Origin of the sequence: Labrenzia sp. R5_0 (assembly GCF_017743835.1) — a bacterium.
GTDB classification, from domain to species: domain Bacteria; phylum Pseudomonadota; class Alphaproteobacteria; order Rhizobiales; family Stappiaceae; genus Roseibium; species Roseibium algicola.
Genome location: NZ_JAGHRK010000004.1, coordinates 344508 through 402061, shown reverse-complemented (window position 1 = coordinate 402061; position 57554 = coordinate 344508). Strand labels below are relative to the sequence as shown.

At 59.4% G+C, this 57554-nt stretch carries 52 protein-coding genes and 1 tRNA gene (2 of these 53 cut by a window edge); 35 read left to right on the top strand and 18 right to left on the bottom strand.

Annotation, left to right across the window (positions count from 1 at the left end):
* The 7 genes from J7447_RS21780 to J7447_RS21750 form a co-directional block, all read left to right on the top strand.
* Positions 1 to 1731 carry the 3' portion of a S41 family peptidase gene (locus J7447_RS21780; protein WP_209170940.1) on the top strand. The gene continues 1494 nt to the left of window position 1, outside the view, so only the last 1731 of its 3225 coding nucleotides appear in the window; its start codon lies off the left edge, out of view; its stop codon occupies positions 1729 to 1731.
* Positions 1732 to 1896: 165 nt separating this feature from the next.
* On the top strand, positions 1897 to 2544 hold the full coding sequence (locus tag J7447_RS21775) for a CPBP family intramembrane glutamic endopeptidase (protein ID WP_209170939.1): 648 nt from the start codon (positions 1897 to 1899) through the stop codon (positions 2542 to 2544).
* Between the two features lie 31 nt (positions 2545 to 2575).
* The gene (locus tag J7447_RS21770; RefSeq protein ID WP_031270092.1) at positions 2576 to 3565 is read left to right on the top strand and encodes a L,D-transpeptidase; all 990 of its coding nucleotides are present in this window, start codon (positions 2576 to 2578) and stop codon (positions 3563 to 3565) included.
* 505 nt (positions 3566 to 4070) lie between these two features.
* The gene (locus J7447_RS21765) at positions 4071 to 4919 is read left to right on the top strand and encodes a hypothetical protein (protein ID WP_139314088.1); all 849 of its coding nucleotides are present in this window, start codon (positions 4071 to 4073) and stop codon (positions 4917 to 4919) included.
* Positions 4920 to 4990: 71 nt separating this feature from the next.
* On the top strand, positions 4991 to 5818 hold the full coding sequence (locus J7447_RS21760; RefSeq protein ID WP_152533283.1) for a hypothetical protein: 828 nt from the start codon (positions 4991 to 4993) through the stop codon (positions 5816 to 5818).
* 125 nt (positions 5819 to 5943) lie between these two features.
* Positions 5944 to 6735, top strand: coding sequence for an ABC transporter ATP-binding protein (locus J7447_RS21755; protein ID WP_023002660.1), 792 nt, complete (start codon positions 5944 to 5946; stop codon positions 6733 to 6735).
* Positions 6732 to 8279, top strand: coding sequence for a permease (locus tag J7447_RS21750; protein ID WP_209170936.1), 1548 nt, complete (start codon positions 6732 to 6734; stop codon positions 8277 to 8279). The genes J7447_RS21755 and J7447_RS21750 overlap by 4 nt, the downstream gene beginning before the upstream one ends.
* 114 nt (positions 8280 to 8393) lie before the next feature.
* Here J7447_RS21750 and J7447_RS21745 read toward each other — a convergent pair whose 3' ends face one another.
* Complete coding sequence (locus J7447_RS21745; RefSeq protein WP_209170934.1) at positions 8394 to 9194, bottom strand: Stf0 family sulfotransferase; 801 nt, start codon at positions 9192 to 9194, stop codon at positions 8394 to 8396.
* Between the two features lie 277 nt (positions 9195 to 9471).
* Between J7447_RS21745 and J7447_RS21740 the strand changes: the two genes are divergently transcribed.
* A complete protein-coding gene (locus J7447_RS21740; protein ID WP_209170930.1) occupies positions 9472 to 10005 on the top strand; it encodes a hypothetical protein in 534 nt (177 codons plus the stop codon).
* 40 nt (positions 10006 to 10045) lie between these two features.
* Here J7447_RS21740 and J7447_RS21735 read toward each other — a convergent pair whose 3' ends face one another.
* Complete coding sequence (locus J7447_RS21735; RefSeq protein ID WP_055660030.1) at positions 10046 to 10354, bottom strand: DUF1330 domain-containing protein; 309 nt, start codon at positions 10352 to 10354, stop codon at positions 10046 to 10048.
* Positions 10355 to 10410: 56 nt separating this feature from the next.
* On the opposite strand from J7447_RS21735, the gene J7447_RS21730 reads away from it, so the two are divergent.
* Positions 10411 to 11466, top strand: a complete 1056-nt coding sequence (locus J7447_RS21730) for an AraC family transcriptional regulator (RefSeq protein ID WP_209170929.1) — start codon at positions 10411 to 10413, stop codon at positions 11464 to 11466.
* Between the two features lie 60 nt (positions 11467 to 11526).
* Here the strand turns inward: J7447_RS21730 and phnF are convergent, their stop codons facing one another.
* Complete coding sequence (gene phnF, locus J7447_RS21725; RefSeq protein WP_023002654.1) at positions 11527 to 12267, bottom strand: phosphonate metabolism transcriptional regulator PhnF; 741 nt, start codon at positions 12265 to 12267, stop codon at positions 11527 to 11529.
* A 132-nt stretch (positions 12268 to 12399) separates the two neighbouring features.
* Here phnF and phnG point away from each other — a divergent pair, with 132 nt between their 5' ends.
* The 11 genes from phnG (at position 12400) to J7447_RS21670 (ending at position 20457) form a co-directional block, all read left to right on the top strand.
* The gene (gene phnG, locus J7447_RS21720) at positions 12400 to 12885 is read left to right on the top strand and encodes a phosphonate C-P lyase system protein PhnG (protein ID WP_023002653.1); all 486 of its coding nucleotides are present in this window, start codon (positions 12400 to 12402) and stop codon (positions 12883 to 12885) included.
* Positions 12885 to 13511, top strand: coding sequence for a phosphonate C-P lyase system protein PhnH (gene phnH, locus J7447_RS21715; RefSeq protein WP_209170928.1), 627 nt, complete (start codon positions 12885 to 12887; stop codon positions 13509 to 13511). Before phnG ends, phnH begins: the two co-directional genes overlap by 1 nt.
* A gap of 3 nt (positions 13512 to 13514) precedes the next feature.
* Entirely contained in the window at positions 13515 to 14639 is a 1125-nt protein-coding gene (locus J7447_RS21710; protein WP_209170927.1) for a carbon-phosphorus lyase complex subunit PhnI, read from the top strand.
* Positions 14636 to 15064 carry a FosX/FosE/FosI family fosfomycin resistance hydrolase gene (fosX, locus tag J7447_RS21705; RefSeq protein WP_209170926.1) on the top strand — a complete coding sequence of 143 codons (429 nt, stop codon included), beginning with the start codon at positions 14636 to 14638 and terminating at the stop codon, positions 15062 to 15064. The genes J7447_RS21710 and fosX overlap by 4 nt, the downstream gene beginning before the upstream one ends.
* Positions 15061 to 15990, top strand: coding sequence for an alpha-D-ribose 1-methylphosphonate 5-phosphate C-P-lyase PhnJ (locus J7447_RS21700; RefSeq protein ID WP_209170924.1), 930 nt, complete (start codon positions 15061 to 15063; stop codon positions 15988 to 15990). Before fosX ends, J7447_RS21700 begins: the two co-directional genes overlap by 4 nt.
* On the top strand, positions 15987 to 16775 hold the full coding sequence (gene phnK / locus J7447_RS21695) for a phosphonate C-P lyase system protein PhnK (RefSeq protein WP_023002648.1): 789 nt from the start codon (positions 15987 to 15989) through the stop codon (positions 16773 to 16775). Before J7447_RS21700 ends, phnK begins: the two co-directional genes overlap by 4 nt.
* Positions 16776 to 16783: 8 nt before the next feature.
* On the top strand, positions 16784 to 17488 hold the full coding sequence (phnL, locus tag J7447_RS21690; protein WP_209170922.1) for a phosphonate C-P lyase system protein PhnL: 705 nt from the start codon (positions 16784 to 16786) through the stop codon (positions 17486 to 17488).
* A gap of 146 nt (positions 17489 to 17634) precedes the next feature.
* Positions 17635 to 18384, top strand: coding sequence for a DUF1045 domain-containing protein (locus J7447_RS21685; RefSeq protein WP_209170914.1), 750 nt, complete (start codon positions 17635 to 17637; stop codon positions 18382 to 18384).
* Positions 18381 to 19526 carry an alpha-D-ribose 1-methylphosphonate 5-triphosphate diphosphatase gene (locus tag J7447_RS21680; RefSeq protein ID WP_209170912.1) on the top strand — a complete coding sequence of 382 codons (1146 nt, stop codon included), beginning with the start codon at positions 18381 to 18383 and terminating at the stop codon, positions 19524 to 19526. The genes J7447_RS21685 and J7447_RS21680 overlap by 4 nt, the downstream gene beginning before the upstream one ends.
* Positions 19527 to 19539: 13 nt before the next feature.
* Positions 19540 to 20097 (top strand): phosphonate metabolism protein/1,5-bisphosphokinase (PRPP-forming) PhnN, encoded by a 558-nt coding sequence (gene phnN, locus J7447_RS21675; protein WP_209170910.1) that lies wholly within the window; start codon positions 19540 to 19542, stop codon positions 20095 to 20097.
* Positions 20098 to 20181: 84 nt separating this feature from the next.
* The gene (locus J7447_RS21670) at positions 20182 to 20457 is read left to right on the top strand and encodes a hypothetical protein (RefSeq protein ID WP_209170908.1); all 276 of its coding nucleotides are present in this window, start codon (positions 20182 to 20184) and stop codon (positions 20455 to 20457) included.
* A 229-nt stretch (positions 20458 to 20686) separates the two neighbouring features.
* On the opposite strand, the gene J7447_RS21665 is transcribed toward J7447_RS21670, so the two are convergent.
* The gene (locus J7447_RS21665; protein ID WP_209170906.1) at positions 20687 to 21220 is read right to left on the bottom strand and encodes a winged helix-turn-helix transcriptional regulator; all 534 of its coding nucleotides are present in this window, start codon (positions 21218 to 21220) and stop codon (positions 20687 to 20689) included.
* A gap of 46 nt (positions 21221 to 21266) precedes the next feature.
* Here J7447_RS21665 and J7447_RS21660 point away from each other — a divergent pair, with 46 nt between their 5' ends.
* The 3 genes from J7447_RS21660 to J7447_RS21650 all read left to right on the top strand — a co-directional run bounded on the left by J7447_RS21660 (position 21267) and on the right by J7447_RS21650 (position 23322).
* Complete coding sequence (locus J7447_RS21660; protein WP_077291442.1) at positions 21267 to 21638, top strand: VOC family protein; 372 nt, start codon at positions 21267 to 21269, stop codon at positions 21636 to 21638.
* A 266-nt stretch (positions 21639 to 21904) separates the two neighbouring features.
* Positions 21905 to 22273, top strand: coding sequence for a group 1 truncated hemoglobin (locus J7447_RS21655; RefSeq protein ID WP_055660052.1), 369 nt, complete (start codon positions 21905 to 21907; stop codon positions 22271 to 22273).
* On the top strand, positions 22270 to 23322 hold the full coding sequence (locus J7447_RS21650; RefSeq protein ID WP_075282205.1) for an adenylate/guanylate cyclase domain-containing protein: 1053 nt from the start codon (positions 22270 to 22272) through the stop codon (positions 23320 to 23322). The genes J7447_RS21655 and J7447_RS21650 overlap by 4 nt, the downstream gene beginning before the upstream one ends.
* 114 nt (positions 23323 to 23436) lie before the next feature.
* Here J7447_RS21650 and J7447_RS21645 read toward each other — a convergent pair whose 3' ends face one another.
* From J7447_RS21645 to J7447_RS21625, 5 genes are all read right to left on the bottom strand, one after another.
* The gene (locus J7447_RS21645; RefSeq protein WP_209170904.1) at positions 23437 to 26358 is read right to left on the bottom strand and encodes an AsmA family protein; all 2922 of its coding nucleotides are present in this window, start codon (positions 26356 to 26358) and stop codon (positions 23437 to 23439) included.
* A 283-nt stretch (positions 26359 to 26641) separates the two neighbouring features.
* Positions 26642 to 27793, bottom strand: a complete 1152-nt coding sequence (locus J7447_RS21640) for a DUF1513 domain-containing protein (protein ID WP_209170901.1) — start codon at positions 27791 to 27793, stop codon at positions 26642 to 26644.
* A complete protein-coding gene (locus tag J7447_RS21635; RefSeq protein WP_209170899.1) occupies positions 27774 to 28853 on the bottom strand; it encodes an imelysin family protein in 1080 nt (359 codons plus the stop codon). Before J7447_RS21635 ends, J7447_RS21640 begins: the two co-directional genes overlap by 20 nt.
* Positions 28853 to 30382 carry a di-heme oxidoredictase family protein gene (locus tag J7447_RS21630; protein WP_209170896.1) on the bottom strand — a complete coding sequence of 510 codons (1530 nt, stop codon included), beginning with the start codon at positions 30380 to 30382 and terminating at the stop codon, positions 28853 to 28855. The genes J7447_RS21635 and J7447_RS21630 overlap by 1 nt, the downstream gene beginning before the upstream one ends.
* 82 nt (positions 30383 to 30464) lie before the next feature.
* Positions 30465 to 31727 (bottom strand): imelysin family protein, encoded by a 1263-nt coding sequence (locus J7447_RS21625; protein WP_075282209.1) that lies wholly within the window; start codon positions 31725 to 31727, stop codon positions 30465 to 30467.
* Positions 31728 to 32035: 308 nt separating this feature from the next.
* Between J7447_RS21625 and J7447_RS21620 the strand changes: the two genes are divergently transcribed.
* The 3 genes from J7447_RS21620 (at position 32036) to J7447_RS21610 (ending at position 34210) form a co-directional block, all read left to right on the top strand.
* A complete protein-coding gene (locus tag J7447_RS21620; RefSeq protein ID WP_023002633.1) occupies positions 32036 to 32512 on the top strand; it encodes a TerB family tellurite resistance protein in 477 nt (158 codons plus the stop codon).
* A 94-nt stretch (positions 32513 to 32606) separates the two neighbouring features.
* Positions 32607 to 33362, top strand: a complete 756-nt coding sequence (locus tag J7447_RS21615; RefSeq protein ID WP_055660066.1) for a glutamine amidotransferase — start codon at positions 32607 to 32609, stop codon at positions 33360 to 33362.
* Positions 33363 to 33709: 347 nt separating this feature from the next.
* Positions 33710 to 34210 carry a GNAT family N-acetyltransferase gene (locus J7447_RS21610; protein WP_228870746.1) on the top strand — a complete coding sequence of 167 codons (501 nt, stop codon included), beginning with the start codon at positions 33710 to 33712 and terminating at the stop codon, positions 34208 to 34210.
* Between the two features lie 447 nt (positions 34211 to 34657).
* On the opposite strand, the gene pyc is transcribed toward J7447_RS21610, so the two are convergent.
* Positions 34658 to 38098 (bottom strand): pyruvate carboxylase, encoded by a 3441-nt coding sequence (gene pyc, locus J7447_RS21605; protein WP_031270079.1) that lies wholly within the window; start codon positions 38096 to 38098, stop codon positions 34658 to 34660.
* 799 nt (positions 38099 to 38897) lie between these two features.
* Here pyc and J7447_RS21600 point away from each other — a divergent pair.
* The 5 genes from J7447_RS21600 (at position 38898) to J7447_RS21580 (ending at position 45085) form a co-directional block, all read left to right on the top strand.
* Positions 38898 to 42041: a DEAD/DEAH box helicase gene (locus tag J7447_RS21600; RefSeq protein WP_209170894.1), complete on the top strand. Its 3144-nt coding sequence runs from the start codon at positions 38898 to 38900 to the stop codon at positions 42039 to 42041.
* Positions 42042 to 42076: 35 nt separating this feature from the next.
* Positions 42077 to 42442: an RNA-binding S4 domain-containing protein gene (locus J7447_RS21595; protein WP_088665223.1), complete on the top strand. Its 366-nt coding sequence runs from the start codon at positions 42077 to 42079 to the stop codon at positions 42440 to 42442.
* Between the two features lie 215 nt (positions 42443 to 42657).
* A complete protein-coding gene (gene fdxA / locus J7447_RS21590; RefSeq protein ID WP_031270075.1) occupies positions 42658 to 42990 on the top strand; it encodes a ferredoxin FdxA in 333 nt (110 codons plus the stop codon).
* Between the two features lie 456 nt (positions 42991 to 43446).
* A complete protein-coding gene (locus J7447_RS21585) occupies positions 43447 to 44031 on the top strand; it encodes a CarD family transcriptional regulator (RefSeq protein WP_023002626.1) in 585 nt (194 codons plus the stop codon).
* 190 nt (positions 44032 to 44221) lie between these two features.
* Positions 44222 to 45085 (top strand): RNA polymerase factor sigma-32, encoded by an 864-nt coding sequence (locus J7447_RS21580; protein ID WP_055660074.1) that lies wholly within the window; start codon positions 44222 to 44224, stop codon positions 45083 to 45085.
* 111 nt (positions 45086 to 45196) lie between these two features.
* Here J7447_RS21580 and J7447_RS21575 read toward each other — a convergent pair whose 3' ends face one another.
* Positions 45197 to 46723 (bottom strand): M48 family metalloprotease, encoded by a 1527-nt coding sequence (locus tag J7447_RS21575; protein WP_208992226.1) that lies wholly within the window; start codon positions 46721 to 46723, stop codon positions 45197 to 45199.
* On the bottom strand, positions 46683 to 47582 hold the full coding sequence (locus tag J7447_RS21570; RefSeq protein ID WP_209170891.1) for a hypothetical protein: 900 nt from the start codon (positions 47580 to 47582) through the stop codon (positions 46683 to 46685). Before J7447_RS21570 ends, J7447_RS21575 begins: the two co-directional genes overlap by 41 nt.
* Before the next feature lie 381 nt (positions 47583 to 47963).
* Between J7447_RS21570 and J7447_RS21565 the strand changes: the two genes are divergently transcribed.
* The 3 genes from J7447_RS21565 (at position 47964) to J7447_RS21555 (ending at position 48825) form a co-directional block, all read left to right on the top strand.
* Positions 47964 to 48040: transfer RNA gene (locus J7447_RS21565), tRNA-Arg, on the top strand.
* A gap of 300 nt (positions 48041 to 48340) precedes the next feature.
* Positions 48341 to 48535: a hypothetical protein gene (locus J7447_RS21560; protein ID WP_209170889.1), complete on the top strand. Its 195-nt coding sequence runs from the start codon at positions 48341 to 48343 to the stop codon at positions 48533 to 48535.
* 65 nt (positions 48536 to 48600) lie between these two features.
* Positions 48601 to 48825, top strand: coding sequence for a hypothetical protein (locus tag J7447_RS21555; protein ID WP_209170887.1), 225 nt, complete (start codon positions 48601 to 48603; stop codon positions 48823 to 48825).
* Here J7447_RS21555 and J7447_RS21550 read toward each other — a convergent pair whose 3' ends face one another.
* From J7447_RS21550 to J7447_RS21530, 6 genes are all read right to left on the bottom strand, one after another.
* Complete coding sequence (locus tag J7447_RS21550) at positions 48826 to 49407, bottom strand: recombinase family protein (protein ID WP_286189420.1); 582 nt, start codon at positions 49405 to 49407, stop codon at positions 48826 to 48828.
* Between the two features lie 392 nt (positions 49408 to 49799).
* Positions 49800 to 50318, bottom strand: coding sequence for a hypothetical protein (locus J7447_RS31370; protein WP_286189419.1), 519 nt, complete (start codon positions 50316 to 50318; stop codon positions 49800 to 49802).
* A gap of 6 nt (positions 50319 to 50324) precedes the next feature.
* Entirely contained in the window at positions 50325 to 50720 is a 396-nt protein-coding gene (locus tag J7447_RS31365) for a hypothetical protein (RefSeq protein ID WP_286189418.1), read from the bottom strand.
* 118 nt (positions 50721 to 50838) lie between these two features.
* A complete protein-coding gene (locus J7447_RS21540; RefSeq protein ID WP_209170882.1) occupies positions 50839 to 51582 on the bottom strand; it encodes a hypothetical protein in 744 nt (247 codons plus the stop codon).
* Positions 51582 to 54179 (bottom strand): N-6 DNA methylase, encoded by a 2598-nt coding sequence (locus J7447_RS21535; protein ID WP_209170881.1) that lies wholly within the window; start codon positions 54177 to 54179, stop codon positions 51582 to 51584. Before J7447_RS21535 ends, J7447_RS21540 begins: the two co-directional genes overlap by 1 nt.
* 10 nt (positions 54180 to 54189) lie before the next feature.
* Positions 54190 to 56718 carry a DEAD/DEAH box helicase family protein gene (locus J7447_RS21530; RefSeq protein WP_209170873.1) on the bottom strand — a complete coding sequence of 843 codons (2529 nt, stop codon included), beginning with the start codon at positions 56716 to 56718 and terminating at the stop codon, positions 54190 to 54192.
* Between the two features lie 231 nt (positions 56719 to 56949).
* On the opposite strand from J7447_RS21530, the gene J7447_RS21525 reads away from it, so the two are divergent.
* On the top strand, positions 56950 to 57554 hold the start of the coding sequence (locus J7447_RS21525; protein ID WP_209170871.1) for a DUF262 domain-containing protein. The gene runs 1192 nt beyond the window's last position; only the first 605 of its 1797 coding nucleotides appear in the window; its start codon is at positions 56950 to 56952; the stop codon falls past the right edge of the window.

Sequence of the window (57554 nt, the reverse complement as noted above, 5' to 3'; positions counted from 1 at the left end):
GTCTCGACTGATGGTTCTGTTCGCCACAATGTCAGCCGGAATGGCTTCGTCGACCTAAAACCAACTTTCAGTCAGGACGGCACGGCAGTTCTCTGGCAATCTGACCGCTATGGCCTTCGCTCGACTGAAGGCAAGCCCGAGCAAGTAGACGTTATCGCGGCGTATCTGAACCGCGATGCCTGGGAAAAGGCACAGACGACCGCTGCCGAGCGGGCGCGAGCATTGACCCAAGAAACCGCAGAGCAAACAGAAGCGGAAAACGCCGAGCTCGTCGTTGAACCAGAGGGTTTCCGCAGGCGGGTCACCCGCCTGACACCGCGCTCCGGAAGTTATATCCTGTATCGGCTTCTCGCCGGGAACACGTCCTTCCTCTCTGTGTCGGTCACAAACACCGGCATGGTTCAAGCCAGCGCTATAGACCTGACAAGCGGAGCGGAGCGACAAATCTTTAATCTTCCCGGAGCCTCGTTGCTGGGCGCCGAGAGTGATCCGGAGGGCAAGGCACTCTTTGTCCTCTCGCCCGGAAAAATCACACGCTATGAAGTTGCCACGGGTCAGGCACAGGCCATCGCCTATCAGGCCGAGATCAATCGCAGCGTTCGTGACGAGGTCGATTACATTATCCGATCCAACTGGCGTGCAACGGCCGAAACCTTCTATCGCGAAGACATGCAAGGGGTCGATTGGGCCGGCGTTCGCGATCATTACCTGCGCTTCGCGCCTCACATCTTCTACTGGGAAGATTTGGCAGAGCTCCTCGGAGAGATGGACGGAGAGCTGAATGCGTCTCACCAGAACCCGAGCTACCATGAAGCGGATCCTCTCGCCGATGCCACAGGCGTTCTTGGCCTCTATTACGACCCAGATCACACGGGTAAGGGGATGAAGATCACGGACGTCATTGCCGGCGGTCCCGCGGACCGCAAGGATAGCCCCTTGCTGCCCGGTGCGGTCATCCTTGCCGTCAACGACACACAGATCGGGCCGGATATCGGGATTGACCGACTGCTCAACCGCATGGCGGGACAGGAAGTTCGCCTGAGCGTCATTCCTTCCGGCGGTGGCGATCCGGTTGACACAATCATTACGCCTATCAGCACCGCGCAGGAAATCACTCTCGCCTACCAACGGTGGGTGGAAAAGCGCAGGGCCATCGTCACAGAGCTCTCCGAGGGACGCCTGGGTTATATTCACCTTTCGGCGATGAAGACCGATCCATACCGTACCGCCTACGGAGACCTGTTTGGCCTGCATCAAGATGCAGAGGCCGTGGTCGTGGATATCCGCAACAATGGCGGCGGCAACCTGCATGATGAGCTGGTCATCATGCTTACGGGCTCCACAGATGCCTTTAATCGCGCCCGGGACGGCCACATCGTGACGCGTCTGCCAGTGGGCCGCTGGACCAAGCCAAGCATTCTTCTACAAAATGCAGGAAGCTATTCCGATGCCTCCGTCTTCCCCAAGCTCTACCAGAAGAAGAGTATCGGCCGGATTGTCGGCGACCGCACACCGGGAACCGGAACCGCGGTGAGCGATGTACCCCAACTGCAAACCGGCATGCGCTACAGGGTTCCCGAAATGGGGTTCCAGTTGCTTGACGGCACATGGTTCGAAAACACGGAGATCGTTCCCGACGTTCTCGTTCACAACGATCCGAACCTGATCGCAAAGGGACGAGACCCTCAGCTGGAAGCCTCGGTCAAAACCTTGCTTAAGCAATTGGACTAGCACATGGCCGGGTCAAGCAGCCGCTTAGCAGTCTCTTTGGCGACACTGGTTGCCTGGACGATCATAAACGTTTTCGGCACGAAGGTGTTCTATCCGCCTGAAACCGCTCTCGACGACCTCGTGACGACCGGTATCAGCTGGCCGATCCTGTTCGCCTGTCTCTTGTTGGTCGCCGTTGTTCTTTGGCAACACTGGACAGATCTCCGCTTCCGTGCGCCGGATCCAGGCACCCTTAAACTGCTTTTGTTTCCCGGTTTCCTGCTTCTGTTGCTTTTGGCCTTGGCCGTATTGTCAGGATTGCCATCCTCGAGCGTCATGGTCCTTCTTGGCATCAACACGCTTCTGGTCGGCTTTTCAGAAGAAACGATGTTTCGCGGCATCTTGTTCCGGGCCCTGCGCGGCCGTCTTGGCATCTGGTCGGCGATCCTTGTGACCACTGTCGCTTTCGGCTCCGTCCACATCCTCAACGGATTTGGTACTGGTGATTTTGGTGCGGCGTTTCTCCAGGCCATCACCGCCGGCGCTTCCGGGCTGCTGCTGATCGCGATCCTGCTGCGGACCGGTTCGCTCTGGGCCGCCATCATCTTCCACGCATTATGGGACTGGGCGACGTTCTTGGTTGTTGTTGGAGCGAAAGTCCATCCGTCTCCCGACTTTGCCGAAGCAGCTGTCGCAACACCTCCGGGCATGCTTGCCCAAGTGCTGCTCCCCTTGGGTATGGTCCTGCCGGGTTTCTTCTACGGTCTCTGGCTGTTGCGGAATATTCATAAGGAAACAGCCCCGGGAGACCGGAAGCCTGATATCAATAAGTGACGCGGGGCGGCGTGAAGTACGGGAGGGACGCATGAAGATTTCGAGACGTACACTGTTGCTGTGCGGCACAGGTGTGGGGCTTGCAGCGTTTTCGTTCTCAAGCAACGCTCAGCTGGTTTACAAGGAGGTTTCCGAACTCCTCCCGGGACAATTCACCTGGACACCGGAGCGCGAGCCGGAAGGCCCTGTTGCCATTGTGGTGTCCTTGCCCCAGCAACTCGTACATGTCTATCGGAACGGGATCAGGATAGCAGTATCGACTTGCTCGACCGGAAAGCCCGGCCACGGCACACCGACCGGTGTGTTCAGCATTCTTCAGAAGGACGCGGATCACAGGTCCTCGACCTACAACAATGCTCCCATGCCGAACATGAACCGGCTGACCTGGAGCGGTATTGCTCTTCACGCCGGAAACTTGCCCGGCTATCCGGCATCGCATGGCTGTGTACGGTTACCCTTGGAGTTTTCACGCCGGCTTTTTGGGATCACGCACATCGGTACCCCGGTGATTATTGCTGGTTCTCATTCCGATCCCTGGGAGCTGACACATCCCGGCATGGTCTTGAGCGGGTATGCTGAAAACGAATTTGAAGAAGTCGTGGCGAGCCTAAATGGAAAATCTCACCCCTCTGATTGGCCGGACGCAGGAGGGCAGCCGATCACTACGTTAATTGCCTCTTCCCAAGACCGTCAGATCCTGCTGCTTGAAAACGGCGACGAACTCGCGAAAGGGCAACTGATCATCGATGGCCCAGAAACCCTGGGTGAGCATGTGCTTGTGCTAAACCAGGCCCACGAAGGGACACGTGGCATGATGTGGCAAGGCGTCAGCCATCACGAGGATCCAGCCTATCCGCACAACAAGGAAGAGAACATTATTAACCGCGTCAGTGCCGACGACGCCTTCCTGCTCGAGATGAAGAAACGTCTTCATCCGGGAATGGTTCTGATCATCACAGACGTGTCTTTGCATCCTGATCGTCGGTCCGGCACGGACTTTGTCATCATGGACACTGTTTGAAACTAAACCGTGTTTCGCATCCCAGCGCTGCATAAAACTGAAATAGCAGCACGCGACTATTTTCACTTCACGACGCCATGAACGAGTGTCGGCTTTCGGGAGCCGAGTTCAAACTGCTGAACGACCGAAATGGGGACGCATAGCGACCATTGGCTGGCGGGCACGTGAATGACCGCTTTGGGCCGATAGCTACCGCAGAAATTGACCTAACGGATGTCGGCTTAGGTAATCGATTTTCCAAGAGCCGACCGTCCGCTCCCTCCCCCAAAATCTGCCAGTCGGCAAAGGCCCCTCGGCTTACCGTTTCACTGGAACCAAACAATAAAATTTCCTCATCTTCCCTTACGTTAATTCTTGCATTACCACACACATCGGCTCACTATCCAGAGCAGTTACTTGTCATACAAAGCCCTGTGACGCGCCATTTCTTGTGCGTTTCAAAGCAAAAGAAAGATGTGCCTGCGGAAGGCATTCATGGCGCGACAGTCGATCTGGAACCTGACGTATGCCAATTACCTTCGCACCTCGTATCGCCATGTTCGGCTTTGACGCCACGGCCTCGCCCAAGTGGCAAATGGTACCGAGGGGGTGGGAGCGCACGATTGTGGTGCGGGGGGCAGGTGCCCTTATTCCCGAACTGACCCCCAACGACATTGCCAGGGTCACCTATCGCCGTGTCGGCGCCGAACATCATCTGACGCTCAAGGGCCTCAAGGCCGGCAAGGGGTTTGTCCGCTTTGTGCCGAACGCCGGGTTTGCGGGGCCTGTTCCCAACAGCGACATTCTGGAAATCTCGGTCAAGACCGAGGTCAAGATCAACACGGCGTTTCACTATGTGAAGGACAACGCCGGCCACAAGACCAACCGCAACATGGGCGACCTCAACGCCCTGATACGGGGCGTCAACCGGCTGCTGGACACCCAGGCCAACGTGCGGATGTACAGAAAGAGCGCACGCACGATAACGGTTCCACAGAACCTGGGCGCCACGGTACGGTTTTCCAGCCACCTGGCGGGCGTTGCGGCCGCCGAACATGAATGGGACGATGTCACGGCCTTTGCCGATGCTGCCGCGGATTTCAATGTCTTCTTCGTGTGGCAGTATGAGCAGGATGCGACGCCTGCGGTCAACAACACCCGGGCCGGAACTCTGGCCGCCGAGAAGAACTGCCTGATGCAAGATACGATCACCGGCTCGACCCATGCCGAAACCCTGGCACACGAGACCATTCACCTGCGCGGCATCGGCCCGCACAGCGGAACCGCAACACACCTGATCGCCAGTGGCGCGGTGCGGACGGGGCAGCTGATTTCGCGCGCCCAGGCCAACATCATCAATCCGTCGGGCACATGATGGTTCGACACCGCAACCTGGCCGGATGCATCGCAGGGGCGTTTCTGTTCACCTGGCTTGCAGGAAGCACTATGGCAGACGACATGAACCTTGAGGCAGAGATCGACACCGCGCTGGCCGGAGGCTCGCCGGAGGCTGTGGTGGAGGCAGGCCCGGCTGCCGTCGCTCCCCTGGCCGCGCGCCTGGCCGCGGCGAAGACCACCGGTGAAAAATCGGCCCTGGTGGATCTGCTGTCAGCAGTTGGTGGTGCCGACGCCCTGGCGCCCGTCTTGCCCTACATCGGTGATGCCGACCCGGACCTGCGCGCGCGCGCCAGCGCCGCAGCGCTGAAAGTCGTGCTGGCCAATGGCCCACCGTCAGGCCCCGTCGCCGAGCAGCTTCAGACCGAAGTAACAGCCGCGCTGGAAGCGCCGGACGCGGAAGGCGGCGTGTTGCTGCTGGGGGCACTGGCACCCGGAGCGGAAGACGCGCTTGAAGCTCACCTTTCCGGCACGCGGCTGGTCAAGGCACAACCACAGGAGCCCACGGTCTCCGCAGCCCTGGCAGCCCGGCTGGCGCTTTCGGCCTTGGGGGACGATGAAGCGCGAACCAGCCTCCTGAGGCAAATCCCCGAGGCCGAGCCGGACAGTCTCGTCTTCATGCTGAAAGCCTTGCCCCTGATTGATGCGCCCGAGGTTCTGCATGCCCTGGCCGCAACCACCCTTTCCTCCAAAGCCCCCGTCGCGGACGGTCTGCCAAGCGGAGCGGAACCCGCCCGGGAGGTGGCCGACGTCGCGGTCGAGTCGTTTGTCACGCGCCTGAGCCTCAGCCCCGGCTTCAAGATGACGCCGGGCGCTATTTACACGGCAGACCAACGGGCCGAAGTTGAAAGGCTCATCACGGGCTCCATCCCGAACTAGGCGAACCCGTCTTCCAACTCTCTTTTTCGCCCCTGATACTTCAGCCCAGGACAATTGGCCGGATTTTACATTAACGAAAGGTCCCATCGGTAAACTGGAGAAAACCTTCCAGAGACGAGAAAGTGATGCCGTCTTCCAGTAACGCCGCTCTCGAAATTCTCAATCTTCACAAGCGTTTCAGCGAACCCGCGGTCAACGATCTCTCGTTGAAGGTGCGGGAAGGCGAATTCTACGCCTTGCTGGGCCCCAACGGTGCGGGCAAAACCACCACGCTGCGCATGGTCGCCGGCCTGCTTCAGGCCGATGCGGGGGCGGTCAGGGTCTGCGGCATCGATGCGTTTGCGGATCCGATTGCCGCCAAGCAGGTTCTGGCCTGGGTTCCGGACGAACCCATGGTCTACGACAAGCTGACGCCGCTTGAATATCTCGAGTTCGTGGCAGGCCTCTGGAGCATGCAGCCGGACCTTGCAAGGTTCAAGGCCGACAGCCTTCTGGACGCCTTCGGGCTTGCCCCCCATGCCAATGAGCGCTGCGGCGGGTTCTCGAAAGGCATGCGCCAGAAGGTGGCGCTTGCCGGTGCCCTGATCCACGAACCGCGCCTGATCATCCTCGACGAACCGCTCACCGGCCTTGATGCAGGCTCTGCCCGCCAGGTGAAGAAGGTGCTGACCGGGCTTGTCGCGCAGGGCGTGTCGATCATCATGACGACCCATATCCTGGAGGTGGCGGAGCGCATGGCCGACCGGATCGGCATTATCGCCCGCGGACAGCTTGTTGCCGAAGGAACTCTGGAAGAGCTGCGCCAACGGGCAAGCGCCGGCGGCCATTCCCTGGAGGACATTTTCCTGGAAATCGTGGGCGGCGATGCCGGCGCACATGCGAACACGGCCGAACTCCTTGATGAGAAGGTGGCATGAGAGCGTTGGCGGCCCCTTCCGCCCTGTTGCGCTTCTCCCGCCATGAATTGCGGCTGGCATGGCGCGACTGGGCCTGGATGTTTTCAGGCTGGCGCAGCACGAGCCTGCGGCGCGCCCTGATCGGCATGAGCATCTTCTACGCGGTCATGCACCTGATTGCCTACGCGGTGCTTTCCCCCCGCTTTGCCACCGGGTTTGTTCTTGACCAGACAGCACAGGCAGCGCTTTCGGTCACGGTGCTGCTCAGCTTCACCATGATGCTGTCACAGGCGATGGAGTCGGTAACCCGTGCGTTCTACGCAAGGGATGACCTGGACCTGATCCTGTCTTCCCCTGCCCCCTCACGTGACCTGTTTCTCGTGCGCATCGTCATGATGGCCTTGACGAGCTGGGCCATGTCGGCGCTGGTCATCTCACCGTTTCTCAACGTTGCGGTGGTGCTTGGCGGGGAGCACTGGCTGGCGGGATATGTGGTTCTTCTGGCGGTATCGCTGAACGCGACCGGGGCAGGCGTTTTGATCACACTCGCGCTGTTCCGAACGGTTGGCGCGCAGCGCACGCGGTTTTACGCACAAATTCTGGCAGCGGTCGTTGGCGCGGCCTTCCTCATCGGGATGCAGGTGGTGGCGATCCTGTCCTTCGGCTCGATGTCGCGGTTCACGCTGTTCGATCCTGCCTTTCTGGCAAGCCATGCGCCGGGTGAGGGCTCGCCGTGGTGGTTCCTCGCCCACACGGTGGCCGGACAGACCAATGCCGTGTTCCTGTTCCTGGCGGTTTCCGTCGCGTTTTTTGCGGTCGGGGCCTGGCGCGGCGCGGTCCAGTTCCGCAGCATTGTCGTGCTCGCACTTGGCGTTACGGAAAAGACCCCGCGCGGCCGCGTTTCCGAGCGGACCTTTCGCAGTTATTCGCCGCTCGGCGCGCTCGTCCTGAAGGAACTCAAGCTCATCGCACGCGATCCCTGGCTGATTTCCCAGACGCTGATGCAGGTTCTCTATCTCATCCCGCCGGCGGTCATGCTCTGGGTCAGCTTTGGCGAGAAAACCGAGATTTCCGTGATCGTCGCGCCGGTTGTCGTCATGGCAGTTGGGCAGCTTGCCGGCGGCCTCGCCTGGCTGACCATCTCCGGTGAGGACGCACCCGACCTGATTGCGACAGCCCCCATCTCTGCGTTCACACGCCTGTGGGCGAAAGTGCTGTCGGTGCTGACGATTATCGCAGCAATCGTGCTGCCGATCTCCTTGGGTCTGGCGCTCATATCGCTCTGGGGCGCTGTCATCACCGCCGCCGGCGCCATGACCGCGGCAGCAAGCGCAGTGCTTGTTCAACTCTGGTTCCGGGCGCAGGCCAAGCGCACAACCTTCCGGCGCCGTCAGGTCGCTTCCAAGGCCTCCACGCTTGCGGAGGCCGCCGCATCCATTGCCTGCGCGGCCGGCACGGCCCTCGTCGCGGCGGCAAGCCCGCTGGCGATCCTCCCGGTCTTCCTGCTCCTGAGTGTGCTTGGGATCTCCTGGAGCATCCGCCCGAAACGCAGCGCAAGCGCCTGAGGGGGCATCACACTTCAAGCAAGTGGCTGTTGACTGAAGCATTGCCAGCCAACCCGCCTATGGGGTGGTGCGAGGGGCAAATCGACCGCCGGAACAACGCCCACGTAATTTCGCTCAAGGTTTCCGCGAAGCTCTGCGGGTGCCGCATTCGGCAAGATATAGATGATAGAAATCCGTGTTCAGGCCGCTCGCCTGGCGTTGCAGTGAAGTCGTTTCAATAGCGTGGCCGGGCATGCCCAGCCAGTCCAGCAGGAGCTGTGTTGCCGCATGGGGATCCTGGGCGAAGCGCTCATAGGCGGCATGGAACGGCACGATGCCGTTCTGTCTGAAATAGGCCAGCCAGCTTTCGCAGTCCTGCGAAATCCAGTTCACAAGCCTGTCGATGCTTTCAAAATCGTAGCTGGGCTCGGCGATGCGCTCCTGCGCGGAAACCCATTGCTGGGTCTGGATGGCAACGTGAAGCGATACGGCCTGATAATAGATGTCGCCCCGGTGATTGTAGACGTAGAGGCAGTCGCCGAAGAGCTCCTCCAGCCTCCTCACGCCGAGTTCCCGCAGCAGGTCGAACTGATAATTGTGCAGCATCAGCGAGACCGGCAGACCCGAACCGGCGTCAAAATGCCGGATCGCCCGCACATAGCGCTTCAGCTCTTCTGCCGTTGCGGGCAGATCGTGAAACTCCGGCAGGAAGTGGCGGATCTTCTTGTCGAAATGCCCCTGCCCGAACCACTCGTAGCTTTGCCGGGTCACCTTCGACGCACTCAGCGTCGTTGCCAGCGCCGTGCTGCCCGTTCTCTGGGTGGACGCAAATACGATCGTGTCGCACGCAAGGCGGTGTGGGGCTGTCACAAAGATACCTCGGCCGGGAGAAATGTCGGCAACCGCAAGCTTGGGCCGCCTGGATTTGCGGGTCAACAGGCGTTCCGACACATCGCCTTGAAACGGCAGGCAGGCAAAACCGGAGGAGCCTTTTCCTCCTGCCTGCAAGAGACAGCGAGCCGATCACTGCCTCCCGCATGCTCAGAAGCCGGACATGCAGTTTACTGAACTTGTCCTTAAGCAAATTCGCGTCTAGTCGGCAATGCGCATGCGCCGCGTTGCCGGAAACGGCAAAGGTCCGAGCGTGCACAGAGCTTACCGCCGCGCGAGGGGCCGGTGTCCGCATATCAATATGCATTCGAGGTATTTTGGAATGAATTTCAGAGCTTTTGTCTCGGTGCTGGCCTTGCTGCCGGCAACAGGTGCGGCTGCCGCGCCGTTCAGCAGCGGCGATTGGGAAACCGCCAGGATCGGCAGTACCTGCCTTGTCTATAACAACGCCCCGGCGCGCGACACCTCCGGCTCATTGCAGTTCAGCTTCGACGTCAAAGGCTACAATGCGGATTTCACATACGAATATGCGCCCTACACCGAAAACGAAGAAGACCCCTGGGCCGAGACCGACCTGGTTGAAATCACCATCGACGGGGAAGATTCCTGGCTGGGAGGAGAAATGTTTCCCGTCGGCATGCAGGACCCTTACCAGATCTCGATGACGTCCGGCTTCGTGAAGGACATGGCCGCCGCTGTGGCAGATGCGCAGACGACGATCGACATTTCCGTCGAGCGCGAAAGCCTGGGCGAAACATGGCTCTACGGCCGCTTCTCGCCGGCCGGCTTCAGCGAGAGCCTCGCCAAGGCCGCCGAGATGTGCGACTTCGACCCGGCCAATTTGCCGGAATCCTGATCGAGCATCGGCCACGCACCCGTCACGGGCGCTTGTTTCCTCAAGTGCCCGGACCATGCTCGAACCCGCCCAACAGAACGCCGTCACACCGGGCTGACGCAATCCTGTCTTTCTTCAGCGGGGCATAAAGATCGGACTCATACCAAGCTCGGGCAGTCTGACTGTCGGGAAACTCGATCAGCACCGGGATATTGGGCGTCCAGTCACCTTCCAGAACGCTATCCATGTCGCCGAGAACACGGTAGCGCCCGCCAAAGTGTTCCACGGTTTCAAAGACCTTGGCGCGATAGGCACCCAGGCGTTCCGGATCGTGGATTTCCCTGACGTCGAAAAACACGAATGCAGCCATGGCGAAGTGTCCTTCCGTTGATTTCTTACCTGCGGCTGGAAATGCTAAACTCGGACATGTCCCGGCTCCATGCTCCACCGTCCGCAAGTTCTGCCCCCGCATCCGCGCGGGGAACGGCAACCCCTGCCGGGTCTGGACCGGCACAGGATCCACTCGCCGACGTTCTGAACCTCGTGCGCCTGACCGGTGCGCTGATGTTCCTGGTGGATGCCAGCGACCCCTGGTGTGTCGATATTCCCCACACGAATGCCTACCGCTCGATCCTTGCAGATCCCGGGCAGCACGTGCTGTCCTATCATGTCGTCCTGGAAGGCTCAGGCCTGGCCTCCATACCAGGCGAGGCGCCCATCCGGTTCAACCGGGGTGACGTTCTCGTCTTCCCGCAGGGTGATGGGTACCGGATGGAAAGCGCAGCTGGAACGCCTCCCGAGTTCAGTGCGGACGAGGTCGTCAACTTTTTCGAAAACCTTGCCGCCGGACGCTTGCCGAGCATCGTTCCGGAAGGCGGTGGCAGAGACCCGCGGGCCTTGTTCCTGTGCGGGTTCCTCGCCTGCGACGCCAGACCCTTCAACCCTCTGCTTGCAAGGCTCGAACGCCGGCTTCTTGTCTCGCCATCCGAAAGGACTGATGACAGTCTGCAAAGGCTGATCGACATAGCCCGGACAGAAATACAGTCAGACCAGCCCGGCAGCCGCAGTGTACGCCTGCATCTGTGCGAACTGATCTTCATCGAAACGCTTCGCCGCCATGTGCTGTCGCAGGCCCCGGCGAGCGAAGGCTGGCTCGGCGCCCTCACCGACCCGGTCGCCGGTGCTGTGATTACCGCCATACACGCCGACCCGGCATCGGACTGGACGCTGGAACGCCTTGCCCGGCAGATCAACACCTCCCGTACGGTGCTGACCGAACGGTTTGCCGGAAAAATGGGTCAGGGACCGATGCAATACGTGACGTTCTGGCGCCTGCAGCTCGCGGCGCGTCAATTGCGGGACAGCAGATCATCAATTGCGGAAATCGCCTGGAGCGTAGGCTACCGGTCGGAAGCGGCGTTTTCCCGCGCATTCAAGAAGATGGCGGGCATGTCACCCGGAGCCTGGCGGCGGATTGGCTGATCCTGCGGGCATGGCTCACCGGGCGAAAAAGACGAACCAACCTTGCATCAAAGCGAGCGTCTAAACCTCGCCGCTGACCACCAGCTGCATGCGGTCGGCCGCCACGCGGGCACGGGTGTATTGCAGGGGCTTGCCGGTCATATCCAGGTTGACGCTTTCCATCACCATCACCGGCTGGCCCAGCGCCAGACCAAGTTGCTGGGCATCGCGGTTTTCCACCAGCTCGGCCGTGATGCGCGTTTCCTTGCGGCGGTAATCGGAAATTCCGGCGCGTTGCAAAGCCGCCGTGATTGATCCGGTGTCGGCATAATCGGCGACGAAATTGGGCACGCGGGACTGTTCGAACCAGCTTGTGGCCGCGATCATCGGTACACCGTCGGCAACGCGCAGGGTTTCCACGCGAATGAGCAGCGTTCCGAGCGGCACGCCAAGCTGATGCGCCAGAAGGGCGTCGGCTTCCTCGACAGCCGAGCCGATCAACCGGCCGGATGGGGCCCGAAGCTGGCCGGAAACGATTTCCGAAAAGCGCGTGCGTGGCCCGATGGGATAGCTGAGCGGGGCTGAGGCAACAAAGGTGCCACGGCCCTGGTCGGCCCGCAGAATACCATCCGACGTCAGCGCGGCGATCGCCCGGCGGACCGTGTGGCGGTTGACGCCGAACCGGCTTGCAAGCTCGGATTCCGGAGGCAGGCGGCTGCCTTTTTCAAAGGCTCCGCTCACGATTTCCGCCTTCAGCGTTTCCATGATCTGGCGCCACACCGCAATTCCGGCGCTGCGGTCGAGAGTGCTGTTCGTCGTCATGAGCCCGTCATCAAATTTCGGTACCAAAGAGTCAACCGGATTATTTGTCTAGACAAATAGACAAATCAAGTCTAGGACAAGGGCGTTTTCAAACGCTTTCCGAAGAACCGCCCAACCCAAAAGGCGCGCTTCATGACAGACATACCCTCCACATCCTCCCCGGACACCGAAGCCGGCGCGGCAGTCGGCGCCCGCCAGAAGGTCATCGCGACACTGGCCGCAGCCTCCGCCGAGGCCGTCGCGGAAAAATTCAGCGCACTTCCGCCGCAAAGCTACGAGCTGGTGCGCCAGCCCGAAACCGGACTGGTGATGGTGCGCGGCCGCATGGGCGGCACCGGCAGTCCGTTCAACCTGGGCGAGGTCACCGTCACCCGCTGCGTGGTTCGCCTGGAAACCGGTGAAACCGGCAATGCCTACAGCCTTGGCCGCAACAAGCAGAAAGCGCTGCAGTCCGCCGTAATCGACGCCCTGTGGCAACGCCCTGCAATGCAGGAGCGCATCGAGACGGACATCATCGCGCCGCTGGCCGAAGCCCAGGCAGGCACGCAGGAAACCGTTCGCGAGGAAACCGAGGCCACCAAGGTCAACTTCTTCACCATGGTGCGGGGAGACAACTGATGAACGCAGCACAACAGACCGCCGCCGCCCCGCTGGCTGCAGGATTTCAGGACCCGGTTCACGATGCGCAGGGCTGCTTTCGCGCGATCATGAATGCCATGGCCCGGCCGGGTACGCGGCAGGCGATTTCCACCGGCAATCTGAAGCCGCCCGCACCGCTGACGCAGGCGGCCGCCGCCATTGCCCTGACCCTGTTCGACTACGACACGCCGATCTGGCTCGACAAGCCTCTGATGACGTCGGACGCCGTGAAGACCTTTCTGCGCTTCCACACCGGCTGCCCGATCGTCACCGAACCGGTGGAAGCGGCCTTTGCGCTGGTCAGCGCACCGGTGAGCATGATCCCCCTGGCAAGTTTCAACCAGGGATCCGCCGAATATCCGGACCGGTCGACAACGGTGATCCTGACCGGTCAGGACTTCGGGTCCCATTCAGCCGTCTCCTTTAGCGGCCCGGGCATCAAGGACACCGTTTCCTTTGGCACCGGTCCGGTTCCACCGGTGTTCTGGGACCAGGTGATTGCCAACAACCGCCAGTTTCCACGAGGTATCGATCTGGTTTTTGCCGGACAGGAAGCGCTGTCTGCCCTGCCCCGTTCCACCCGCATCCTCAAAGCGGAGGTCTGATCCATGTATGTAGCCGTAAAGGGTGGTGAAAAGGCCATCCGCAACGCCCACAAGCTCATGGCCAAGCGCCGCCGGGGCGACACCTCCGTTCCCTCGCTGACGCTGGAGCAGATCGCCCAGCAGCTGTCCCATGCTGTCGCCCGTGTCATGGGCGAAGGCTCGCTCTATGACGAGATGCTGGCCGCACTTGCCATCAAGCAGGCGCGCGGAGACCTGATCGAAGCCGCGTTTCTGATGCGTGCCTACCGCACGACCCTGCCACGGTTCGGCTACAGCCAGCCGATTGACACCGCGAAGATGCTGGTGGAACGGCGCGTTTCAGCCACTTACAAGGACCTGCCGGGCGGCCAGGTGCTGGGCCCGACCTTCGACTACAGCCACCGCCTTCTGGATTTCGCGTTGGCCGCCGAAGAGGACGGTCTCGAAAAGCCTGTCGAAACAGCTACCGCTGAAGAAGGCAGCATGCCGCGCGTCACCGACCTGCTTGGCGACGAAGGCCTGATGGAGCCGGACCCGGTAACCGACGAGGACGCGCCCGTCGGCGACCTGACCCGCGAGCCCCTGTCCTTCCCGGCCGACAGGGACCTGCGCCTGCAGAACCTTGCCCGTGGCGACGAAGGCTTCCTGCTGGCATTGGCCTATTCCACCCAGCGCGGCTATGGCCGCACACACCCCTTCGCCGGCGAAATCCGCTACGGCGAGGTCGAGGTGGAATTCTTCGCTGAGGAACTCGGCTTTGCCGTGACGCTCGGCGCCATCAAGGTAACCGAGTGCCAGATGGTCAACCAGTTCAAGGGTTCGGCCAAGACCGCCCCGACCTTCACCCGGGGTTACGGCCTCGTGTTCGGGCAGGTGGAGAGAAAGGCCATGTCCATGGCCATGGTCGACCGTTCCATGCGGTGGCAGGAACTGGGCGAGGAACAGTCCGCCCCGGCTCAGGATGTCGAATTCGTCCTGTCCCATTCAGACAACATCCAGGCGACCGGTTTCGTCGAACACCTGAAGCTGCCGCATTACGTCGATTTCCAGGCCGAACTCGATCTGGTGCGCCGGATGCGCGGCGAATGGTTCGAAAAACGACGCCAGGAAGAAGAAGAGGGCAACACCGCCCAGGAGGCGGCGGAATGAGCAGCGGACTTAGTCATATGACGTTCATCGTCAGTGATCTCGAAAGGATGACGAACCTGCTGACGACGGTACTCGGGGCCCGGGAAGTCTACTCCAGTGAAGAGGCCACCTTTTCCCTCTCCCAGGAAAAGTTCTTTCTGGTCGGTGACGTCTGGATCGCGATCATGCAGGGCGATGCCCTGAACGAGCGCACCTACAATCACGTGGCTTTCAAGATCGAAGAAGAAGACTTCGACACGAAGCTGGCAGCCGTCGAGCGCCTTGGCCTGGAAGTCAAACCACCGCGCGCCCGCGTCGAAGGTGAAGGCAGGTCCATCTATTTCTACGACAACGACAATCACCTGTTCGAGCTGCACACCGGAACGCTGGACATGCGCCTCGACCACTATCGCCGGATACTCAGGGAACGGAGTGCTGCGCAATGAACGATACGGCTCAGATTTTCGAACAGGGCGAATACAACTTCGCCTATCTGGACGAGCAGACCAAGCGCATGATCCGCCGGGCAATCCTGAAGGGCATCGCGATACCGGGTTACCAGGTGCCTTTCGCCTCGCGCGAAATGCCGATGCCCTATGGCTGGGGCACCGGCGGGGTGCAGGTCACGGCGGCAATTCTGGGCAAGGACGATTGCCTGAAGATGATCGACCAGGGCTCCGACGACACCACCAATGCGGTTTCCCTGCGCGGTTTCTTTGAAAAGACCGCCGGCGTGCGCACCACCTACGAAACATCGGAGGCAAGCGTCATCCAGACACGCCACCGGATTCCGGAAAAGGCCCTGCGCGAAGACCAGATCATCGTCTTCCAAGTGCCGATTCCCGAGCCCCTGCGCTTCCTGGAGCCACGCGAAACCGAGACCCGGAAGATGCATGCGCTCGAGGATTACGGCCTCATGCATGTGAAGCTTTACGAGGACATCGCCAAGAACGGCCATATCGCCACTACCTACGCCTATCCGGTGAAGGTCAACGACCGCTACGTGATGGATCCTTCGCCGACGCCGAAGTTCGACAACCCGAAGATCGACCAGATGGCGGCGCTTCAGCTTTACGGTGCCGGGCGTGAGAAACGCATCTACGCCATTCCGCCCTACACCAAGGTGAAGAGCCTCGACTTCGAGGACTATCCTTTCGAGGTGCAGAAGTTCGACAAGCCCTGCGGCCTGTGCGGCGCGGAGAATGTCTATCTCGACGAGGTGATCCTGGATGACAAGGGCGGGCGCATGTTCGTCTGCTCCGACAGCGACTATTGCGAGGAACGGCGCGCGGAAGGCCATCTCGGCCCGATGGCGGCCGATCCGGCGGCACACCAGTTCGGCGCCACCCAGGCAGAGGAGACTGCCCGATGAACACCTTTCCCTCCGCGGACCCGCTGCTGCAGGTTCATAACGTCACCCGCTACTATGGCGACCGCATCGGCTGCGCCGATGTCTCCTTCGATCTTTGGCCCGGCGAGGTGCTTGCCATCGTCGGCGAAAGCGGATCCGGCAAGACCACGTTGCTCAACTGCCTGTCGACACGTCTCGCGCCGACGGCGGGAGCGATCGAATACCGCATGCGCGACGGCACCATGCGCAACCTCTATCAGCTGACCGAGGCCGAGCGCCGCCTGCTGATGCGCACCGACTGGGGGTTCGTGCACCAGAATGCTGCGGACGGCCTGCGCATGAACGTTTCCGCAGGCGCCAACGTCGGCGAAAGGCTGATGGCAGTTGGCGAGCGCCACTACGGCAACATCCGCTCCACCGCCGACGACTGGCTGGGACGGGTGGAAATCGACAGCGACCGGATCGATGACGATCCGCGCTCCTTCTCCGGCGGCATGCGCCAGCGCCTGCAGATCGCCCGCAACCTCGTCACGAGACCACGGCTGGTCTTCATGGACGAGCCGACCGGCGGTCTGGACGTCTCCGTGCAGGCACGTCTTCTCGACCTCTTGCGCCGCCTGGTGGCCGATCTCGGACTTTCCGTGGTCATCGTCACCCACGACCTTGCGGTCGCCCGGCTGCTGTCGCACCGGATCATGGTGATGCGCCACGGCAACGTCATCGAAAGCGGCCTGACGGACCAGGTGCTCGACGATCCGCGCGAGCCCTATACCCAGCTGCTTGTTTCTTCCATTCTCCAGGTATGAGGACCGAAATGCCCGTACGCCTCTATCTCAACAACGTCGGCAAGTCCTTCATCATGCACCTGCAGGGCGGAACCGTCATTCCCGTGGTCGAGAAGGTCGAATTCTCGGTGAATTCCGGCGAATGTGTCGTCCTTGGCGGCCCCTCCGGTGCCGGCAAGAGCTCGATCCTCAAGATGATCTACGGCAACTACCGCTGTGACGAGGGCCAGATCCTGGTGACGGTTGGCGATGAAATCGTCAACATGGCCGGGGCCGAGCCGCGCAAGGTTCTGCGACTGCGTGAAGACACGATCGGCTATGTCAGCCAGTTCCTGCGCACCATCCCGCGTGTTTCGGCCGAAGACGTCGTCGCCGAGCCGCTTATCGCCCAGGGCACCAGCGAGGCAGAGGGCGTCGACAAGGCCCGCTCCCTGCTGTCGCGGCTGAATGTCCCCGAGCGCCTGTGGACCCTGCCGCCCGCCACGTTCTCCGGCGGCGAGCAGCAGCGCGTGAACATCGCCAGGGGGTTCATTGCCCATTATCCGATCCTGCTGCTGGACGAGCCAACCGCCTCTCTCGACGCTGCCAACCGGGCCGTGGTCGTCCGTCTGGTGGAAGAAAAGAAAACCCAGGGCGTTGCCATGGTGGGCATTCTTCACGACCAGGACGTCCGGGAACAGATCGCCGACCGCATAATCGACGTGACCGGTTTCAGCGCGGAGGCAGCCGCCTGAGCCACGAGATGAGGAAAGGCTTGCAGACGGGCGGAAACTGTCACAGAAAAGTCACCGCCCGCCTTTAGGTCACTCCCTCAGAAAGTTGAAGGATGTGGCCCTGCCACATCCCGGCCAAACCACATTTCAAAATCGCGATTTTCTTCATGCGCTACGCCCTCTATTTCGCCGCCGATGCCGACGACCGCCTGATGCAGCTCGGAAATTCCTGGCTCGGGCGCGATCCCTTTTCCGGCACGGCCCTTCCGCAGCCGGAGCTGCCCGGCATGACATCGGCACGTTTCCAGGAGGTGACGACCGACCCCCGGCGCTATGGATTTCACGGGACTTTGAAAGCCCCGTTTTCCCTCGCAGCCGATCAGACCGAGGCAGCGCTGCTGGACGCCTGCGCAGCCTTTGCGGCGGAAATCGCCCCTTACGAGGTAGAAGCGCTCGGCGTGAACAGGCTCGGCCGCTTTCTGGCGCTGACCCCTGAGGCAGAAGAGCCGGCCCTGCGCGCCTTCGCCGGCCTGTGCGTGCGTCGCTTCGAGCCGTTCCGCGCACCACTGTCCGAGGCGGATCTTGAGCGCCGCCGCAAGAGCGGACTGTCGGAAAGGCATGACACCTATCTCGTCAGGTGGGGCTATCCCTATATCTTCGATGAATTCCGCTTCCACCTGACCCTTTCCAACAAACTGGAAGACGACAGCGACATGGAGCGGATGGCAAATGCCGCCCAGGACCACTTTGCGGATGTCATTGGCAAGAAGCGGCTGTGCCGCCACGTTGCGCTCTACACCGAAGCCGAACGCGGCGCGCCTTTCCAGGTCCATACCGTCTTTCAGCTGACCGGCAGCGTCGCTCCCGCCGACGCCCTCAGCCAGGCCGAGCGTCTTTCCCAAGAGGAATCTGCATGAGCAAGCATCCCAAGGTCTTCAAGAATGCCAGTCTGGTTCTCGCAGGCGAAGTGTTCGACGGTTCCCTGACGGTCGATGATGCCGGTCTGATTTCCGGCATCGGGTCGCCGACCGAGGTCGACGGGCATGATTGCGAAGGCGACTTCCTGCTGCCTGGCCTGGTCGAGCTGCATACCGACCACCTGGAAACCCACTATGCGCCGCGTCCCAAGGTGCGCTGGAGCCCGGTTTCCGCCGTGCAGGCCCACGACGCCCAGATCGCATGTTCCGGCATCACCACCGTGTTCGATGCGCTGCGCGTCGGCATGGATGAAGACGCGGACCTTGGCTATTCGGATATGCGCGCGCTTGCAGATGCCATTGAAACCGGCCAGCGGGAAAACCGCCTCCGCGCCGACCATTTCATCCACCTGCGCTGCGAAGTGTCTGCACCCGACGTGCTCAGCGCCTTCAAGGTGTTCGAGGACGACGACAGCATCCGCCTGATCTCGCTGATGGACCACACCCCCGGTCAGCGCCAGTTCGTGTCGATGGATGCCTACAAGATCTACTATCAGGGCAAGAAGGGCTTCACCGACGCCCAGATGGACGACTTCATCCGCAAGCGCCAGGCGCGCGCCAGCAGTCTTGCTCCTGAAAACCGCAAGCATCTCTCGGCCATCGCCCAATCGCGCGGCATCGCCATCGCCAGCCACGACGACGCCACCACCGCCCATGTGGAAGAGGCGATTTCACTGCAGACGAAAATCGCCGAGTTTCCAACCACACTGGAAGCCGCCAAGGCTTCGCACGAAGCCGGTATGGCTGTTCTGATGGGCGCGCCGAACGTCGTCCGCGGCGGATCCCATTCCGGGAATATCTCGGCGAAGGCGCTTGCCGAAGCGGGCGTTCTGGATGTGCTCTCCTCGGACTATGTGCCGATTTCGCTGCTGCAGGCTGCGTTCCAGCTGGCAGCAGAGGTCGAGGCGATTGCCCTGCCACAGGCAGTCGCCATGGTCACGGCGACGCCCGCGAAGGCCATTGGCCTGCAAGACCGCGGCACCCTGGAACCCGGCCTCAGGGCCGATCTCATCCAGGTGAAAATGGTTGGTGACATCCCGATCGTGCGCGGTGTCTGGCGCGAGGGCAAACGGGTTGCCTGAGGCTGCGTCCGACATGACAGAAAAACTCGGCCCCGGCCGCATGGTGCTCGTGGTTGGGCCGAGCGGAGCCGGCAAGGACACATTGATGGCCGCACTCAAGGCCCGTCTGGCGGGCCGGACGGACGTCAGCTTCGCCCGGAGAGCGATCACCCGGCAGGCTGATGTCGAGGCTGAGGATCACGACACGCTTTCGCGCGCCGAATTCGATCAGCTGAAAGCTGCCGGAAAGATTGCCCTGTGCTGGGAGGCCCACGGGCTCGGCTACGTCATCCCGCAAGGCTACGACCGGGCAATCGAAGCGGGCGCAACCGTGATTGCCAATGGCTCGCGCAAGGTATTGAAGCACGCAGAGGACAAGTACCGAAACGCCAGCGTTCTGCTGATCACCGCGCCGGTCGAAGTCCTCGCCGAACGCCTCGCCGCACGTGGTCGCGAAAGCAGACAGGAAATAGAGGAACGGCTGCGCCGTGCCGACCTTGAACCGGAAAACGTCGCCAATCTGATCCGCATCGAAAACACCGGCACGGTGGAGGATGCGGTCGACAGGATGGTCGCCGCACTCGGCCTTTGACCTCAACCGTACCCGTCTCTAATCCGCAAACGCGCTCTGAACGGCCTGACTGAAAATCAGGGCCCTGGCATCCAGTGCGTCCTGATGATCACCGTCGAACGCGTGAACCATGGTGCGGAACTGTTTTGCTTCTTCGCCCAGTTCGGGCTCCCCGACCGCCCGGCGGAGATGGATCAGGGCGTGTTCGTGCCTGACCACAAGGTCTGCCAGATGGAGGGCGGAACCGATCATGTAGGCCCGATACTGCAGGCGTTTGACATGATCGAGCCTGTGAACATCCGGTTCCTGCAAAAGCTGCCAGAATCCGATGACATTTCTGCAAGCGGTGCGCATCAGGCGACCGCATTTCTCTTCGTCTGACCGGGACATGCTTGCCTCGCAAGATTCGCCTCGACCAGTCAAGCGTAGCGCTACACCCGGAAACTGCAATGAACCAGAAGAGTCATGATGCGTCATTACACGCCCAGATTCATTGATTTCGAAATTATTGTTCTTGGACAAAGACTTGTGCGGTGGACTGCAGCCGAAAAACCTTCATTTCGAGGCCAGAAAATACAACCACAGGGTAGAACTTTGGTTCACATCCGGGTCAACGGGCGCCTGCAGCGATCGCCTGATTGATTTTCAAACCCGCATTCACGGCGTGATAGATCGGGAAAGGTGTGCGCTGTGACAGGTCGATGTCCCGCCTCAGCCACTCCTTCTCTTCCAGAACACCAAGGGACTTCGACAGGGCCCGGTCCGTCACCGGACCGAGGTCTGACTTGATCGCCGAAAACCGGCTTGGCGCCCCGGTTACTGCCAGGATAGGCACCGTCCAGCTGCGTCGCAGTACCGAAAAGGCATCCTCGTTCGGAACGATCTCCTCGATCCGGCTCGCCATGGCAGCAACAACCTTGCCTTTGTCCGTCAGCCGAAACTCGGGCCGCAGGGGATGGCCGTGGCCGGGGTTCCGCTCCAGCAGTCCAAGCTGGAACAGATGTTCTAGGCTTGCTGCAAAAGAACTGCGACTCGCCCCTGTCGCCGCGATCAGCGGGGCTTGCCGACCGGAAACACCTGCATGCAACTGAGCCAGAATTTTCAGCGACCAGGCTTTGGATGTGAGGTTGACAAGAAGCTGCATATTCATATTTTATAGCTACTATACTTTTGATACATAGGAAAGTCTCATGCCTGTCGTTTCTCTGGATAATACGATCACTCTCGCCCTCTCCGTTCGCGACAGGCATGCAAGTGCCGACTGGTACGCGCAAAAACTCGGATTCGAGTTGCTCTATCATATGGACGAAGCTGGCTGGAGCGAGCTGGCAACCCGAACCGAAGGCGTGACCCTGGGACTGGGCGAACAATCCGAACCCACGCCCGGAAACACGGTTCCCGTCTTCGGCGTGGCCGATATCGCAGGTGCCCGCAGTGCGCTGGAAGAGGCCGGTGTCAAATTCGACGGAGCGACGGAGACCATCGAAGGCATGGTCAGCACCGCAACCTTCTACGATCCCGATGGCAACGCGCTCATGCTTGCTCAGGACCTGTCCAAATAGGCGGCTCACAAGGAACAGGAGCCCCCCGAAGAACATCGGCACATCCGGTCGGGCGACCGACCGGATACTGTCTGCAGCGGGTTTTCGCAAACATCCAAGGCACGAATTTACGATCTGACAGGCAGCAGGCGACAGAAATACGTCATGCTTCCCAGAGGAAGCAGGAGAATGACGCAAAGGAATAGTCGACACAAAATCTTTGCATTGCCAGAATAGTCGACTACTCTCTTATTCTTGATCTCATTCTGAAAATCGAGTTCTGCGGCATGCCTGCGACATTGTTTGAAAAGTACGGCGGCTTCGGGTCGGTGAGCCGCATCGTAATGACCTTTTACGACAAGGTTCTCGATTCCGAAGAGATCGGTGACTTTTTCGACGACGTCGACATGACCCGCCTGATCGATCATCAGACCAAGTTTATCTCCTACCTGTTGGGCGGGCCGGTCAGCTATTCGGAAGAGCGGCTGAGACGAACCCATGCCACCCTTGACCTGAAAAACGAGGACTTTGACGAAGTTGCACGTCTCCTGCGCGAGACGCTGGTGGAACACAAGTTCGACCCTGCAGACATCAAGTCCGTGATGTCGGCAATCGAAGCGCGTCGTTCCGCCATTCTTTCGACCGGTGCGACATGAGCATCACCGCCATCAACCAGCAGCTCTTGCGCGCGATCGGGGTCGGCATTGCCGTCGTCAACAGCAAGGACCTCCAGTTCCTGTTCCAGAACGCTCCGTTTTCCGATTGGTTCGGCAAGCCGGAAGCCGTCACCACGCTTGCCGATCTGCTGCCGGATATCGACATCGAACAGCTTCGCGAAGCAATCAAAGAGCAAGGACGCTTTTCCGGAGAAGTCTCCGTCAAGCTCAAGCGCCGGACCCTGGTCATCGCCTTGACCGTTTCGCCAGCTGAAGAGCAGGACTTCCTCGTCGTTGAGTGCCAGAACATCACGCGGATCCGCGAACTGGAGTCGATGATCGACAGTTACTCCTCCATGGTAGAGCGGAATACGCGGGAACTGGAACGCGAGAAGGAACGTGTCGAGCGTTTGCTGCTCAACCTGATGCCGCGTTCGGTCTACGAGGAGTTCAAGACCTTTGGTGTCGTCACGCCGCAGCTTTACGAGAGTGTTTCCGTGGTCATGCTCGACTTCGTGGACTTCACGAAATTCTCCGCAGAGCACGACCCGACGGTGACGCTTGGAGAACTGAACGACATCTTTACCGCATTCGACCGTATCGCCGAGCAATTCGGCTGTGAGCGCATCAAGACCATCGGCGATGCCTATCTTGCCGTTTCAGGCATGCCCGAGCCCTCGCCGGATCATATGCGCGCTGTTGCCAACTGCGCCGTGCGCTTCATTCGTTATCTGGAGCGTCGGAACCAGAGCCATCAACACAAGTGGCGGGCGCGTGTCGGACTGGGTACGGGATCGGCAGTCGGTTCCGTCGTCGGAATCCAGAAGTACGTTTATGACGTCTTCGGCTCGGCAGTGAACCTTGCTGCACGACTGCAGGAATTCGCCAATCCCATGTGCGTCGTTGCGCCGGATGCCATGAAGGAATTCCTGGTGGACGAGTTTCACCTGGAAGACCTTGGCAAACGCGAGATCCGCAGCTTTGGAGAAATGCGGCTGATGCGGGTCAGTCCTGGTGTCGAACTGGCCCATAGGGCGCGGCAGTTCTGACCGGACAACAGGTCCGCTGCCAAGCCACTCGCACAGCCGAAACCTGCCCGCTCAGTCCCACGGCAAAAGCAAAGGTGCAGCCCCCGAACGCAGCACCTTTGCGCCAATGTGTCGTCAGTTCTTGTTTTTCTTCTTGTTCCCGAAAACGTTGCCCAAAAGGCCGGAAGGCAGACCGAAACCTTCTTCTACCGCTTTCAGAACTTCCTCGTCATCGACCTCGCCATCCAGAACCTTCTGAACGTCGATCTGGGTCTTGCCGCCGGTCGCCTGGTTGATGACCTTGTTGGCCTGGTCAACCAGCTCCTGGGATGGTTCCTTCTTTCCCTGAAGAATGGAGATCAGCTCACCGCCGGTCTGCTGCAGTTGCTTGTAGGCTGCCTCCGGGTTTTCCAGAATACCCTTGATGTCCGGATAGATCCGCGGATCGTTCCACGGACCTTCGATCACGATGGGCACACCTAGGCCGGCCAGCTTCTTGTCTTCGCCCTTCCGCCGAGGCTGCGGGGCCTGACCTTCCAGCGTCGGCACGATCTTCGGCTCCACACGCCAGGAAAGTCGCTGCGCCGGCATGTCCGTCGTGCCCTTGCCGGTCATGCGAACCAGCGGCCCGATCAGGGACAGATCGTCGGTCTTGGCAATGCCGTTCTGGATCTGGAACGTTGACCCGAGCGAGCTGAAATCGGTCTTGGCCGACGGATTGGCCTGCCATCCGAGCAACGTCTCCACCGACAGGCCACGCACCATCTGCGGCACGTTGATACCCTTGATCGCGCCGTCGGCGAACGTGTAGTTGGCTGTCCCGTTCAGGGCCTGCACCAATGCCTGTTCGCTGCCGCCTTTGGAGGTAACATCCAGGTTGATGTTGGCCTTGCCTTCGATCCAGCTGAAATCGGCTGCATCGCGCAGCAACGGATAGGCATTGAGGTTGGCGAGAGCAAATTTCGCGGCAACTTGAGGTGTTGCGGACGCTCCGTTGAGCGTAACCGTACCGGTGCCGGAGCCGCCGTAAAGTGCCAGCTTTTCCAGGTTCGCAGTCAGCACACCGTTCTTGATGGTGGTCGACAGGGCGCTCTGGTCGATCTTGATCTTGTCCCAGCGGATTTCGCTGGTGGTCAGCTTGAAGTCCGCGTCGATCGCGTTGAGACCGGAGAAATCTATCGGCTCTGTACTCCAACCACCTGCCCCACCGCGTTTACCGCCGCCAGCCGAGGAATTTCCGGACGCCTGGCCAGAACCGCCACCACCGCCACCACCGCCACTGCCTGCGCCCGAAGACGATGCGCCGCCGAGATAGGGGTCAAGCACAAGTTCCCGCAGATCCAGCCGCGCCGTAACGCTTGGCTTGCCACCAAGGACGATCCGTCCGTTGGCTTCACCCGACGTATCGTCCAGCGTGAACCGTGTTTCCTCGAATGAAATCGTCTCGCCTGCAACGCCGAAGATGCCCGAAGCCTTGAAGCGCTTCAGACCGCCACCGCTGCCAAGCGGTTTGCCGAGCCACGCCATGAGCCCGCGCAGGTCGGCAGTATCGACGCTGACCGCACCATCAAGCGCACCGTCACGCGAAGCCCGACCATTGAAGCCGGCGCTCACGCGATTGCCTTTCACGCTCACGGAAACCGGCGCAGCTCCCCCCGCCAGCAGGCGAGCGGTGTCGCCTTCGCCGGTCAGGCTGAACGCTTCGCCGCGCCAGGACAAGGCACCGCTGAGCGATATCGGGTTTTCCAGTCCCTGCAGATCGATATCCATGGCAAGCTTCGTCAGGCGGTCCGCTTCCGGATCGCCGCCAACCGCCGAAGCAAGCCCAAGTCCGCCAATCTCGCCCTCGGCGATACGTACGGACCCCGTGATATCAAGACCGGCAAGCAGTTCCTCCCCTGTCTGCCCCACGGTTGCAAAGGCAAGGTCGAGGCTGAGTTTGCCGCTTGCAGGCAAATCCCGGCCCGCCAGCTGCAGGAGATCGGCAATCGAACCGTCTTTCAGCACCAGCCGGCCGGAGACTTCAGGAACGCTCCCCGACAGATCCGCGTCCGCCGCACCGCCAAGAGACAGTTGGCCAAGCGTGATGTCGAGATCAGCCAGCGACAGCATGGCCTCGGTGCCTGCAACCTTGGCCGACACGGCAAAAGCACCCGGATCGGCGGCAAGGTCCTGCCCGGCCAGCGCTGCAAGCGCTTTCAGCGAAGGCCCGGCTGCAGATAGAGCCAATTCGGCGCGCATCGGATCCAGGCCGGATTGACCGGTGACCGAGACGCTGTTTTCACCGCTGGAAATTTTCAGATCTACCGGAACCTGCTCCCCGCCCATGAGAGCGAGCGGGTTGGTCAGGGATCCTGCGACGGCGACCGGCATTTCGCGGAACGTGAAGCTGGATGTCAGATCCACCTCACCCGACAGGCTGGGCGCCTGCAGGCTGAGATCAAGGTTGGAGATACGAACCGGCTCGGCAGCATCCGGCGCCTTGTAGGTCACCGTGCCGCCGGTGATCTGCAGGCTGTCGACACCAATGCTCTTGAGATAGCCCTCGGGAGCTGCGGCTGTTTCTGCCGGCTCTGCTTCAGACGCAGGCGCTGGCGTGGCTTCCGCCACCGCATCGGTTTCAGCGTCGCCGGTTTCAGCCTCGATCAAGTCGCCAATGTCGCTGATGTCGCGGCGGGGCTCCCAGCTCGTGGTGCCGTTCGGGCCGATTTCCAGATAGATGTCCGGCTTGTCCAGGGCAATTCCGGTCACCTGGATATTACCGGAAACCAGACCACCCCAGGCGAGCCCAAATTCGACACGCTCGGCCTTGGCGAACTCGATCCCGTCGGCACCGGCCTCGCCGGCAAGGCCGATATCTTCCGCGACCAGCGAAAATCCAGGAAACAGCGACAAGGACACAGGTCCGTCCAGGCGCACGCGCCAGCCAAAGCGCTTGTCCACCTGCTCAACTACCTGACGCTTGATTTCGTCCTTGGGCAGGAACAGCGGCACCACCAGAATGATGGTTACCAGCATGAACAGCAGACTGCCCAGTCCGATCAAAAGCCGACGCATTTAGTGTCTCCCCGTCGCGAATCGGTCCCCAATGTAGACCAATCGGGCCGGAACGTCCCCAAGCAGAAGCAAACGCTTGCGCAGGAAAGGAGACAGAACGATCAAATACCGGCAAATCGGTCTACAACACCGCATACCGCCCCTGGGACCGGCATACGATCGCGATCACTGTGCCAGTCGATTTTGACAAAAGCAGGAAGTCTGCCGAATTTGCCCCAGGTTGGCACCATTCAGGCTGAAAACAGCCTGAGTGGTGCAGGATTCGGCCGTCCGATGCTCTGTCTCAGGACAGGGCAAACATGTGATTGTCCCAGGAAATGCCCGGTGGGCGAGCCAGAATTTCCGCCGGCTGGGCAGGATCCTCAACAAGAGACAATGCCCCGTTGCCGTCAGATATCAGAAAGCTGCCCTGATCGATCGGCGCAACGCCGCATCCGTCGGCAATGGCCTCGGCACCCAGGAATGCGCCGGTATCGGCCTTCCAGAACAACGTCTGCCCACCCCTTGGAGCGGACGTTGCAATGACCTCACCGCTTGCGTTCGCGGTCACCGAGCCGATGTAGTTCTGAAGGCCTGACGCGATACCTGTCGGAATTTCCGTCAGGATGGGTGCTTCGTCCCGCGAAAACACGCCAACCAGAGGCGGCAGGTCTGTTTCCGGCCCTTCGAACTGACCGCCGACCCAAGCCCGCCCTTGTCCGTCCAGCGCCATATGCCGGAGCGACAGCTGGTGCAGGGAAGCGTCCAGTGCGTGGCTGGCATGAAGATCACCGGTTTCGCGATCCAGGAACACCACGGTCGGCGCCATGGTGTCGAGATTGAGCTTTTCACGCCCCTTGTCCGGATGGGTCATGATGCCGCCATTGGCAACGACAAGCGTGCGCCCGTCCGGCGCGAGCAGGAGGTCGTGCGGACCGATGCCATGGGTCTCGATCTCGCCGATCCGCCGAACCTGACGGCCACTCATGTCGTAAACGCCAATCACGCCACGGGCTGCGGCATAGTCGTTTTCGACCGCATAGAGCAGTCTGCCATCAGCGGAAAAACAGCCATGTCCATAGTAATGGCGGCCCGGTTCCGCCGTGAGAACCTCCGGCTCCACATCCTGATATGGCCGAACCACGACAGCGAAAGTGCCGGGCCGGCGGGCAAAGGCCACAAACCTGGTCCTGTCGGGAGAAACCGCGACGCCGTGGCCCCGTCCCGGCAGACCGATCCTGGCCAGAACCTGTCCAAGATCGTCGACAACACCGACCCCATAATCGCCGTTTTCAAGCTTGTAGGCGCTCACGAACAGCGGCACGCCGTCGGATGCTTCCCGGTTCAGAAGGCTTGCCGCCAGCGTCGAGCCGGAAAATGCCGGCAAGGCGGCAAGGCCGCCGAGTGCTGCCAGAAAACCACGCCGGGAAAGGGGCTTAGTCACCATCGAGCGCATTGAAACCTCCGGCAAGTTCCAGGGCACCTGCAAGTTCAAGGGCAATCGTGTCGCGAAGCGATTTCAGCGTGATCGCCAGGACAACCATCTTGTCGTAGGCATCGCCTTCTTCAAAGGACTGGCGCAAGGGCGGATCTAGGGTCCCCAGAAGAGTGACGGCATTGCCAAACTCGAAGTTGAGCGTGTCGTAAATCCAGGTGAAATCGTCCGGCGTCAGGTCCTTCAGGTCGAGGGAAGCAATGGCCTTCTGAATGCCGAGCAGCTCGCCGTTGAGATAGACCACGCTGTTGCCGGAGCGCGAGAACGGAAAGCGCGTCGCCTTGGCCTTGGCCTTGCCGGTTCCCAATGCCGGAAGCACATCTTGATCCCGCGCGATGATCAGCCCCGTGACCAGCGCGTTGAACACGCTTTCCAGCGCTTCCTTCGACGTATGGAACCGCTCGTTGCCGCCTTCGGCTGTCAAGAGCACCTCGCTGTATCCGTCGGGATCCTCCCAGCCGGTAGCGATTTCGCTGGCCATGGCCGCAAGGTTTTCCGAAATTGCCAGTGCATAGCCGCAACTGAAGTCCTTGCCGTCGTCTGCCTGCCCAAGCCGAACCGCACTGTCCTTGTCGAAAGCAAGCAATTCCAGTGCTGTCAGCCCCTGAACCGCGACGCTCTTGTCCTTGAGCGTTGCCGCAGACAAGGCGTCCTTGTCTTCAGAAGCGAGAAGCTTGCGGATCTGGCGTTGCGTGATGCCACGCGGGTCGGGCAGGAAGGCCAGCCGACTGAGGCGATCGTTGTCGATCAACGGGCCAAACCGCAAGAAATGCACATGGGAGAAATCCCGCACAGTGTTTGAAAAGGCCGTCCTGAACCCCTCGACCGATGCTTCATCCGCATTTGCGCAGACCGCTCGAACAGCGTCCGGCAGATTTGCAGAGGTTTCGGCAAACGCACCGGTTGCCGGTTGGATATAGGTCTCGATCAGATTGCCTAGTTTCGGCTCGTAGTCCGTGGCGAACGCGGGCTGGGCGATAACAGCTCCGGAAACAAGAGCGGCAAATAGCAAACAGCGCATCAAAGGGACTCCAGAAAACGTATAAGCGATTGTCGGTCGGCGGTCGGAAGCGCAACCACAGCGTCGCGCGCCTGTCGGGCTTCGCCGTCGTGCCACAGGACCGCTTCCAGCAGATTGCGTGCACGGCCGTCGTGCAGGAAGCGGGTGTGATTGTTGACAGTCTCGGTCAGGCCAATGCCCCATAGCGGCGGCGTACGCCACTCCTGTCCACTGGCGTCACCCACCGGGCGATTGTCGGCGAGGCCTTCGCCCATGTCATGTAACAGGAAATCCGAATAAGGCCAGATCAACTGGAACCTGTGCGCCGGATTTTCCGCCTTTCGACTGGTCACGAATTTCGGTTGGTGGCAGGCCGGACAGCCTGACTGGTAGAAAACCTGCTTGCCTTTCAGCACCTCGGGATCATCCACCTCGCGGCGCATCGGCACCGCCAGATTTTCCGAATAGAAAGTGACGAGATCCATGACCGGGTCCGGAGCTTCCGAGACACCGAGGTTTGCCTGTTCGCCATGAGGCAAGGCGCGGCAAGCTGTCTGCGCCTTGGTGCAGTCGCCGTAATTGTCCGGCATCTCGGGCGTCGAAATGCCGATATCACCGGCAAACGCTGCTGCGGACTGGGCACGGATCGAGGGTTTGGAAGCCTTCCAGCCGAAACGGCCAAGCGTTAACGCACCCGTCGCGGGATCACGAACCCGGCTGACCTTGCCGGAAATTCCATCACTGTCGATGTCGTCAGGGTCCGCAAGCGCTTCAATGTCGCCGGGATGAATGGCCTGCACCAGACCGAGGCCGATCATGGGCGGGGCCGCGCGGGCCGAAATCATGGTGTCGGGGTGCATGTCGCCATATCCAAGATCCCGGATCCTGTAGACGGGCTTCTGCAACACAGCCTTTTCCCCACCGGCCAGCGGAACCTCGATCTCCTCCACGTCAATATCGAAGCGTCCTTCTCCGGGCAGGCCCGGCACCGCAAAGGTCTGGAACTGACCGCCGTAGGTCGGCTCCGGCACCAGCAGGATATCCTTGTCGGCAAGTGCCTGGCGCTGCGCCTCGGACTGAGGCGGGATGGACAGGCGAAGGAACATTGAAACCGCGTCTTTACCCGCCCGCGGCGGTCGGCCCCGGCCATCCTTCAAGTGACACCCCTGGCAGGAGCGCGCGTTATAGAGCGGTCCCACGCCATCCGATGCCTGTGTCGACGAGGGAGAAGACGCCCAGAGCTTCTTGAACAGCCCGTTGCCCACCTTGAAGGTGGCCTGTTCTTCGAAGGTCAGATTGGCATTGGAGTGGGAATAGGCATCCCGGTTGATCCGCTTTCGGGACGTACCGGCCCCGCCCTGCATGATTTCAAAGGCTTCAGCGGCTTCGAAATCGGCCGGCGGCTGCAGAACCTTCGCGGCCTTGATCCTGTCCTTGGCCGAAAGATCATCCCGGTGAGACAGCGTATCATCTGAAAGAGCGGTTCCTGCCGCCAGGCAGAAACACAAAAAGACGCCCGTCATGGCGCCCGGTCTGGGGACCAGTCTCATATTCGCATCCTGACTGTAATCCGCGAGCCCCAATTCGCGGACAAGCCGTCAGGCGGCCGATGCCGCCTGACGATCTGTTCGATTATTCGAAAACGGCGCCCGGGTTGTCCAGGCTGTCGGAACCTTCAAACGCGATATCGTCGAGTTCAAGCACCTTGACGACCCGCTCGATGGAAGCCGTCTGGTCAACCAGCGCATCGACAGCGGCCTGCACGACGGCGTTGCCCTCGTCATTGCCTTCGCCGATCATCTGGTCATAGGCTTCGCCGCCTTCGGCCCGGGCCTTCATGGCTTCGAAAGCCGCCAGCGTGGCGTCGAGCTTCGTCTTCATTTCTTCCGCCAGCGCCGGATCCTTTTCCGCCACCAGATCGGCGAGGGAAGCACCGGAAACATCGTTGCCGACCGGGCTCTTGTACGACCCGAAATAGACGTTCCGAATGCCGACCACGTCGTTGTAGTGCGACATGTGGGTGTTGTCGGAGAAGCAGTCATGCTCTTCTTCCGGATCATGCAGCATAAGGCCAAGCTTGATGCGCTCACCGGCCAGTTCGCCATAGGACAGAGATCCCATGCCGGTCAGGATGGTAGCAAGACCACCGGCCTCGCCCTTGCCGGCCAGCTCTTCGCGCGCAGCCCCGTCAGGAGCCCAGGCATTGGCCATTTCTTCGAGATCCGAAATCAGAAGATCGGTTGCGGCCTGCAGATACTGAATGCGGCGCTCGCAATTGCCACCGGTGCAGTTGGCCGGATCAAAGTCGGTGGCAGGGCGGTTGCCGGCACCAGCTTCGGTGCCGTTGAGGTCCTGACCCCACAGCAGGAATTCGATGGCGTGGTAACCGGTCGCAACGTTCGTTTCCACTTCGCCGGCTTCCTGCAAGGATTCAGCAAGGAGGGTCGGCGTGATTTCGGTGGCATCGATGGTTTCACCACCGACCTTGAGTGTCGGATTTGCAATCACGTTGGCGACGTAGAGATCATTTTCTTCAGATTCATCACCGTAGGACGCGTCGACATAGTCGATCAGGCCTTCGTCGAGCGGCCATGCATTCACCTTGCCTTCCCAATCGTCGACAATGGCGTTGCCGAAACGGTACGCTTCTGTCTGCTGGTAAGGGTCGCGTGCTTCCTTCCAGGCGGTGCGCGCGGCTTCCAGGTTTGCTTCGGTCGGCTCAGCTACGAGCTTGTCGATCGCGGTCTTGAGCGTCTTGGCCGTTGCGAGCGAGTCCGCATATTTCGCCTGGGCGATGTCGCCGTAGGTCGACAGAACGTCGGAAGGTGCTGCAGCCAGAGCCGGTGTGACGAAAAGGGCAGAAGCGGCCAGAAGGCCAAGCTTGAAAGTATTCATTGATCCATCCCGTAATATGTGTCGCCCGCAGTGCGCGTGGACCGTCTCTGGGCGAAACCTGAATGATTTTGTGGCGCGGAAACACGCGCCGCAGGGAGAGGGAAACCATTTCATGAGGCAGGAAGTCAAGTTATAATTCCAAAAAAATCAATAGTTTAGAACGGTTCCAAAAAGTTGACTTATAAATGCCGGATTTGATTCCCATCTCAAAGTCTTAAAGCCGACATCAACCCTTTGATGGTAAAGAGGGAATGGTATAGCAATAAAAGCCGGCCTGTTTGGGGGGCCAGGCAACAGGAACGACAGACATGCTCAATGCGCTGAAAAGTTTTGTTCGGGAGCTGACCTTTGGTGACAGCGGAGAAAAGACCTTCGCCGAAGACGACAAGCGCCTGGCTGCGGCGGCTCTCTTGTTTCACCTGATCGATATCGACGGTGTGATTGAGGAAAGCGAAAGCTCGAAGCTGCGGGAAATCCTGCGCAAGCACTACGACCTGACGGACAAGGAAACGACCGAACTGATCGCCGCCGCCAAGCAGCGCGACGAGGAAGCGGTCGATCTGTACGGCTTCACATCAGTGCTGAAGCGCACAACCGACGAGGAAGAGCGCCTCGCGATCGTCGAGATGATGTGGGAAATCGTCTATGCCGACGGCCACGTGCACGAGTTCGAGGACAACACAATCTGGCGGGTTGCCGAACTTCTCGGTGTCTCCACACGTGATCGCATGACCCTGCGCCACAAGGTTGCCCAGACTGCCCCGGAGACCGACGAACTGGACTGATCGCCCACGCGATAATCAGCCGGGACGCGTATTTATGCAGGATGAAGTGGCAACGGGACTCGATTTTCGTGCCGACCTCCCTCATATTAAGTCCATGCTTTTTCAGTCCGATCCCGTGAAGAACCGACCGAAAGTCCTGATTGTCCTGCATCAGGAGCATTCCTCGCCCGGACGAGTGGGCCTTGAGCTTGTAAAGCGCGGCTTCGCGCTGGACATCCGCAAGCCTCGGTTCGGCGACCTTCTCCCCGACACCATGGAAAACCATGCCGGCGCCGTCATTTTCGGCGGCCCGATGAGCGCCAACGATCCCGATGCCTTCATTCAAAAGGAAATCGACTGGATCGGTGTTCCGCTTGCCGAGGAAAAACCCTTTCTCGGCATCTGCCTTGGTGCGCAGATGATGGTCAAACATATGGGCGGCACAGTCACGGGCCATCATGAGAGCCTGGTTGAGATCGGCTATTATCCGCTGCAGCCGACCGAGGCAGGCAAATCCCTGATGGACTGGCCGAAAAAGGTCTATCAATGGCATCGGGAAGGGTTCGACCTGCCCCGCGGCGCCGATCTGCTGGCCTCCGGACCGACTTATCCGAACCAGGCGATCCGCGTCGGGTCTTGCGCCTACGGCATCCAGTTTCACCCGGAACTGACCCACCAGATGATGGTCCGCTGGACGACCAAGGGCGCCCCGCGCATGGAGTTGCCCGGCGCCCAGCAACGCCGCGACCATTTTGCCGGACGCTTCGTTTACGATCCCGCTGTTCGGAAATGGCTCGACCGTTTTCTGGACCTCTGGATCGGCACGGCCGCCGCCCCGGTTTGCCACGGCATGCTGAAGGCAGCGGAATAACCGGCGTTTCAGACCCGATACCCCGGCAAGACATTGCTTTAACCTGACCCTGAACTGCCTCCACCGTCATTCCGGACAAGCAAGGCGAAGCCGTGCGCAGATCCGGAACGACAGTGGCGGGGGTTCAGGCGCCTCGAATTCTGCAACAATTGTCACCGGACTCCCCTTGCGCGTCTCACCTCCGGTAACAGACGAAAGAGTAACAAAAGTCGCCCCAAATAATCCCGAACGGCTTTTGAAATGGGTGTCGCAAGTTTAATGACGCCGATTGCGCAACTCTTGCGAATAAGGCTGTCTATGCGGCGAAACAGAAACCGCAAGCTTCTGGCAATCATTCAGGAGTGGGAGTGACACACGCTTTGGACCGTCCAGCAATTCACCTTCACAACGCCAGGCCCGAAGAAACAGAAACCCTGGCTCGTATTGGCCTGGAGGCCTGGCTGAAGGGCATTGCCCCTCTTGTCCCGGACAAAGTCCGTCAGGAGATCCTTGCTGACAATCCATTTATTCCCTTTCTTAAAACATTCGGGCCTGCGGTGATCGTCGGAACAATCAACGGCGAACCTGCAGGCATCGGCGCCTGCGAACACGCCGAGGACACTATCTCCGACATCTGGGTCGCTCCTGCGTTCGAGGGGCTCGGTGTTGGGACAGCCTTGGTCAGATCACTTGAAACAGAGATCCTCAACCGTGGTCACCCTGTTGCCTATATCCAGGTTGCCGCGCTCAACAGCCGCGCCTTTAGCCTGTACCGCCATCTAGGATATCGGGAAGAATGGCGGCAGATGAGCTTCGATCCGATCCTGAAGGTAGAGATGGAAAAAGTTGGACTATCGAAACAGCTCTAGCCCTTGGCCAAGCGAAAATCGGAGCAGCTCCTAGGACTACATTCGAAGAAACTCGACTATCGTCTCTTGTTACCCCACACACGTTTCCACAGGAGACGCGGGCGGTGCCCCAGAAAAAGACAGGGCTCGACGCAATTTGCATCTGCCCGGGAATACTGGATCCCGGGTCTGCGCTACGCTTCGCCCGGGATGACAATCGAGAGGCACATCCACCGTCATTCCGGACAAGTGCAGCGAAGCTGCACGCAGATCCGGAATCCAGCGCATCTGCGTGAGCACAGCGAACCCTCAAGCTGGAAGAAAGACGCGCTTGAAGGCGAATGATATCCGGCTTCCGGATCTGCACGCGGCTCCGCCGCGCTGGTCCGGAATGACGGGTGAGGCGGACACAAAAAGGCCGCCCGGAATGGATCCGGACGGCCTTTGATTGGTGCTGTCGCCAGCATCTTAGCTTTCGAAGACCACCAGAAGGTCCTTGGCGTCGATCTGCGAACCCGGTGAGACCAGGACTTCCTTGACCTTGCCGTCGCGTTCGGCGTGGAGCGCGGTTTCCATTTTCATGGCTTCGATGGAGACCAGCACATCACCGGCGGTGACATCCTGGCCGGCGGTGATCGCCACCGTGGAAATGACGCCCGGCATCGGTGCTCCGACATGTGCTGCATTACCGTCCTCGGCCTTGCGCATTGCGGCAGCTCCGGTGGCGCCATGGGCGCGGTCCGGAACCTTGACGTTGCGCGGCTGGCCGTTGAGCTCGAAGAAGACCTTCTTCTCGCCCTTCTCGTCGGTCTCGCCGATCGCCTGGCAGCGGATCACCAGCGTCTTGCCGGCTTCCAGATCGACGGAGATCTCGTCACCCGGTTCCAGGCCGTAGAAATAGACCGGGGTCGGCAGGACGGACGTCGGACCATATTGCTGCTGGGCCTTGTCGAAGTCGGTGAACACCTTCGGGTACATCAGATAGGAGGCAAGCTCGGTGTTGCTGATGCCGTGGCCGGTCTTGTCGGAAACAGTCTTTCGCTCCGCATCCAGATCGGCATCCTTCAGGAGCGACCCCGGCCGCACGGTGATCGGGGTTTCGCCCTTCAGAACCTTCTTCTGAAGCGCTTCCGGCCATCCGCCCGGAGACTGGCCGAGGTCACCGTGCAGCATCTTGACGACGCTGTCCGGGAACGCGACATCCTTCGCCGGATCCTCGACCTCCGCCACGCTCAGCCCCTGGCTGACCATCATCAGCGCCATGTCGCCGACGACCTTGGAAGACGGGGTCACCTTGACGATGTCACCAAACATCATGTTGACGTCGGCATAGGCCTGCGCCACCTCGTGCCAGCGGGTTTCCAGGCCAAGCGAACGGGCCTGTTCCTTGAGGTTGGTGAACTGGCCGCCCGGCATTTCGTGCAGGTAGACTTCCGAAGCCCCGAAGCGCAGGTCGCTTTCGAAGGCACGGTATTGAGTCCGCACCGCTTCCCAGTAGAACGAGATCTGGCGGATCGTCTTGGCATCGAGGCCGGTATCACGGTCGGAACCGCGCAGGGCTTCCACGATGGAGCCAAGGCACGGCTGGGAGGTCAGGCCGGACAGCGCGTCCATGGCTGCGTCCACTGCGTCGGCGCCCGCTTCGACCGCTGCCAGAACAGTGGCCGCGGCGATGCCGGACGTATCGTGCGTGTGGAAATGGATCGGCAGGCCGACTTCCTGTTTCAGCGTCCGGATCAGGACCTTGGCTGCTTCCGGCTTCAACAGGCCGGCCATGTCCTTGAGACCCAGGATGTGTGCGCCGGCTGCTTCCAGTTCCTTGGCAAGGCCGACATAGTATTTCAGGTCGTATTTCGGCCGGGCACTGTCCAGCATGTCGCCGGTATAGCAGAGCACGCCTTCGCACAGCTTGCCTGCTTCCTGGACCGCGTCCATGGACACACGCATGTTCTCCACCCAGTTGAGGCAGTCGAACACGCGGAAGAGGTCAATGCCGTTTTCAGCGGCTTCCGCCACGAAATACTTGACCACATTGTCCGGATAGTTGGTGTAACCGACACCGTTGGAGCCGCGCAGCAGCATCTGCAACAGGATATTCGGCGCCTTTTCGCGGATCTTGTGCAGGCGCTCCCACGGGCTTTCGGTCAGGAAGCGCATGGCAACGTCGAAGGTCGCGCCACCCCAGCATTCCAGCGAGAACAGGCTCGGCAGACCGGCTGCATAGGCATCCGCGATGTTGACGATATCGTGGGTCCGCATGCGGGTTGCCAGCAACGACTGGTGCGCATCGCGCATGGTCGTGTCGGTGACCAGCGTCCGCTTCTGGTCCTTCATCCAGTCGGCAAAACCCTTCGGACCCAATTCGTCCAGCAACTGGCGTGTGCCGGAGGGCTTTGCATCGCCGAAGTTCGGGATGACGGGCGCGGCCACATCCTTCGGCGGACGTGCGCGGCTCTTGGTTTCCGGATGACCGTTCACCGAAACGTCGGCGATATAGGTCAAGAGCTTGGTTGCGCGGTCCTGACGCTTGGTCTGCTCGAACAGGGCCGGCGTCTCGTCGATGAACCGGGTCGTGTAGTTGTTGGCCTTGAAGTCGGCATGGCTGATGATGTTCTCCAGGAACACCAGGTTTGTCGCCACACCGCGGATACGGAATTCGCGCAGGGCGCGGTCCATGCGCTTGCGGGCGTCTTCCGCCGTCGGGGCCCAGGCCGTGACCTTTTCAAGAAGCGGATCGTAGAAACGGGTGATGACCGCACCGGAATACGCCGTGCCGCCGTCCAGACGGATGCCGAAGCCCGTCGCCCCGCGATAGGCGGTGATGCGCCCGTAATCCGGAATGAAGTTCTGCTCCGGATCTTCCGTCGTGATGCGGCACTGCAGGGCATGGCCGTTGAGACGGATCTTGTCCTGGGAGGGAACGCCGCTTTCCGGCGTACCGATCTTCTCGCCTTCGCAGATCTTGATCTGTGCCTGGACGATGTCGATGCCGGTGACCTCTTCCGTCACCGTGTGTTCCACCTGAACGCGCGGGTTCACTTCAATGAAGTAGATGGCACCGGTGTCGGCATCCATCAGGAACTCGACCGTGCCGGCGCCGCGGTAATTCACGGCCCGGCCGATCTTCAGACCATATTCACAGAGCTCGGCCCGCTTTTCGGCCGAAAGATACGGCGCCGGAGCGCGCTCGACCACCTTCTGGTGGCGGCGCTGGATGGAACAGTCGCGCTCGAACAGATGAACCACGTTCTCGCCGTCGCCCAGGATCTGAACTTCGACGTGGCGCGCCCGCTGGACCAGTTTCTCCAGATAGATCTCGTCCTTGCCGAATGCCGCCATGGCTTCGCGCTTGGCCGCCAGAACTTCCTTGGCCAGGGTCGCTTCGTCCGGAATGACGCGCATGCCGCGGCCACCACCGCCCCAGGAGGCCTTCAGCATGACCGGGTAGCCGATCTCGGCGGCCTGGCGCTTGATTTCGTCCATGTCGTCCGGCAGCGGGTCCGTTGCCGGCATCACCGGCACCCCCGCCTCGATGGCCAGATTGCGCGCGGCCACCTTGTTGCCCAGGCGGCGCATGGTTTCGGACTTCGGTCCGATGAAAGTGATGCCGGCTTGTTCGCAGGCATCCACGAATTCCGGGCTTTCGGACAGAAGGCCGTAACCGGGGTGAATGGCGTCTGCACCCGAGAGTTTGGCAACGCGGATAATCTCGTCGATGGAGAGGTACGCCTCGATCGGCCCGAGCCCCTTGCCGACCTGATACGCTTCGTCGGACTTGAACCGGTGCAATGCCAGTTTGTCCTGCTCGGCATAGATCGCAACGGTCTTCATGCCCAGCTCGTTGGCGGCACGGAACACCCGGATCGCGATTTCAGATCGGTTAGCAACGAGAATTTTTGTTATCGCCAAACGCCTTCTCCCCCTAATTTTACGCAAAACGAAAAGCCAGTTTCGGCAAGATTTCTACTTTGGTCGGAGGCGCTTGAAAAGGGGCAGAAGCTATGTCCTTTTTTTAACTTGGAAAATAATTTTGCGTCTGCGCCCATAACTGTAGGAAAACGAACACTAATTCGATTGAACCCCAGATCCTCCCGGACTTTTTAAAAAAGGTGCAGCGCAGCAATTTTCAGATCGGGACAGGCGCCGAAACCGCAAAAACCGGCTTGCGTGGCTGCTGACCATTTCGGGACACATTCCTGTCGGCAAGACAAAATCACCCTCCCGACGGCCCAACTGCGTAGACACCGCCCTACCGGATACCCACTAGATCTTGTGAGAACAAATCCGCAACCTTTATGAATCAGCGATTCGTCCAAGATTCGTTCACCCTGTGTCCCCGGGTAAACGGCACCCCCCCTCCGGCGATGATACGCGTTTATGGAAAATTAATCATTGACAGAGATTCGAAGCAAATCAGCCACAACCGCGCAAAACGACTCAACCTCTTGACCAGATTCAGGATTTTGTGGCTCTACCCACCTCGCAAACCACATGTCGTAGGGAACAAATCCTGAATCGTCCGGAGTCGCCGATTCGGTTTCGGTTTGTTCCAGAGTCGTTCTCCACAACATATCTCAACCATCAAAAACCTGACCGGCTGGCCAAAAGAATAAGGACATGCCCGCCCCGGCTGTGCTAGACACGCGACACCAGATATAGGCGCCATCCGTTTGCGCCGATCCGAAGAAAGCCGATCACAAGCCTCCCCATGCCCCGTCCCCAGACCCTGCCGCTGCCGCCGTCTGCCCGGTCCCGCACTGTGACGGCCGTGCTCGGACCGACCAATACCGGCAAAACCCACCTCGCCATTGAACGCATGCTGGCCCAGCCTTCCGGGCTGATAGGGCTGCCGCTGCGCCTGCTCGCGCGTGAGGTCTATAACCGTGTTGCCGACCGCGCGGGTCCGGAAGCGGTGGCGCTGGTCACCGGCGAAGAAAAGATCGTCCCGAAGAACCCGCGGTTCTGGGTCTCGACGGTTGAGGCCATGCCGCTGGACCTGAAGACGGATTTCGTCGCCATCGACGAAGTGCAGCTGGCGGGCAACCTCGATCGCGGTCATGTCTTCACCGACCGCATCCTGAATGTCCGCGGTCAATCCGAAACGCTCCTGCTGGGTGCGGCGACCGCACGCCCGCTGCTGGAAAAACTGCTGCCGGGCATCAATGTGGTCACGCGGCCGCGCATGTCCGTGCTGGAATATGCGGGCTCCAAGAAGGTCTCGCGCCTGCCGGCCCGTTCGGCCATCGTCGCCTTCTCGTCAGACGAAGTCTATTCCATTGCAGAGCTCATCCGTCGCCAACGCGGCGGGGCGGCCGTGGTGCTCGGCTCGCTGAGTCCGCGCACGCGCAATGCACAAGTGGAACTGTTCCAGAACGGCGATGTCGACCATCTGGTGGCGACCGATGCCATCGGCATGGGACTGAACCTCGACGTCCATCACATCGCCTTTGCCGGCAACCGCAAATACGACGGCTATCAGTACCGCCAGCTGACCGCCTCGGAGATGGGTCAGATCGCTGGACGGGCCGGCCGCCACACCAAGGATGGCACCTTCGGGGTGACCGGACGGGTCGATCCGCTGGACGACGACCTGGTCGAACAGATCGAAAGCCACCACTTCGACAGCCTGAAAGTGCTGCAATGGCGCAACAGTGCGCTGGATTTTTCGTCGGCAAACGCCTTGCGCTCAAGCCTCGACATGGTGCCGCGTGAAGAGGGTCTCGCAAGGGCACCCATTGGCGACGACATCACCGCTCTTGAACATTTATTGCGCGATCCCGCAATATCCGGCATGGCAAAGGGCGGAAATGCGGTCGAATTGTTATGGGACGTGTGTCAGGTCCCCGACTATCGTAAGATCGCCCCGGCGAACCACGCAGAGTTGCTCAACACCATTTACACCCACCTGATGCAGGACAATGCGATTGCCGATGACTGGTTCTCGCGTCAATTGGCCTTCGCAGACCGGACAGATGGTGATATCGACACTCTCGCAAACCGGATTGCACATATCCGGACCTGGACCTATGTCGCCAACCGTCCCGACTGGCTGGCCGATCCGGCCCACTGGCAGGGCGAGACGCGCGACATAGAAGACAAACTATCTGACGCCCTTCACGAGCGGCTGACGCAGCGGTTCGTGGATCGGCGTACAAGTGTATTGATGCGACGTTTGAGAGAGAACGCAATGCTGGAAGCGGAAATTACATCGAGCGGCGATGTGCTCGTGGAAGGTCAGCACATCGGGAATCTGCTTGGCTTCCGGTTTGCCCCTGACGCGGCAGCTGAAGGACCGGACGGCAAGACCGTGCGTGCCGCAGCCCAAAAGGCCCTGACCACCGAAATCGAATCCCGTGCGGACAAGCTCGGCAAGTCCGAGAACTCTGATTTCGTGCTGACGTCCGAAGCCGTGATCCGCTGGCGCGGGGAACCCGTGGCCAAGCTCGTCGCCGGAGAAGAGGTGCTGACACCGGTCGTGCTGCTGCTGGCCGACGAACATCTGACCGGCCCGGCACGCGACAATGTACAGGCGCGGCTTGATCTGTGGGTCAAGGCACAGATCGACACCCTGCTGAAACCGCTTGTCGACCTGAAGGCCGGCGAAGGCCTGGAAGGTCTTGCCCGCGGCATCGCGTTCCGCATCGTTGAAGGCCTCGGGATCCTGGAACGCCAGGAAGCTGCCGACGAGATCCGCCAGCTCGACCAGGACATGCGCGCCAGCCTGCGCAAGCACGGCATCCGCTTTGGTGCCTACACCGTGTTCGTGCCCGCCCTGCTGAAGCCTGCGCCGAGCCAGCTGCTGGCACAGCTCTGGGCCTTGAAGCACGGCTCGCTGGACATGAACGGCATGGCCGAGCTGCCACAGCTGTCTGCATCCGGCCGCACGTCCATCCCGGTTGATGAAACCATCGACAAGGCGCTTTACAAGGTTGTCGGTTTCCGCGTCTGTGGCCCGCGTGCCGTTCGCGTCGACATTCTGGAACGCCTGGCTGACCTGATCCGTCCGCTGATCGCCTGGAAGCCGCTTGATGCGGAAGTCAGCCCGCCGGAAGGTGCGGTCGCAACCGGAGGCGGCTTCACCGTTACCGTTGCCATGACATCGCTGCTCGGCTGCGCCGGTGAGGACTTCTCCGCCGTGCTGAAATCCCTCGGCTACCGGTCCGAGACCAAGGAAGTGCAGCGCCCTGTTGCGGCCAAGCCGGCAACGGAAGCAACTGCAGAGGCGCCGGTGGCGGAAACTGCCGCGACCGAAGCGGACACTCCCGCCGAAGCAACCGCAACGGAAGCACCGGCTACGGAAGAGACGGCCGAAGCCGTGACCGCCGAAGCCGCTTCTGAACCGGCCACTGCCGAAGCTGACGCGGTTTCCGAACCGGCGGAAGCCCCCGCCGAAGCTGCAGCATCTGCCGAAGGCGCAGCCGCTGAAACCGCTGAAACCGCCGCTGAAACCGCCGCTGTGGAAGCAACGCCGGATGCACAGACGGAAGGCGAAACCGCTGCTGCTGAGGCCACTGCGGGTAAAACCGAACTGGAAACAGTGACCATCGAGATCTGGCGTCCGGGCCGGCACGACCGCCGTCCACGCGGCCGTCAGGACCAGCGCCGAGGCGGCGACAACCGCCGGGGCCAGGGTCAAGGTCAGGGTGCCAAAGGTGGTCAGGGCGAGAAGCGTCACGGCAAGGGCGGACCGAAAGGCGAAGGCCGCGGCCGTGGTGGTCATGGCGGCCAGAAGGGCTTTGACGGTGGTAACCGCCGCGACAAGGCCCCAAGGGACAAGCCGATCGATCCGAACTCGCCCTTCGCGGCCCTGATGGCCTTGAAGGCGAATATGGACAGCAAGGACAAGAAGTAATTCCTGCGCCTGAAAACAATGCTGCCGCCGGCAGCCTGCGCATCGACAAGTGGCTCTGGTACGCCAGGGTCACCAAATCCCGCTCTCTTGCCCAGAAGCTGGCGACATCCGGTCATGTCCGGGTGAACAAGGACAAGATCGATTCCGCCAGCAAGACTGTCCGAACCGGCGACGTTCTGACCATCGGCCTGGATCGCCGTATCCTCGTCCTCAAGATCCTCGCCCTGGGCACCAGGCGCGGCCCCTATGAAGAAGCCCGCAAGCTTTACGAGGATCTCTCGCCCCCGCCCCCGCCGAAGGATGCCCCGCCGCCACCTGCGCCTGCACAGCGCGAAGCCGGTGCCGGTCGCCCGACCAAGCGCGAGCGGCGGAAAATCGACGCGTTCCGCGGCGGCGATTGACGCTGTTTCCTGCCAAAGCCCGGAAAACAGAAAAACTTTCTCTTTCAGGCCCGGACTGCGTCATCCAGAGCGCTTGCGCCCGTTTGACAAAAACGATACCCAACATCTGCACCAGACGTTATACGTGCGCCTTCTTTGCGAGAGCGGCACGAAACTGACCGCCAGGGCCTTGCGCAAATCGGCTGCAGGCTGCCCGGCGCCGAATGAGGATAGCGATGACCTACGTCGTCACGGACAATTGCATCAAATGCAAATACACCGACTGTGTTGAAGTCTGCCCGGTGGACTGTTTCTACGAGGGTGAGAATTTCCTCGTCATCAATCCGGACGAATGTATCGACTGCGGCGTCTGCGAGCCGGAATGCCCGGCGGAGGCGATTTTGCCTGACACGGAGCCCGGCCTCGAGAAATGGATCGAGGTCAATGCCGAATACTCTGAGAAGTGGCCGAACATCACTGAGAAAAAAGAACCGTTGCCGGACGCTGAAGAGTTTGACGGCAAGGAAAACAAGTTCGAAAAGTATTTTTCGCCGAATCCTGCGTCCTGATTCGCGAAAACTGCTTGTGCGGCAGACTGCCGCAAGACAAACAAGAACTGCTTAAAACGGCGATTCTTCCATCTTTTTCAGGTACCTGCCCGTGGCGACCGGGCGGGGCCCTTGTGGTGTTTTGGCACCATTAAAGCTCAGTACTTTAATTTTCCACAAAAGTGTGGTACACATGGAAGATAGTCGCCAACCACGAGAACAACCCCCAAAACGGAGTCTTTGAAAACTGTCCCGGGTATCAACAACCGGACAGATCAAGCTCCCGGCAGCTCATATGACTGATCAAGGTTCTAAAGTGGAAAACGTCGACTGACCAGCCCTGACACGCCGCATATCAACAGGCGTTCCATTACGGATCGCTCTGCGGGGTTCGTGTCGCACAAGAACAGGGGACCGCACCGCGGTCCGTCATCGGTCCGAACCCGGACCGCCAACTGCGCAGGAGAGAATACGAGTATGGCAACGAACACCAAAAAGACCGCGCAGCGCCAAGGTTTCAAGACGGGCGAGTACATTGTTTATCCGGCGCATGGCGTCGGCCAGATTACCGCCATTGAAGAGCAGAACGTTGCAGGTCACTCTTTGGAGTTGCTCGTTATCGTTTTTGAACAGGACAAGATGACCCTTCGTGTCCCGGTGGCAAAGATTGCCTCCGTCGGCATGCGCAAGCTTGGCGACCCTGCGGCCGTCAAGAAGGCTCTCGAGACCGTTCGTGGCCGCCCGCGCGTTAAGCGGACGATGTGGAGCCGCCGCGCTCAGGAATATGAAGCCAAGATCAACTCCGGCGACCTGATCGCGATCTCTGAAGTGGTTCGCGATCTTTTCCGCTCTGAAAACCAGCCGGAACAGTCCTACTCTGAACGCCAGCTCTACGAAGCTGCGCTCGACCGTATGGCCCGCGAAATCGCGGCAGTGAACAAATGTTCCGAAACCGAAGCGGTCAAGCAGATCGAACAGAACCTGGCAAAATCTCCGAGCCGCATCAAAGCCGCTGAGGAAGCTGCAGCGGAAGACGACGAGGACAAGGAAGAAGCCGCTTGATCCAAGCGGATTTTCCGAACGCGAAAATCGACGAGGGCCTGGAGAAATCCGGGCCCTTATTCGTTTTGGCACCACCACCTCGCGCGCTGTTCACGCGAAAGTGCACAAAAACTGCCCCAACGGTAGCGATAAGTGATCTAACCTACGCTTCGGTACGTATTTCCCCCGATAACATATCGGAGCGTCGATCATGTCCCAGAGCGAGAAACGTCAACTGGTAAGGGCCGCGATGAAAGCCCCCTACCTCACGCGTGAAGAGGAACTGGAGCTTGCGATCCGCTGGCGACATAACCGGGATGAGAAAGCGCTTGAGAAATTGTCGCTCTCGCACATGCGCCTGGTCATTGCTGTTGCCTCACGCTTCCGCAACTTCGGGCTGTCGCTTGGCGATCTGATCCAGGAGGGCCATGTCGGTCTTCTGGAGGCTGCCGCCCGGTTCGAACCGGAACGGGAAGTGCGCTTTTCCACCTATGCCACGTGGTGGATCCGCGCTTCCATCCAGGACTATATCCTGCGCAACTGGTCGATCGTTCGTGGTGGCACCTCTTCCTCCCAGAAAGCCCTGTTCTTCAATCTTCGGCGCCTGCGTGCCAAGCTCTCCGGCAATCAGACTCCTCTGACCGACAGCGAGCTTCACCAGAAGATCGCCGACGCAATCGGCGTCAAGCAGTCCGATGTCGCCCTCATGAATGCGCGGCTGTCCGGCCCTGATACGTCCCTGAACGCTCCTGTGACCGACAGCGAAGGCTCCAGCGCGGACCGTCAGGACTTCCTGGTGTCCGATGCCCCGTTGCCGGACGAGATCGTGACCGTCAACATCGATGCCGAACGCCGGCGTCGCTGGCTGTCCTCCGCCCTGGAGGTTCTCAGCGAGCGCGAATTGAAGATCGTGCGTGAAAGACGCCTGTCGGAAGAGGGCGCCACGCTGGAATCGCTTGGCGTGAAACTCGGCATTTCCAAGGAACGCGTGCGGCAGATTGAAAGCCGGGCCATGGAAAAACTGAAATCCGCCCTGCTGGCAGCACAGCCGGACAGGGCCGCCTACAGCACCTGACCTCTATCTCCTCCAAGTAACTCTGACGGGCGGACCTTCCGGTCCGCCTTTTTTTGAGCAGCGTCTGCTTTCAATCAGACAAATGCCGGAGCCGAACCGGGAGAAAAACCGTCAGTCGACGATCAGCTTGATCGCCGTGCCTGTCGGGATCGCCTGATCGGCGTTCAGATCGTTCAGGATGGAGAAGAATTCCAGCCGCCGTGAAGGCTCGACACCGCTCATGCCGATCGCCAGTTTCCGCGGTGTGTCGCCCGGCTTGGAGGTGACGACCTTGATCCGGAGCGAGCGCAGGCGGGCACGCTCGGTCGGCGACAGCTGCTGGAAGCTTTCCACCGTCTGGTGGAAATCCCGGTCGAACGTTTCATTGGGCGAGCGGCTGGCAAAGATGAAGCGATACCCTGTTTTGCCGATCCGGATCACTGCAATGCGGAAGGACCAGCCCTGGGTGATGGCCGCCCCGGTGACCGCCGGCAGACCGTTGATCGTCGTTTCGCGGACGCTTTCGGGCAGCAGGCCGTTGATCCAGCCGGAGTTCATGTAATCACGCAGGCCGGAATAGCTGCTGACATCTGCGCCGTCGAACCGGATCGCCGTGCCGTCGCCATTGCTGGCCAGAACCGCTTCAGGTGTGTTTTCCAGAATGTAGCCGGAAGGCACGGTGTAGCTGATGCCGAGCGCCTTGTGCAGGAAGGAACGTCCACGGACGAAGCCTTCAAGCGGGTCGTCGCCGAACAGCATGCCGTCGATCTGGCTGAGATAACGGGTGCGGTCACGTTCGCCGATGCCCGGTGCACCGATCTGCCGGGCCGCGCGGATGGCGATCTGCAAGCGCTCCGGCGTGGAAGGGTGGGAAGACAGGAAGTCTGGCGCGGTCGAGCCCGACTTGTCGGCGGACTGGTAGCGGGCGAAGGCTGCCATGGACCGCAGGAACCGTGCAGCGGCATAGGGGTCGAAACCGGCCCTTGCGAGGGTCTTCACACCGATATCGTCGGCTTCAAGCTCCTGCACCTGGCTGAAGCGGGCAAAGGAAAGCTGCGACGAGATGATCGCCTTGCGGGCTTCCTCGCTGTCCTGCACCACGTCGGTCAGGATCTTGTTGGCAAGCTGCTTGGCTTCAGCACGTTGCTGCCGCTTGATTGCGTGGTTCGCTGTCACATGCGCCATCTCGTGCGCCAGCACGGCGGCAACTTCCGACGTGTCGTTGGCAAGGGCGAGCAGACCGCGCGTGACATAAAGATAGCCGCCCGGCAAGGCGAAGGCGTTGATGGCCGGCGAATTCAAAATGGTGATCTTGTAGCTCTGCGAGGGGTCTTCCGATGCCGCCACCAGCCGGCCGACAACGCTCGCAACAGCCCGCTCCGCGCCGGCGTCCTTGTAGACACCGCCATAGGTGGCCACCACGCGCGGATGCTCCCGCTCGCCGATATCGGCCGCAAGGTTGGGGCGCAGTGTACCGGGCGTTACCGTGCCGACGGTCGGTCCGTCGCCCAGCAACTGGCAGGAGGCCACCAGAAGCGCGGAACCGCCTGCAACAAGGTTGCGCAGCCAGGTCCGGCGCAGGCCGCGCCGTGCGGGCAAACATGCCGGCTGACGGAAATCAGTTGCTGCTTTGGCCGTCACGTCCTGCCCTTTTGTCATTCAGTACCACCAGTTGCTCCGGATGGCGGAGCACCATAGACGGTCCGTCCCTTTCCTGAACGGAGCCGCGTATTTCGACAACCTGCCCTTCCAGGGCATCCAGCGTCCAGCCGGATCGCCCGAGGGCCGTGTTGACGTCGTCCTCAGCTGAAGCCTTCAGCGTGACCGTGAAATCTGTTTTCCAGTATTTTCCGAAGTTCAGATAACGGGTGCTGCGCGTTTTTCCAAGGGAAACAATACGTCCTCTTGCAATAACATAGTGCCCGGAAGCGTCGCTGAAAGACTTTGGCGCGGCTGCGGAATAGACAAGACGCGGCGATGTCTCGCCCCAAAGGCCCGCTCGTGCCAGGCTTGCCTGCGTTTCCGCGGCCCGCAAGGCGTCTGCGCACTCAGCTCCGGCATGACCCGGAGCAAAAATGGCAACGCCTGCCTTCAAAAGTTGTTCCTGCAGAAGCGCGGAATGGCCATCATCCGAAACGAACACCCAGCCGGGCGTTAGCCCCCAGCGGTTTTCCGGTCCAGCCGCGACTGCGGCCAGCTCCAGATCAGGCCGACTTTCCAGATAGGCTTGCAAGGTGTTCCGGCCGGCATCTTCGCCGCTCGCCTGTCCTGACGCCTGCATCGGCATCTGGATATCGCTCGCGAGGAAGCGGTCTCCGGCGGCGGACACGAACAGGGCTTCACTGCTGTCGAAGGTCACCTGAACGGTTTGTTGCCGCACCCCGGCGCAAACATCGGCAGCCTCGGGTATTTCCGGGCGCTCCACCGGCGCGCGCTCGTCAGCGGCAACGGCCTGGGCCAGCAGAACGGCAGCGCAGCCGGCAAACAACGGCGCGGCAGCCGTGCGCAGGGTTGTCACCCGCCCGGCTTTTCTCCATCCCGTTTTCTGTCGCCGCTGTGGCACGTCCGCTTCCTTCACCTTGGTACGCGACCCTTTTCCGGAACGCTTCCTGCAGGCAGGCAGCGCAAGGCACACGTCACCCGACAACATGCATGGCATCGGGCAAGGCTGAGAAAGCGGTCACGATGATCCAAACTGCTAAGCAGCGAATAAGGCAAGTCCAAGACACGCCAGTAAAACGGCAGTAAAAATCAGGACAACGCGGGAGCGGCCCACGGCGCGTCAACATTCCCCTCGCCGCGCACCGGCGTCCTCGACAAACAATCCCCATCGGCAGCGACAGTCTGTTGCAGCCAGGGGTCGCCACGGACGTCAAATCATGCTAATCGACCGCATCAAGGCCCCGTAGCTCAGCAGGATAGAGCATCAGATTCCTAATCTGAGGGTCGCGCGTTCGAATCGCGCCGGGGTCACCAAAACTCTCTATATTTTTCAATAATTTACATAGCGCCAGCAAATGACGCTGCTTGGCACTTCGTTTCATGTAAGCGCTATGTAAGCCATGCAGAGCTTTATTCGTTGACAGCAGGCGGGGTGTTCGAACGACGAGAGCAGCTCCTGCACTCCGCTCGACCTCATTTGGATCAGACCAGGCGGACACTAAGCAGATACGTACTAACTAACTGATATCACAAATAAATATGTGACACTGCCCGCCGGAAAAATGTTAATCTACAGCGTCTGCCTGTTTTGAATGCCCGCTACGGAGGTCCAGAATGAAAAGAAGAAAATTCCGAAAACGAGAACATCGCGCAATCGACTCTCAAGGCGACCAACCTGAGAAGGATAAACCTGTAGCGCGCTCCCTTGAGCAGATGTTGGCAGAGTGCGACCTCAAAGCGCCCTTGGTGTTCGACTCGGAGGACCGGCTGTTTTTGGACAGTTTGGCTGTAGGCCGCGAATTACTCTAGCTGTTAGGAGAAGATCGTTGTGCAGTGAAAGACTAAAGGTCGGGCCCGCCCGTTGGCCAGCCCTGATGAAATCCTCCACAGCCGCAGAGTATCTGGATATGAATTACACCACGTTCCGGCGCAAACTGAAATACTTGCAAGAGCATGGTTTCCCGCTTGAGCAACCAGCGACCGGCCGTTTCTCGAAACAAGCGATTGACGAGTGGGCATATCCGAGGTCGATTGATCGTGATGGCAACGTCAGCCTCGGCACGTTGGATCCAAATCACGCCGACAATCTGTACGGCTGATCATGCCGCCGGTGAACGTTCCGAACCCAGCGCATGCGCTTCAAGGCGAGTGAGCACGTTCTTGACCGATGAAGCGTGCCACGTGCCGCCTCTCGCGGTTCGAATACCTTCTTTGTTCAGTGCGGCCGCGAGGGCGTTCAGTGACGACACTCCGGCGTCCTGCAGACGTAGGATGATTGGCGACAAGGAATGTGCAAACTCCTGCGCACCCTGCTGTAAGGCGCTCAGTGCGGCCGTGGGCTTGCCAGAAGGCCGATAGCCTCGATCGCCACCCAATTTGATGCCACGGGCCTTCGCGGCCTCCAAAGCCGCTTTTGTGCGCTCGCTGATCCTCCGGGCCTCGTCTTCTGCGACAGCGGCCAGGATATGAAGCGTCAGACGATTTGCCTGAGGATTGTCGCAGGCAACGAATTCGATCCCGCTCTCGACCTCAACGAACTCAGTGACCGTCGCGTCAGGGTTGCCGGCCAGATGCCGCCTGACCGCCTCCCGCTGCGCGTCAAGCCCAAGTCCGGACTTTCCTTGTTGCTTTGTTGAAACTCGGAAATAGGCAGCGTATCGAAGGTGTTTCACGGTATTCATCGCCTTACAAGACTGATCAACGTTCGTTGATCAGTCTTGTACAAGGTATTTTACTTGTGAGGAATCCAGCGAGAACAAAAAACATCGTTGCCCGTTTCGCGTCATATTGAACTGTTCGGACGCATTGCCCACATCCAGAGAATCAACAGTTATGGTGATCGTTGGAAATTGAAAGGAGGTACGCAATGAAGCTTAAGCTTCGCATGACTCCTACCGGAAAACCCAGAGGGTAAACCTTGCGTCACCGGGTCTGGACAGGCGGGCAATGACGAAATGACAAGGGTTAAAGCCAGCCGCAGCAGCGTGCGGTACGGTTCAAATCCGTAGGGTAAAATGCGAGATCGTTCCTGATCGGCACTCGCACCCTTACACCGAATGTCCGGTATGCAGACTTACTCTTTCACTTCAAATTCATCGATCAGAAAATCGACTGTGGCCTGATCACGAAGCTTGCAGACAATGTTCTGATTTGCGAACGCCCCCTTGAACCATCGTGCCTGCGATGGTTCGAAAGTCTTTTGCCAATCGACACCAACAACATATTCAGCCTTTTCCGCCGGCTCGCCCAAACGTTTCATTCTCGGCTCACTGAGCGGCTGATCGAACAGAAGACCCTCCGGCGTGACAAATTCAGATGCCAAGGAGACCACTTGCGCGACTTTTCCGTAGCCAATGTAGCCATTGCCTTTGTCGTACACGAAGATTTCGTCACCCACCGAGAGCTGGCGCAGGCGCTTTGAATAAAATTCGCCACCACCCGCGCTGACGAAGCCGTAACGCTTCATGTCTTCCCAAGACCGGTGCTCGCCGAGGCCAGCGTTGACGAAATAGTAGCCAGACCAAGGCGCGCGAACTTTGCGCTCAGACCGCTCTTCAACCTCTTCCTGATCCAACAGAAAGTCGGTCGTCAACCACTCCTACCCATCCGTTTCAAAGACATTGAAAAAGACCGTATTGATCGCGACCCCGTGCTCCTCTGAGAGGTATTCAACAATCCGGCGTGAAGCGGGATCCAGTTCGCTGGCAACGATCAGCATCGAGTGATTGGCGTTCAGCCGATCCGGAATTGCCTCATCGAAGGTTTCGCGAAACGCCGTGACCAGTCGCTTGCCGAGATATTTTTCGGCCCGTTCATATATTTCTGGCGTCGTGAGTGTGCGGACCCACGATGCGTAATCCAGCACCTGCGCCACGACCTCACGGGGAGTGCGGTCTTTCTTGAGTTCTATGATTGTGAGAGAGCTGGTTGCATCAATAGCCAGCAAGTCAATGAACTTGCCATGGTCAGTCGGCACCTGCCGGCCAATGATCAATGCCTCCAGCCCGAGAAGAGAGGATCCGCAGCGACCCAGTCCTCCATCAGGCTTTCGTTGCTGAGAGCTCGACGTTGAGCTGGCCGGAGTTTACCGCCAACGACTGAGTAGAGCGAGGTCAAGCTGCTTGCTCCTCTTCGTCCGGATAGGTTTCAAGCAGTGCTTCATGAAGAGCCTGAATTTCTGCATAGCCAGGCTTGTCGCTGAGGGCCCCGATGTCGAAACCCCGACAAAACACGAGATCGGCGGCAGACATGTAATTGGCGTGCACGAAGTTCGCAGTGATCTCATCTGCCGGGTCAGTGTATTCCCGTTCTTCAGGGTCGGCGCTGTCCGATAAGAACTGACCATATAGCTCAAGGATCACCGGCTGCATGTGCACTTCGATATTTCGAACTTCTTTCATCATCTCGACAATCTCGGCGTCGATGGCTGCATGGTCGTTGAAGAAAACCGTTCCCGTCGGGTGAGCAATCTTGTTCCGGCGTCGCACGAACTTGGCGAATTCTCCGACCTGCTGATTGGTGCAACCGATCAGTTTGAGAAAGCGGAAAATCTGACTTTCCTTCAGCCGGTCATAGAACTTAAATGGGCTGTCGCAGTCTTTCAGGCTACCTTCTTCCTCGGACCTGAATCCAACCATCGCCATGGCAAACTGGTCGGGACGCGCCAGCCTGATCTGCCAGACAGAGAAACTCACGAAGCTCATGTAGAGCAGATGGAAGGCGAGACTGGCGAACTCATAGCGTTCGGCCTCGTAGTTTGTCTGGAAGGCGGACCAGAGGAATTCGAGATACGCCTGCTCCCCTGCTGAAGCGAAGGATTGTGGGAGGTATTCGCCAAGCTCCAGCGCCTCTTCCATCAGGCTGCTTCCTCATCGCTAGTGGCCTCGCCCCAAACGCGGGCAATGGCGGCGTCGATCTTTTTCTCGAAGCGTGCGATCAGGTCGCGGTTGCCACTGACGAGTGCTTGCTCTGATTCGATTTCGGCGACGATTGCATCTTGGGTTTGCGGGTCTGGTAAGGGTACTTTCAGGTTAGCCAGGATGCCTTGCGATAGGTTTCGAATGCTCGCGCCTTGCCCGATGGTCTTCATGTGCTCTGCGAAGATCCGCGTCTTGAAGAAGTGAGCGAGATATCTAGGATTTGCTTGTGCCATATTGAACCGGGCACGGATCGTGAAGCCCGAAAACGAGGCACGCCCAATGTCATCTGGAACGAGCATCGACCGTCCGACCAAATCGGGATTACCATTGGACCGAACGAATAGCACGTCCCCCGGCTGCAGAAGATATTCTGGGCCTACCGGAACGTCCAATTCGACAGTCGTAAGGTTTTCTGTTGGCACCAACCAGTTGGCCTGGAAATCGCTCACTCCAACGATGCACAGCGATTCACCGCTCTCGCTACGAGTGAAGTTCAGGCCGTTCTTGAAATCTGCGATCTCGCCCAGCGCCACCACCGGCCACTTAGGGTCGATCGGGATATGAGGGCGGTAGCTGTCAAGAACAGCGCGGGCACCCCTGATGACGCGCTGATACCCCTCAACCTCGGCCACGATGTTGCGCTGAACGTCGAGCGGTGGAAGGGGGATTTCGTAGTTCTTGAAGAATCCCGAGTGAAAACTCTGAACTGTCACTCCGGGCTTAATGCCTTGCGCCAAAATATCGTAGCTTCTTGTCTTGAGATTCCAAAACAAGAAACTCGACAAAAGTTTGTTTTCATTTGCAGATAGTGCAACCAGATCTTGGTTGAAAGCGACCTCCCGCCCTGCCATGGCGACAGGAAACGAGTGCTTCAAGATCCCCGATCTAACGACACACAAAACGGTTCCAGGCTTCGCAAGCGCAGTCGCACTATTCTCAATAGCTTCGGCTGAGATGTGGTCAGCCGTGTCTGTGATCAAGTCGGATTTCATATCCTTTGGTGAAACCCAAGGGATATCGCCCTGCCAGAAGTTTTCATTAGACTTAGAGGGTGTTCCACCACTCATTCTTGTGGTGACTTCACCGAGTGGAACCATCGGCCAAGCACGTTGAATAGCCACCTTCTCTTGATATCGTTCAGCACTAAGGTTGAAATCGCCACCTTCCGCAATTTTCTCCCGCGCGATGGTGCTCCCCAAGCTGCTTTCCAGGACCTCCGCCGCGCCGCCGCGCGTGGCCTGCAACCACGCACCAAGTTCGGCTTTCACTTGCGCCAGTTGCGACCCCTTCACTGCTTTGCGCTGTGCACCCAAAGCAAAGCCGTCATTCTCGATTTTAAAGAAAGCAACCTGCCCGCTCACCTTAGCGACGGCGCGATCAAGGATCAGGATCGAGGTTTTGACCCCCGAATAAGGATTGAAAACTCCGGCTGGCAGCGAGATGACTGCAGCGAGATGGTTTTCTACCAGCATCTTGCGAAGGTCGCGATAAGCGCTCTGGCTTTGGAAGATGATCCCTTCGGGAACAATGACGGCGGCACGACCGTTCGGCGTCAGATGCTCGGCAATGTAGTCAACAAACAGAACTTCGCTGCGCTTTGACTGTACCTGAAATCGGTTGTGTGGCTTGATTCCGCCTTTCGGCGACATAAAGGGCGGATTTGCGAGAATAACATCTGCCGTCTCCGTCCACTTCTCGTCCGACGTCAGAGTATCGTATTCTTCGATCTTGGGGTCTGCAAAACCGTGCAGGTAAAGGTTCACGAGCGACAGACGCACCATGTCCGGCGAGATGTCATAACCCTTGATGTTGCCAGCAAGCCGCAAACGGTCCTCGGCTGAGAGGAGGTCACCGGGAAAGCGCATGGGGCTTTCCAGGGCCTGTTCGGCAGCATCCTGTTCTTCGTTCTTGCCGTTTCCGTTCACATAGTGGGTCGAGTTCTGTTTGAGGATGTGCTTGTAGGCAGAAATCAAAAAGCCAGCGGTGCCGCAGGCCGGATCGAGCACGATCTCGTTTTTCTTCGGATCAATGATCTCGACAATGAAATCGATGATATGGCGCGGTGTTCGGAACTGGCCGGCATCCCCCTGACTACCCAGAACCGACAGAAGATACTCGAAAGCATCGCCAAGCCGTTCACTATGATCGTAGGTAAATCCGTCGATCTCACGCAGGAACGAACGCAGCGTTTCTGGATCGCGATAGGGCAAATAGGCATTTCGAAAAATTTGCCGAAACAAAGGAGGCAGATGATCATTTTCGACCATCTTTGTCAGAGCTTCGGAATAGGTGTTCAGCATCTCCTGACCGGAGACACCCGGCGCCACCAATTTAGCCCAGCGGTAGCGCTCAAACTCTTTGGTGAAGAAAGTCGCCTTGCCTTGGAACTCTTCGGCCTGCAGATCCATGTCGTTCATGAACTTATAGATCAGTGCGACCGTGATCTGTTCGACCTGGCTTTTCGGGTCCGGCACTTTGCCGACAAGAATGTCCCGACAGGTGTCGATGCGGCGTTTTGTGTCTTTATCGAGCATTTTTATCTGGTCACAGGAAGGGATTCAGGGACACATAGTCCTTGATGTATTCGGGGATGCGCGTGCGCCACGCGGGTGGAACCTCTTTGAGGTCACGCATTGTGAAGGTTGGGTTTACGTTCAGATCCGCAAAATGGCCAGCATCAATGATCGCCCGAACCTTCGCGTCACGTATATAGGCTTCAAAGAAATAGCGTATTTCTCGAATATGTTCGGCTTCTTCAGGCTTCTGATCGCGCAAAAAGCGCTGGAATTCATCCTCAATCAGCTCGTTCTTGTTCTTGAACTTCGGGATGAATCCAAAGGCTTTTTCAATGAGCTCCCGTATCGAGATGCGTCGATCCACTCCTGCAGCTTTTCGGAGCCTCTCCAAATTGAAGTACTCAGCCGGCTTGTCGAACAGCTCTTCCATGACGTGCCGGGTGGCTGCGTCCCAGTCCTGGCGGTCCACTAGTTCTGCCAGTTTTTTGTCCGATCGTGCGGTTTCTTCAAATTTCTGGAAAAGCTCCCGATCGACCCGCATGCCTTCGAGACCGATTTGCTCTTCGACCTGGTAGATAACCTGATCCGGTTCCATGAACTCGTATGTCGCGACCGTCGTTGTCGTACCACCATCGACCGACAAAGGCATGGCCGCTGGCATCGGAAGGGCAAGCTCCTGATCATATTGGAACCGCTCCTCAAAGAACTCGCAGTTTGCAAAGAAATCAAACAGACGGAACGCAGTCTTGCGCATTTCTCCAAGGGCAGCTTTCTGTTCTGGATCGAACAGCTCTTCCTTGAAGTTGTGTTTGCGTGTCCCACGGCCTTTCATCTGAACGAAATCTGACGGCGAGAAAATGGGGCGCATCAATGCGAGGTTCAGAATGTCGGGACAGTCGTAGCCGGTTGTCATCATTCCGACGGTGACACAGATCCTTGCCTTGCTCGTTCGATAATTTTCGACAAAAGCACTGTGACCACCCAGATTGTTGTTCGCGAAGTTGATCGTCATGTTTTGCGCGTTGGCAACGAGGCTTGTCACCTGCATCGCAAAGTCAGATTGATAATGCCCAGGCCACAGTTGATCAGCCATCTCATTCAAGATCTGGGTAATTTTGGCTGCATGGTTCTGGCTGACAGCGAATGCGATCGTCTTGCCGAACTCTCCCGAAATCGGATCGCGCATGCCGTACTCTAGGAGCGTTTTGCAGAACGCCGCGTTGGTCGCTTCCGAGAAAAAACGTTTCTCGAAGTCTCTCCCGGCGAAAGCTTCCGCCACTTCGCCGCCGTCCTCTGTCGTTGTTTCGATGGTGAAACCTTGTTCGGACAACAATTGGGTTGTCACTTCCGTGCGGGCATCGACCACGTAAGGATTGATCAAGAAACCATCGCCGACCCCATCGAGCAGCGAATACCTGAAGGTCGGTTCGCCAGACCCACATCCGAATGTCCGGTATGTGTCCAGCATCATCCGACGCTCGGTTTCGCGAGGATCTCGGTCGCCCGCCGCCTGAGGCTTCTTGAGATAATCTTTTGGTGTAGCCGTCAGGCCGAGTTTGTAGCCGATGAAATACTCGAAAACGGCCCGTGCATTGCCACCGATCGACCTGTGTGCTTCATCTGAAATTACGAGGTCGAAATCTGTCGGCGAGAAAAGGTGCCGGTACTTGTCGTTAAAAAGTAGGCTCTGGACAGTTGTGACCACGATGTCGGCCTTACGCCAGTCGTCCTTTTGCTCCTTGTAGATGACCGACGTGAAGTCGTTTTTAAGGTACGCTCTGAACGCCTTGTCAGCCTGGCTTTCCAATTCGAGGCGATCCACAAGGAACAGTACACGCTTCGCGTTTCCGGTCTTTAGAAACAATTTGATGACGCCGGCCGACGTCAAAGTCTTTCCTGTTCCGGTCGCCATCTCGAACAGGAAGCGGGTTGCTCCTTTCCGGGCTTCTTCCTGAATACGCTCGATGGCACGTTTCTGGTAGGCGCGCAGAAAACGCAGCTTTTGCTTATCGATGAATGCAGGTCGCTCGGTTTCATCCTTCCATGCGGCTTCATTTGCATAGCCAGGCATTTGTGTGACAGCGATGTAGTCGAGGTCGACCTTCTCCGCGGCCAAACGGTCTGCGTCCGGCTCAAACGCATAGTGGTTCTGGATTTCATCCGGCGCAGGGAACGCGGAGATGACCGCCGGATTGCCCTGTTCGAGATCCCATAGGTAATGAATGTTGCCGTTGCTCAAGATCACGAAGCGAGCGTTCTGCGACCGCGCATACTTTCGTGCCTGCTCCTTACCAACGAGTGGGTGTTTTTCTTCCGATTTCGCTTCCAGAACGATCAGGGGCTTGCCATTTTTGTCGAGCAGAAGGAAGTCAACGAACCCGTTTTTGACCTTCTCGAAGTCCTGACCAAGCTCGTCGATATCCGAGCTCTTAATCTTCACGTTCGGTTCCAGAACGATGTTGGCGGGGCCTTCGTCTTTGTCAAAAAAGCGCCAACCGGCTGCGGTGAGCAGGTTGTTGATCTTGATCCTAGCTGTGGCTTCCTTGCGATTTGCCAAAGCAGCGCCCCCGAACCGAATCTTTCGTTAATTTGGCTCCCCACGGTTGCATAGCGCACTTCTTTCTCGTTGTGTAGTTCGCGCTTGAGCTTGGAAACTTTTTGAGCTGAGTGCAGATTAGGAAGAACTTGGAATCAAACGTCTGCGTTGCAAAAACCTTCGTACCACCCCAACGGTTGGGGCTGTTAAGCACCACCGATTGCAAGCGGCGCGATCAATTGGAGGCACACGATGCCATTGCAGAACGCTGAGATCGAATTGAGATCGATCAATAGGCTGCTCGTGGATGATTCTGGCTCGCCAGCAAAGTACTGGATTCCCGCCTACCAACGTGGATTTCGCTGGGCACAGTTGCAAGTTACACAACTTTTGGACGATATTTGGGACTTCATACAAAATAGCGATGAAAGGCGCCGAACCTCTTTTTACTGCTTGCAGCCGTTGGTGGTACGCAAGCTGGACGATGGCCGGTACGAAGTTGTGGATGGGCAGCAGCGGCTGACCACTCTTCACATTCTACTCTCCCACCGCAATGAGATCCTTACTCTTCTCGGCAAACAATGCTTTTCCATCGAATACGAGACCAGAGACCCAACCTTTCTTGCTGAAATCAACTTGGATCGGTCAGAAGAAAACGTTGATTTTCATCATATCTGTGAAGCGTGGCGCGCGATCGACGACTGGCTAAAAAGACGCGATCCAATGCAGGCGTTGAAGTTGCTTCAGCACCTGCTCAATGACGACGAAGCCGGCCGGAACGTGAAAGTTATCTGGTATGAGCTGGCACCCGGGGACGACCCAGTCGCAGCTTTCACCCGTTTAAATATTGGAAAGAT

What these genes read in the sequence shown, in the direction of transcription:
- J7447_RS21580 (WP_055660074.1), top strand. Translation starts at nt 44,222, where the DNA reads ATGTCCCAGAGCGAGAAACGTCAACTGGTAAGGGCCGCGATGAAAGCC.
- J7447_RS21625 (WP_075282209.1), bottom strand. Translation starts at nt 31,727, where the DNA reads ATGAATACTTTCAAGCTTGGCCTTCTGGCCGCTTCTGCCCTTTTCGTC.
- J7447_RS21735 (WP_055660030.1), bottom strand. Translation starts at nt 10,354, where the DNA reads ATGGCTGCATTCGTGTTTTTCGACGTCAGGGAAATCCACGATCCGGAA.
- J7447_RS21600 (WP_209170894.1), top strand. Translation starts at nt 38,898, where the DNA reads ATGCCCCGTCCCCAGACCCTGCCGCTGCCGCCGTCTGCCCGGTCCCGC.
- J7447_RS21535 (WP_209170881.1), bottom strand. Translation starts at nt 54,179, where the DNA reads ATGCTCGATAAAGACACAAAACGCCGCATCGACACCTGTCGGGACATT.
- phnK (WP_023002648.1), top strand. Translation starts at nt 15,987, where the DNA reads ATGAACACCTTTCCCTCCGCGGACCCGCTGCTGCAGGTTCATAACGTC.
- J7447_RS21760 (WP_152533283.1), top strand. Translation starts at nt 4,991, where the DNA reads ATGGCAGACGACATGAACCTTGAGGCAGAGATCGACACCGCGCTGGCC.
- J7447_RS21635 (WP_209170899.1), bottom strand. Translation starts at nt 28,853, where the DNA reads ATGCGCTGTTTGCTATTTGCCGCTCTTGTTTCCGGAGCTGTTATCGCC.
- J7447_RS21765 (WP_139314088.1), top strand. Translation starts at nt 4,071, where the DNA reads ATGCCAATTACCTTCGCACCTCGTATCGCCATGTTCGGCTTTGACGCC.
- phnN (WP_209170910.1), top strand. Translation starts at nt 19,540, where the DNA reads ATGACAGAAAAACTCGGCCCCGGCCGCATGGTGCTCGTGGTTGGGCCG.
- J7447_RS21615 (WP_055660066.1), top strand. Translation starts at nt 32,607, where the DNA reads ATGCTTTTTCAGTCCGATCCCGTGAAGAACCGACCGAAAGTCCTGATT.
- J7447_RS21670 (WP_209170908.1), top strand. Translation starts at nt 20,182, where the DNA reads ATGATCACCGTCGAACGCGTGAACCATGGTGCGGAACTGTTTTGCTTC.
- fosX (WP_209170926.1), top strand. Translation starts at nt 14,636, where the DNA reads ATGAGCAGCGGACTTAGTCATATGACGTTCATCGTCAGTGATCTCGAA.
- J7447_RS21630 (WP_209170896.1), bottom strand. Translation starts at nt 30,382, where the DNA reads ATGAGACTGGTCCCCAGACCGGGCGCCATGACGGGCGTCTTTTTGTGT.
- J7447_RS21575 (WP_208992226.1), bottom strand. Translation starts at nt 46,723, where the DNA reads ATGACAAAAGGGCAGGACGTGACGGCCAAAGCAGCAACTGATTTCCGT.
- fdxA (WP_031270075.1), top strand. Translation starts at nt 42,658, where the DNA reads ATGACCTACGTCGTCACGGACAATTGCATCAAATGCAAATACACCGAC.
- phnH (WP_209170928.1), top strand. Translation starts at nt 12,885, where the DNA reads ATGAACGCAGCACAACAGACCGCCGCCGCCCCGCTGGCTGCAGGATTT.
- J7447_RS21645 (WP_209170904.1), bottom strand. Translation starts at nt 26,358, where the DNA reads ATGCGTCGGCTTTTGATCGGACTGGGCAGTCTGCTGTTCATGCTGGTA.
- J7447_RS21560 (WP_209170889.1), top strand. Translation starts at nt 48,341, where the DNA reads ATGAAAAGAAGAAAATTCCGAAAACGAGAACATCGCGCAATCGACTCT.
- J7447_RS21585 (WP_023002626.1), top strand. Translation starts at nt 43,447, where the DNA reads ATGGCAACGAACACCAAAAAGACCGCGCAGCGCCAAGGTTTCAAGACG.
- phnL (WP_209170922.1), top strand. Translation starts at nt 16,784, where the DNA reads ATGCCCGTACGCCTCTATCTCAACAACGTCGGCAAGTCCTTCATCATG.
- J7447_RS21640 (WP_209170901.1), bottom strand. Translation starts at nt 27,793, where the DNA reads ATGCGCTCGATGGTGACTAAGCCCCTTTCCCGGCGTGGTTTTCTGGCA.
- J7447_RS21730 (WP_209170929.1), top strand. Translation starts at nt 10,411, where the DNA reads ATGTCCCGGCTCCATGCTCCACCGTCCGCAAGTTCTGCCCCCGCATCC.
- J7447_RS21655 (WP_055660052.1), top strand. Translation starts at nt 21,905, where the DNA reads ATGCCTGCGACATTGTTTGAAAAGTACGGCGGCTTCGGGTCGGTGAGC.
- J7447_RS21770 (WP_031270092.1), top strand. Translation starts at nt 2,576, where the DNA reads ATGAAGATTTCGAGACGTACACTGTTGCTGTGCGGCACAGGTGTGGGG.
- J7447_RS21650 (WP_075282205.1), top strand. Translation starts at nt 22,270, where the DNA reads ATGAGCATCACCGCCATCAACCAGCAGCTCTTGCGCGCGATCGGGGTC.
- phnF (WP_023002654.1), bottom strand. Translation starts at nt 12,267, where the DNA reads ATGACGACGAACAGCACTCTCGACCGCAGCGCCGGAATTGCGGTGTGG.
- J7447_RS21710 (WP_209170927.1), top strand. Translation starts at nt 13,515, where the DNA reads ATGTATGTAGCCGTAAAGGGTGGTGAAAAGGCCATCCGCAACGCCCAC.
- J7447_RS21740 (WP_209170930.1), top strand. Translation starts at nt 9,472, where the DNA reads ATGAATTTCAGAGCTTTTGTCTCGGTGCTGGCCTTGCTGCCGGCAACA.
- J7447_RS21665 (WP_209170906.1), bottom strand. Translation starts at nt 21,220, where the DNA reads ATGCAGCTTCTTGTCAACCTCACATCCAAAGCCTGGTCGCTGAAAATT.
- J7447_RS21550 (WP_286189420.1), bottom strand. Translation starts at nt 49,407, where the DNA reads ATGAATACCGTGAAACACCTTCGATACGCTGCCTATTTCCGAGTTTCA.
- J7447_RS21620 (WP_023002633.1), top strand. Translation starts at nt 32,036, where the DNA reads ATGCTCAATGCGCTGAAAAGTTTTGTTCGGGAGCTGACCTTTGGTGAC.
- J7447_RS21540 (WP_209170882.1), bottom strand. Translation starts at nt 51,582, where the DNA reads ATGGAAGAGGCGCTGGAGCTTGGCGAATACCTCCCACAATCCTTCGCT.
- J7447_RS21750 (WP_209170936.1), top strand. Translation starts at nt 6,732, where the DNA reads ATGAGAGCGTTGGCGGCCCCTTCCGCCCTGTTGCGCTTCTCCCGCCAT.
- J7447_RS21700 (WP_209170924.1), top strand. Translation starts at nt 15,061, where the DNA reads ATGAACGATACGGCTCAGATTTTCGAACAGGGCGAATACAACTTCGCC.
- J7447_RS21685 (WP_209170914.1), top strand. Translation starts at nt 17,635, where the DNA reads ATGCGCTACGCCCTCTATTTCGCCGCCGATGCCGACGACCGCCTGATG.
- phnG (WP_023002653.1), top strand. Translation starts at nt 12,400, where the DNA reads ATGACAGACATACCCTCCACATCCTCCCCGGACACCGAAGCCGGCGCG.
- J7447_RS21680 (WP_209170912.1), top strand. Translation starts at nt 18,381, where the DNA reads ATGAGCAAGCATCCCAAGGTCTTCAAGAATGCCAGTCTGGTTCTCGCA.
- J7447_RS21755 (WP_023002660.1), top strand. Translation starts at nt 5,944, where the DNA reads ATGCCGTCTTCCAGTAACGCCGCTCTCGAAATTCTCAATCTTCACAAG.
- J7447_RS21660 (WP_077291442.1), top strand. Translation starts at nt 21,267, where the DNA reads ATGCCTGTCGTTTCTCTGGATAATACGATCACTCTCGCCCTCTCCGTT.
- J7447_RS21555 (WP_209170887.1), top strand. Translation starts at nt 48,601, where the DNA reads ATGAAATCCTCCACAGCCGCAGAGTATCTGGATATGAATTACACCACG.